At 72.2% G+C, this 57,671-nt stretch carries 47 protein-coding genes and 1 riboswitch (1 of these 48 running past the window's edge); of the genes, 26 read left to right on the forward strand and 21 right to left on the reverse strand.

Translation table 11 applies throughout. From position 1 onward, the window contains the following. The 3 genes from ACIOJE_RS25375 to ACIOJE_RS25385 form a co-directional block, all read right to left on the reverse strand. Positions 1-145: helix-turn-helix domain-containing protein (locus ACIOJE_RS25375; protein WP_400779247.1), on the reverse strand; the 145-nt coding region annotated here is incomplete at its 3' end. 346 nt (positions 146-491) lie between these two features. Beyond that, positions 492-872, reverse strand: coding sequence for a hypothetical protein (locus ACIOJE_RS25380; protein WP_400779054.1), 381 nt, complete (start codon positions 870-872; stop codon positions 492-494). A gap of 87 nt (positions 873-959) precedes the next feature. Beyond that, positions 960-8,912 carry an RHS repeat-associated core domain-containing protein gene (locus ACIOJE_RS25385; RefSeq protein ID WP_400779056.1) on the reverse strand — a complete coding sequence of 2,651 codons (7,953 nt, stop codon included), beginning with the start codon at positions 8,910-8,912 and terminating at the stop codon, positions 960-962. Positions 8,913-9,490: 578 nt separating this feature from the next. Between ACIOJE_RS25385 and ACIOJE_RS25390 the strand changes: the two genes are divergently transcribed. The 3 genes from ACIOJE_RS25390 to ACIOJE_RS25400 all read left to right on the forward strand — a co-directional run bounded on the left by ACIOJE_RS25390 (position 9,491) and on the right by ACIOJE_RS25400 (position 15,262). Then, complete coding sequence (locus tag ACIOJE_RS25390; protein WP_400779058.1) at positions 9,491-13,264, forward strand: ricin-type beta-trefoil lectin domain protein; 3,774 nt, start codon at positions 9,491-9,493, stop codon at positions 13,262-13,264. A gap of 178 nt (positions 13,265-13,442) precedes the next feature. Continuing rightward, positions 13,443-14,198: an SDR family oxidoreductase gene (locus tag ACIOJE_RS25395; RefSeq protein ID WP_400779060.1), complete on the forward strand. Its 756-nt coding sequence runs from the start codon at positions 13,443-13,445 to the stop codon at positions 14,196-14,198. Further along, positions 14,195-15,262: an S-adenosylmethionine:tRNA ribosyltransferase-isomerase gene (locus ACIOJE_RS25400; protein ID WP_400779062.1), complete on the forward strand. Its 1,068-nt coding sequence runs from the start codon at positions 14,195-14,197 to the stop codon at positions 15,260-15,262. The genes ACIOJE_RS25395 and ACIOJE_RS25400 overlap by 4 nt, the downstream gene beginning before the upstream one ends. A 15-nt stretch (positions 15,263-15,277) precedes the next feature. On the opposite strand, the gene ACIOJE_RS25405 is transcribed toward ACIOJE_RS25400, so the two are convergent. The 3 genes from ACIOJE_RS25405 to ACIOJE_RS25415 all read right to left on the reverse strand — a co-directional run bounded on the left by ACIOJE_RS25405 (position 15,278) and on the right by ACIOJE_RS25415 (position 21,356). Further along, the gene (locus tag ACIOJE_RS25405; protein ID WP_280685103.1) at positions 15,278-15,682 is read right to left on the reverse strand and encodes a nuclear transport factor 2 family protein; all 405 of its coding nucleotides are present in this window, start codon (positions 15,680-15,682) and stop codon (positions 15,278-15,280) included. A 209-nt stretch (positions 15,683-15,891) separates the two neighbouring features. After that, positions 15,892-19,572, reverse strand: a complete 3,681-nt coding sequence (locus ACIOJE_RS25410) for a SpoIIE family protein phosphatase (protein WP_280685102.1) — start codon at positions 19,570-19,572, stop codon at positions 15,892-15,894. Between the two features lie 293 nt (positions 19,573-19,865). Then, entirely contained in the window at positions 19,866-21,356 is a 1,491-nt protein-coding gene (locus ACIOJE_RS25415; RefSeq protein WP_400779065.1) for an MFS transporter, read from the reverse strand. 121 nt (positions 21,357-21,477) lie between these two features. Between ACIOJE_RS25415 and ACIOJE_RS25420 the strand changes: the two genes are divergently transcribed. After that, positions 21,478-22,020 (forward strand): winged helix-turn-helix transcriptional regulator, encoded by a 543-nt coding sequence (locus ACIOJE_RS25420; protein WP_400779067.1) that lies wholly within the window; start codon positions 21,478-21,480, stop codon positions 22,018-22,020. Between the two features lie 118 nt (positions 22,021-22,138). Here the strand turns inward: ACIOJE_RS25420 and ACIOJE_RS25425 are convergent, their stop codons facing one another. The 6 genes from ACIOJE_RS25425 to ACIOJE_RS25450 form a co-directional block, all read right to left on the reverse strand. Beyond that, positions 22,139-23,326, reverse strand: coding sequence for an alpha/beta hydrolase (locus ACIOJE_RS25425; RefSeq protein ID WP_280685099.1), 1,188 nt, complete (start codon positions 23,324-23,326; stop codon positions 22,139-22,141). A 188-nt stretch (positions 23,327-23,514) separates the two neighbouring features. Then, positions 23,515-24,702 (reverse strand): thiolase family protein, encoded by a 1,188-nt coding sequence (locus ACIOJE_RS25430; RefSeq protein ID WP_400779069.1) that lies wholly within the window; start codon positions 24,700-24,702, stop codon positions 23,515-23,517. A gap of 100 nt (positions 24,703-24,802) precedes the next feature. Further along, a complete protein-coding gene (locus ACIOJE_RS25435; RefSeq protein WP_400779071.1) occupies positions 24,803-25,594 on the reverse strand; it encodes a hypothetical protein in 792 nt (263 codons plus the stop codon). 203 nt (positions 25,595-25,797) lie between these two features. Then, the gene (locus tag ACIOJE_RS25440; RefSeq protein WP_400779073.1) at positions 25,798-26,982 is read right to left on the reverse strand and encodes a serine hydrolase domain-containing protein; all 1,185 of its coding nucleotides are present in this window, start codon (positions 26,980-26,982) and stop codon (positions 25,798-25,800) included. Between the two features lie 202 nt (positions 26,983-27,184). Continuing rightward, positions 27,185-28,246 (reverse strand): glycoside hydrolase family 19 protein, encoded by a 1,062-nt coding sequence (locus ACIOJE_RS25445; protein ID WP_400779248.1) that lies wholly within the window; start codon positions 28,244-28,246, stop codon positions 27,185-27,187. 328 nt (positions 28,247-28,574) lie between these two features. Beyond that, complete coding sequence (locus tag ACIOJE_RS25450; protein ID WP_280685094.1) at positions 28,575-28,988, reverse strand: HIT family protein; 414 nt, start codon at positions 28,986-28,988, stop codon at positions 28,575-28,577. Between the two features lie 170 nt (positions 28,989-29,158). On the opposite strand from ACIOJE_RS25450, the gene ACIOJE_RS25455 reads away from it, so the two are divergent. Continuing rightward, positions 29,159-29,347 (forward strand): DUF1508 domain-containing protein, encoded by a 189-nt coding sequence (locus tag ACIOJE_RS25455; RefSeq protein ID WP_280685093.1) that lies wholly within the window; start codon positions 29,159-29,161, stop codon positions 29,345-29,347. A gap of 206 nt (positions 29,348-29,553) precedes the next feature. On the opposite strand, the gene ACIOJE_RS25460 is transcribed toward ACIOJE_RS25455, so the two are convergent. Further along, positions 29,554-30,249 (reverse strand): MSMEG_1061 family FMN-dependent PPOX-type flavoprotein, encoded by a 696-nt coding sequence (locus ACIOJE_RS25460; RefSeq protein WP_400779076.1) that lies wholly within the window; start codon positions 30,247-30,249, stop codon positions 29,554-29,556. A 141-nt stretch (positions 30,250-30,390) separates the two neighbouring features. Here ACIOJE_RS25460 and ACIOJE_RS25465 point away from each other — a divergent pair, with 141 nt between their 5' ends. The 11 genes from ACIOJE_RS25465 (at position 30,391) to ACIOJE_RS25515 (ending at position 40,000) form a co-directional block, all read left to right on the forward strand. Further along, entirely contained in the window at positions 30,391-30,705 is a 315-nt protein-coding gene (locus tag ACIOJE_RS25465; protein ID WP_280685091.1) for an antibiotic biosynthesis monooxygenase, read from the forward strand. A gap of 147 nt (positions 30,706-30,852) precedes the next feature. After that, positions 30,853-30,980: riboswitch (FMN riboswitch) on the forward strand. Between the two features lie 209 nt (positions 30,981-31,189). After that, entirely contained in the window at positions 31,190-31,852 is a 663-nt protein-coding gene (locus ACIOJE_RS25470) for a riboflavin synthase (protein WP_400779078.1), read from the forward strand. Further along, positions 31,849-32,496: a nicotinamide mononucleotide transporter family protein gene (locus ACIOJE_RS25475; protein ID WP_280685089.1), complete on the forward strand. Its 648-nt coding sequence runs from the start codon at positions 31,849-31,851 to the stop codon at positions 32,494-32,496. Before ACIOJE_RS25470 ends, ACIOJE_RS25475 begins: the two co-directional genes overlap by 4 nt. Beyond that, positions 32,493-33,752 carry a bifunctional 3,4-dihydroxy-2-butanone-4-phosphate synthase/GTP cyclohydrolase II gene (locus ACIOJE_RS25480; protein WP_280685088.1) on the forward strand — a complete coding sequence of 420 codons (1,260 nt, stop codon included), beginning with the start codon at positions 32,493-32,495 and terminating at the stop codon, positions 33,750-33,752. The genes ACIOJE_RS25475 and ACIOJE_RS25480 overlap by 4 nt, the downstream gene beginning before the upstream one ends. A 68-nt stretch (positions 33,753-33,820) precedes the next feature. Then, a complete protein-coding gene (ribH, locus tag ACIOJE_RS25485) occupies positions 33,821-34,294 on the forward strand; it encodes a 6,7-dimethyl-8-ribityllumazine synthase (protein ID WP_280685087.1) in 474 nt (157 codons plus the stop codon). Positions 34,295-34,393: 99 nt separating this feature from the next. Further along, entirely contained in the window at positions 34,394-34,666 is a 273-nt protein-coding gene (locus tag ACIOJE_RS25490; RefSeq protein ID WP_280685086.1) for a phosphoribosyl-ATP diphosphatase, read from the forward strand. 91 nt (positions 34,667-34,757) lie between these two features. After that, complete coding sequence (gene hisG, locus ACIOJE_RS25495) at positions 34,758-35,606, forward strand: ATP phosphoribosyltransferase (RefSeq protein WP_280685085.1); 849 nt, start codon at positions 34,758-34,760, stop codon at positions 35,604-35,606. A gap of 208 nt (positions 35,607-35,814) precedes the next feature. Next, on the forward strand, positions 35,815-36,255 hold the full coding sequence (locus ACIOJE_RS25500; protein WP_280685084.1) for a PH domain-containing protein: 441 nt from the start codon (positions 35,815-35,817) through the stop codon (positions 36,253-36,255). 273 nt (positions 36,256-36,528) lie between these two features. After that, positions 36,529-37,872 carry a hemolysin family protein gene (locus tag ACIOJE_RS25505; protein ID WP_400779082.1) on the forward strand — a complete coding sequence of 448 codons (1,344 nt, stop codon included), beginning with the start codon at positions 36,529-36,531 and terminating at the stop codon, positions 37,870-37,872. Next, on the forward strand, positions 37,869-38,915 hold the full coding sequence (locus ACIOJE_RS25510; RefSeq protein ID WP_280685082.1) for a hemolysin family protein: 1,047 nt from the start codon (positions 37,869-37,871) through the stop codon (positions 38,913-38,915). Before ACIOJE_RS25505 ends, ACIOJE_RS25510 begins: the two co-directional genes overlap by 4 nt. A gap of 98 nt (positions 38,916-39,013) precedes the next feature. Further along, entirely contained in the window at positions 39,014-40,000 is a 987-nt protein-coding gene (locus ACIOJE_RS25515) for an NAD-dependent epimerase/dehydratase family protein (RefSeq protein ID WP_280685081.1), read from the forward strand. 96 nt (positions 40,001-40,096) lie between these two features. Here ACIOJE_RS25515 and ACIOJE_RS25520 read toward each other — a convergent pair whose 3' ends face one another. Both ACIOJE_RS25520 and ACIOJE_RS25525 read right to left on the reverse strand, forming a co-directional pair. Then, the gene (locus tag ACIOJE_RS25520; protein WP_280685111.1) at positions 40,097-42,109 is read right to left on the reverse strand and encodes an AAA family ATPase; all 2,013 of its coding nucleotides are present in this window, start codon (positions 42,107-42,109) and stop codon (positions 40,097-40,099) included. A gap of 408 nt (positions 42,110-42,517) precedes the next feature. Beyond that, positions 42,518-43,150 (reverse strand): uridine kinase, encoded by a 633-nt coding sequence (locus tag ACIOJE_RS25525; RefSeq protein WP_400779085.1) that lies wholly within the window; start codon positions 43,148-43,150, stop codon positions 42,518-42,520. A 209-nt stretch (positions 43,151-43,359) separates the two neighbouring features. Between ACIOJE_RS25525 and ACIOJE_RS25530 the strand changes: the two genes are divergently transcribed. Next, complete coding sequence (locus ACIOJE_RS25530; protein ID WP_400779087.1) at positions 43,360-44,523, forward strand: acyl-CoA dehydrogenase family protein; 1,164 nt, start codon at positions 43,360-43,362, stop codon at positions 44,521-44,523. A gap of 243 nt (positions 44,524-44,766) precedes the next feature. Here the strand turns inward: ACIOJE_RS25530 and ACIOJE_RS25535 are convergent, their stop codons facing one another. Continuing rightward, the gene (locus tag ACIOJE_RS25535; protein WP_400779089.1) at positions 44,767-45,219 is read right to left on the reverse strand and encodes a hypothetical protein; all 453 of its coding nucleotides are present in this window, start codon (positions 45,217-45,219) and stop codon (positions 44,767-44,769) included. Positions 45,220-45,447: 228 nt separating this feature from the next. Here ACIOJE_RS25535 and ACIOJE_RS25540 point away from each other — a divergent pair, with 228 nt between their 5' ends. The 5 genes from ACIOJE_RS25540 (at position 45,448) to fxsA (ending at position 50,452) form a co-directional block, all read left to right on the forward strand. After that, positions 45,448-45,888, forward strand: coding sequence for an Lrp/AsnC family transcriptional regulator (locus ACIOJE_RS25540; RefSeq protein WP_280685078.1), 441 nt, complete (start codon positions 45,448-45,450; stop codon positions 45,886-45,888). 31 nt (positions 45,889-45,919) lie between these two features. Further along, complete coding sequence (locus ACIOJE_RS25545; RefSeq protein WP_400779091.1) at positions 45,920-47,533, forward strand: amidohydrolase; 1,614 nt, start codon at positions 45,920-45,922, stop codon at positions 47,531-47,533. A 41-nt stretch (positions 47,534-47,574) separates the two neighbouring features. Further along, positions 47,575-48,033: an N-acetyltransferase gene (locus ACIOJE_RS25550; protein WP_280685076.1), complete on the forward strand. Its 459-nt coding sequence runs from the start codon at positions 47,575-47,577 to the stop codon at positions 48,031-48,033. A 144-nt stretch (positions 48,034-48,177) separates the two neighbouring features. Continuing rightward, positions 48,178-49,818 carry an apolipoprotein N-acyltransferase gene (lnt, locus tag ACIOJE_RS25555; protein WP_400779093.1) on the forward strand — a complete coding sequence of 547 codons (1,641 nt, stop codon included), beginning with the start codon at positions 48,178-48,180 and terminating at the stop codon, positions 49,816-49,818. A 55-nt stretch (positions 49,819-49,873) separates the two neighbouring features. Then, entirely contained in the window at positions 49,874-50,452 is a 579-nt protein-coding gene (gene fxsA / locus ACIOJE_RS25560) for an FxsA family membrane protein (protein WP_280685074.1), read from the forward strand. A 115-nt stretch (positions 50,453-50,567) separates the two neighbouring features. On the opposite strand, the gene ACIOJE_RS25565 is transcribed toward fxsA, so the two are convergent. The 3 genes from ACIOJE_RS25565 to ACIOJE_RS25575 all read right to left on the reverse strand — a co-directional run bounded on the left by ACIOJE_RS25565 (position 50,568) and on the right by ACIOJE_RS25575 (position 53,143). Beyond that, positions 50,568-50,942 (reverse strand): RNA polymerase-binding protein RbpA, encoded by a 375-nt coding sequence (locus tag ACIOJE_RS25565; protein ID WP_031071348.1) that lies wholly within the window; start codon positions 50,940-50,942, stop codon positions 50,568-50,570. A gap of 274 nt (positions 50,943-51,216) precedes the next feature. Then, a complete protein-coding gene (locus tag ACIOJE_RS25570; RefSeq protein ID WP_400779096.1) occupies positions 51,217-52,833 on the reverse strand; it encodes a hypothetical protein in 1,617 nt (538 codons plus the stop codon). A gap of 115 nt (positions 52,834-52,948) precedes the next feature. After that, entirely contained in the window at positions 52,949-53,143 is a 195-nt protein-coding gene (locus ACIOJE_RS25575; protein ID WP_280685072.1) for a hypothetical protein, read from the reverse strand. A 418-nt stretch (positions 53,144-53,561) separates the two neighbouring features. Here ACIOJE_RS25575 and ACIOJE_RS25580 point away from each other — a divergent pair, with 418 nt between their 5' ends. The 4 genes from ACIOJE_RS25580 to ACIOJE_RS25595 all read left to right on the forward strand — a co-directional run bounded on the left by ACIOJE_RS25580 (position 53,562) and on the right by ACIOJE_RS25595 (position 56,241). After that, on the forward strand, positions 53,562-53,978 hold the full coding sequence (locus ACIOJE_RS25580; protein ID WP_280685071.1) for an ankyrin repeat domain-containing protein: 417 nt from the start codon (positions 53,562-53,564) through the stop codon (positions 53,976-53,978). A 24-nt stretch (positions 53,979-54,002) separates the two neighbouring features. Further along, a complete protein-coding gene (locus ACIOJE_RS25585; protein ID WP_400779098.1) occupies positions 54,003-54,515 on the forward strand; it encodes a GNAT family N-acetyltransferase in 513 nt (170 codons plus the stop codon). A gap of 47 nt (positions 54,516-54,562) precedes the next feature. Beyond that, positions 54,563-55,636 (forward strand): serine hydrolase domain-containing protein, encoded by a 1,074-nt coding sequence (locus ACIOJE_RS25590; protein ID WP_400779100.1) that lies wholly within the window; start codon positions 54,563-54,565, stop codon positions 55,634-55,636. Between the two features lie 107 nt (positions 55,637-55,743). After that, positions 55,744-56,241 carry an NUDIX hydrolase gene (locus ACIOJE_RS25595; RefSeq protein WP_280685068.1) on the forward strand — a complete coding sequence of 166 codons (498 nt, stop codon included), beginning with the start codon at positions 55,744-55,746 and terminating at the stop codon, positions 56,239-56,241. Between the two features lie 7 nt (positions 56,242-56,248). Here ACIOJE_RS25595 and ACIOJE_RS25600 read toward each other — a convergent pair whose 3' ends face one another. Both ACIOJE_RS25600 and ACIOJE_RS25605 read right to left on the reverse strand, forming a co-directional pair. Continuing rightward, positions 56,249-56,899: a vitamin K epoxide reductase family protein gene (locus ACIOJE_RS25600; protein ID WP_400779102.1), complete on the reverse strand. Its 651-nt coding sequence runs from the start codon at positions 56,897-56,899 to the stop codon at positions 56,249-56,251. A 68-nt stretch (positions 56,900-56,967) separates the two neighbouring features. Further along, positions 56,968-57,671, reverse strand: the 3' portion of a protein-coding gene (locus ACIOJE_RS25605) for a thioredoxin domain-containing protein (protein ID WP_280685066.1). It continues 124 nt past the right edge of the window; only the last 704 of its 828 coding nucleotides appear in the window; its start codon lies off the right edge, out of view — the gene reads right to left on this strand; its stop codon occupies positions 56,968-56,970.

The raw sequence follows: 57,671 nt of genomic DNA on the forward strand, positions 1-57,671 counted from the left end.
CAACCGACCGCTCCGACACTCGCAACGCGGCAGCGATCTCCCTGTTCTTCTCCCTGCCCTCGAAGCGGACCACGGCCTGAAGCCGGATCCGCTCCCGTGCGGCCCTCTCGGCGTCGGTCAAGCCGCCGCCCTGCGCGTACCTCACTGAACCACGGCTACCGGACCCGAACCCTCGCTGTCAGGCGAACGGCCCGACTTCACTCATTCAAGTTCAGTAGTGCCGTCAAGACGCCATGAAGCCCTCCCCGGAGCCGTTTCAGGGAGGGCTTCTGATCGTCTGGAGTACAGGTGCTCGGCTCAGTATCTCCGCACGAGTTGTGTACCAGAACCGGGGTGGACCCTGCCGGGACATAGTGCTTTTCAGGCGCCATGGCGGGAGCTGCCCGAAAAACAGGTGTTAAATTCCGTCTAAATAGCACCAAATAGCCACGCAAGCTAAATCGGGCCCCGCCGAAGCCGAGTTCGGCAGGACCCGATGAAAATACCCAATGCTACTCCGTGAGCATGCCCTCCTCAATCAAGAGAAGCTCAGACCGACTCAGCTCAGGGGGAGTCCAATTCAAGGATTCAGCATGACCGACAAAGCTCTCCGGGAGCGCGATATTGTACTTGCGCACATAGTATGCGAGGTCACCCGGCCACATCCAGACACCGTCGGTGATGATCGCCAGGCTACCCGCATCATGCTTTTCGTCACTCAGAACATCGAACACCCTCTGTCCGGTAGTTGCCAGTACCGCCCCCTGCTCCAGGTAGCCAGCGATAAGACCCTTTATCCGGGCGTCACCTTTTGCTACGCAATCCAGCAAGGAAGGCCCGCCCGCGTCTCCGTGTGGAAATTCCCTGAAGAATCCCAAGTTTTCAACGGTCACTGCATATCACTTCCCTCGATGCACCGATTAAACCCCGAAGCCCAGGGTACGGCACGCCTCTCCGCACCCCGGAGTCGTGCAACCATCCTACGTTCCGCCACCCGGCCTGAAGAGCGTCCACATGTCAGGAGACTGGCTCAGCTTGAATCGAGATGGCCCAACCCAGAGATTTCCGCTCGAGAATGCCCAAAGCGTATCCTTTGGCGCCAATACATTGACACCCAGCTTATTTGCCAAGTTCTGGGCAAATGACCCACCAGGCGCACCGGTAGAACATGCACAGAGGCGAATGTTCCCGCCCGGATAACTCGGATCCCGGACCAACCTATTTGCAAGCCATCGGTTATCGTATTGCGCACCAGTGGGCGTTGGCATTACCGAGTTTGGCGTTCCATGAATTACCACATCATGGAATCCATCAAGTGGCTCCGACTTCTCATGTCCTATAGCGAACGGATCATCCGAATCCATGTAATTCGTTCGCTCGCCACAGTTGTGCACCAATACCGGTGAATTGCCCGCGAGCACATAGTACGTGTGGAGGTCAGTGATGGTGAGGTCGTATGCGGGCTGGGGGGCAGTGTCGTGGTTCCTCACCGTCAGGACGGTGATGGTTCGGTTGTCTGCTGTGCGGACTTCGTCGCCAGGATGCAGCTCTGAGGCGTTGGTCCAGCGCTGGGTAGTTTCGTCCCAGAACGGGTGGTGCTGGGTGCTTGTGAGGTTCTCTACCTTCCCGGATTCGATAGCAGAGCTATTGGTCTGGAACGCCAGGTCGGTGAAGTGCTCGTCATCCGGCGTGCGGATTGTGTGGGCGACGGGCCTGGGTTCGGTGGTCCCGGTGGTCGGGTCCGTCGCCTGGACCTGGTCGCCGGTCCGGACGTTCTCAATGGCCTGGGTTGTGCCGTCTGCCATGAGGACGCGTGTGCCTGGCGGGAAGCTGTGTGCAACGTCGGCGAGGGCACTGGTGATGTCGCACGCCACGTTCGCAGCGGTGTTGACCGCGTCAGACGCCTTTGCAAGCTTATCTGCAGTCTTTGCGGCCTGTCCGAGGAGACGCTCACCGGGTATGACGCCCGCGAGATTCTTGGCGGCGTCCAGGTACTTGCCGTCGTAGACATCCATGACGGTGCTGCCAGCGGCGCCGATGACGTTCAGTCCGGGGAAGTACTGGGCAGTCTCAAAGCCCTCCCGGATGGCGTCCTTGAGTGTTCCTCCGTGATAGATGGTGAAGACATGGTTGCCCGTGTAGTTGGGGTGGTCCTTACTGCCGCTGAACGGAGTCCAGTAGGCCTCGGTCCAGGACCCGTCGCGTTCGAGCTTGAACGTCTCGGTGACGACGTCGCCCTTGTCGGTGTAACAGGCGTTCGCACCGCCGCACACACCCTCGGGACGAAGGCCGCCGGGGTCGCTCAGGTTGACGGGGTCGTTGTTGCTGTAGGAGTAGCCGTTCCACTGCTGGGGGGCGGCCGCGTCGAGGATGGGGTCGGGGCTGATGAAGCGGCCGGTGGTGGGGTCGTATTGGCGGGCGCCGAGGTTGGTGAGGCCGGTGGTGTCGTCCTTGGTGCCGCCGACGAAGCCCTTGGTGCCGGCCCACGCGGACGCAGCGGGCTGGTTGCCGCGGGGGTTGCCGAAGGGGTCGGTGTCCCGTCGGGTGACCGTTTGGGCGGCGTCGGTGTTGATCTGGACGCTGTTGGTGCCGTGGGGGTCCGCGGCCTGGATGAGGACGGTGCCGCCGCCGATGGGGGCGGTGACGCGGGTGTAGGTGAGGCCGCCGGGTGCGCTGATGGAGCGCACGTTGTTCATGGTGCCGGTGGCGGTGTCGAGGGTGAGTTCGTCGGTGGGCAGGAACAGGGTGGTCTTGCCGGGGCTCCGGCGCAGGAGCGGGTTGCCGTCGGCGTCGTAGAGGTAGGTGGTGGCGCCGGCCTGGCCGGTCTTGCTGTAGGAGGCGAGCTTGCCCTCGCCGTTCCAGGCCAGGGTGGCGGTGCCGCCGGTGTCGGTGACGGCGGTGGTGTTGCCCGCGGCGTCGTACTGGTAGCCGACGGTCTTGGGGCCGCCAGGGGTCGTGGTGGTGGAGGTGAGCAGGGCGTGCGGCCCGCCGGTCCCGCCGCCGGTGTTGGGTGCGGTCGTGGGGGTGTTGGTGCTCCCCATGGGACGGAAGGTCTGCGTGGTGCTGCTGCTTGCGCCGTTGCCGGTCGCGATCGTGGACCAGGCCGACCACCACTTGGTGGTGCCGTCGCGGGTGGTCTGGTTGAGCTTTCCGGCGCCCGCGACGAGGACCTTGAGGTCGGTGCCGGAGCCGGCCGCGCCGATGGCGCTAAGCGGGGCTGTCTGGCCGGCCTGACCGGCGACGTCGCCCCACTTGGACCAGGAGCCCGCGCTGTCACGTACGACGTGCCAGGGCTTGCCCTGGGCGAGCGCGACGACCTGGAGTCCGTCGTTGGTGGTGGCGAGGGCGAGTTGGCCCTGGCCGGTCTGGGCGCCGGTCAGGGCGCCGGTGACGCTGTAGACGTCGCCCCAGCCCTGTGTCTGCCAGTTGCCGTCGGGCGTGCGGACGGTGTGCCAGAGCTTCCCGCCGGCGCCGACCATGATCTCCAGGCCGGAGGCGGTGGCGGAGGCGGCGATCTGTCCGGCGGAGGACAGGGGGCCGACGACGCTGTAGACGTCGCCCCAGCCCTGTGTCTGCCAGTTGCCGTCGGGCTTGCGGACGGTGTGCCAGAGCTTCCCGCCCGAGAAGGTGAGGACCTCGAGGCCGGAGGCGGTGGCGGTCAGGGCGAGTTGGCTCGGCTGGTTGAGGGAGCCGACGACGGTGGAGACGTCGCCCCACTTCTGCCAGCGCCCGTCGTCCTGCCGAACGGTGTGCCAGATCTTGCCGTCGGCGACGGCCATGACCTGGAGTTGGCCGTTGCTCACCGCGGCCGAGACGGCGGTGACGGTCGGCAGGGTGCCGGCCTGTGCCATCAGGTCGGTGTACTGCGAGGACGTGCCGTCCTTGCCCTGGGAGCCGAGCCAGAGCGCGCCGTTCGCGAGGGCGACGGACCACGTCCGGGCGGCGTCCGAGGCGTTCGCGACCTGGGTGATCTGGTTGGTGTCGAGCGGAGCCGAGGACGTCGACCCGTGCTGGGTGAGGCTGGTGCGGTTGCCGGTGGCGTCGTAGGTGTAGTCCTGCCAGTACGGCGACGGGCCACCGACGGTGTCGGTGCCCGATCCGGTCGGGGCCGGGCCGGTGGCGTTGTCGCAGCCGCCGATGCCGGGAACCTTGTCGGAGCTCCCGGTTCCCTGCTTGACGCCGTTGCTGTCGGTCCAGTCGGCGGTGGTGTGGGTACCTCCCAGGTCGGTCCAGGCCCGGTTGAGCCGCCCGAGGTAGTCGTACGTGAAGCACTGGGTGTCGCGGGCGGCCGCGTTCTGCAGGTTGGTGACGGAGGTGATCCGGCCGGACGGCGTGTAGGTGTAGCTCGTCTGGTCGAGGGAGACGGTGCCGGCCTGGCGGTAGGTGAAGTTGTTGATGGCCCGCCCGGTGGCCCAGTCGTACTGCTGGAGGGAGACCACCTGGTTGCCGTACTCGCCCACCGTGGTGCTGGTGGGCCTGGCAAGGGCGTCGTAGGCCATCCTCGCCACGATCGGCTTGTCACCGTTGGTGGTTCCGGAGGTGAAGAGCAGACCCGTGATCGTCTGCATGTAGCCGATGGTCTCGGCTGGCAGGCCGCCCGCGGCGGGAATGTTGACCCGCCTCAGGTCACCGCGAACACGCGAGTAGGAGGTGGTGGTGGTGTAGGTCGTGGCCAGCGCGTCTTCGGCTGCCGGGACAAGCCCCGCCGGCTTGTCGGTGGACTTGGGCACCGTGACGGAGGTGCCCAGCGATCGGTAGGCGGTGTCGTAGCCGGTCACGGCCTTGGTGTAGGCCGCGCCGTCGGCTCCGCCGACGTAGCGGGTGGAGGAGGTCGGCTGGCCGTTGGCGAGGCTGTCGTACTTCCAGGACGCCAACTGGTTCGCGGGGGCGACGCTCCCGTTGTACAGGCCCGTCTTACGGCCGAGCAGGTCGTAGGTGTAGGAGAGGGTGCTGCCGTTGGCGTCGGTGGTGTGGTCGACGAGCGAGTTGACGTCGTAGATCGTCCGGGTCACGCCCGTGTCCGGGTCGGACGCGGTGACCTGCCGTCCGCGCAGGTCGTACTGGTAGGTCCAGTTGTTGCCGCTGCTGTCGGTCCGCCGGGAGGCGAGGCCGCCCGGTGTGTAGCCGTAGGTGGTGATGTCCGCGTCTGCGGGGTTCCCGGTCGCGGTCGCGGTCCGGTACTGCCAGGCGGCGGCGGTACGGCCCCGGGCGTCGGTCACGGCCGAGGTCGGTGTCGCACCGGAGGGCGGCGTGACGTCGGTGCGGTCCGTGCCCACGTACGCCGTCGAGGTGGACCACTGGACGTTGCCGTACGACCGGAAGTCCGAGCGGACGACGCGGCCCATCCCGTCGTAGGTGGTCGCCGTCTGGCTGGGAATCTGGCCATCCTGCAGATCACCGTTGGGCGTCGCCACGAAGACCGACCGGCTCGGGAAGGAACTCGCCTCGTAGTACGGGGCATTGGTCTTGATGACCCAGCCGTGCGAGTCGTAGACGGTGTCGGTGATCAGGCGCCCGCTGGGGCGGGCCGCGCTGGTGCTCTGCGTCTGACGCGGCCGGCCCAGGCCATCGAGGATCTCGATGGTGGTGGAGTAGGTGGCGGCGTCTTCGTTGATCGAGTCGGTCGTGACGGCGGCGGGTTTGTCGCCGGTCATGAAGTAGCTGAACCTCTTGCTCGGCAGTTCACCGGTGGGCCGGTCCGGTGCCCACACCGCGGTGATGCGGCCCAGGGCGTCGTACTGTGCCGTGGTGACGCGGCCGTTGATGTCCGTGCTGGTCAGCGGTGAACCGCGGGCCGGGTCCTGCGTGACGGTGGTGGTCCAGCCGGCCCCCATCGGACCGGTCGTCCGGAGCTCGGTGGGCAGGGCACCGGAGGCGGGGGTGCGGGCGACCGTCGTGACGGCGGGGGTGACCGAGGGGCCGCTCAGCTGGGAGCCGTCGCGGTTGTAGGTCGATCCGTCCGTGGTCGCGCTCGTCAGACCCCGTCCGTAGGCGTCGAACGTCGCACTGGTGGTGTGGACGTAGACGGGGTTGCCGCTCTGGTCGAAGTGGTCGAGGACCTGACTGCTGGTCGGATCGCCGACCGTTCCGGCCGAGCCGAAGGCCTTGCCGTCGTAGAGGGTCCGGCTGCCGGAGATCGTGTTAGCGGCCGTGGGCGCGGGTCCGCAGGGTCCCTGGATGGTGATCTGCTCGATGGCGAGGCCGAGCAGCTGGGTGGCTCCCTGATCGGCGTACCTGGTGGTCATACAGGTCTCGGGCGTGGCGGCGGTGCCGTCGCCCTTGTCGTCGACCTTGATGACGCGGTTGCCGAACTTGGGCTCGGTGGTGGTGACGACGGTGGTGGTCCGCGGGCTGCCGTCGGCCAGGGTGGCCTTGGTGACGGCGATGCTCTGGGAGTCCGCGTAACGGGCGTAGATCATCGGGGCGCCGGCGCTCTGGGCGTGCTTGGCACTGACCTCGCCGGGGGCGGGGCTGGCGATGCTGCCGGACACGCTCTGGACGGCGCCGCCCGTCTGGTCGAACACCTCGGTGGCGAGGACCTGGCCGCTCCGCCAGTTGTCGTCGGGGACGCTTCCGCCGAGGGGGTTCGCCACCTGCACACTGCGCTGCTTGTTGTCGGCGAGGTAGTCGCCGTCCATGCCGCGCAGGTAGGTGACCTTCTGCTGGGTCTTCGGCGCCTCGCCCGTGAAGGCGCTGCCGGTGGTGATGGTCACCGACTGGTAGCCGCGGAACTGGTCCCAGGTGCGGGTCTTGGGGTCGACGAACTCGGCGTCGTTGCGGTGCCAGGCCGCACCGCCGGCGTCGTAGGAGTACTCGGTGGTCTTGACGAGCGGGGAGGCTCCGGTGACGTCCTGTTCGGTGACGGTCTGGACGAGCGGCTTGTTGAACCAGTCGTTCACCGGATCCTTGGACGATTGGCCGGGCAGGTACCACTTGACGGGCATACAGGCCATCGTGTTGCGGTCTTCGGAGGCCGGCATGCGGTTGTTGTTGCGCGAGCACGCGGGGGAGCTGTAGATCACGTTGATCCGCCCGCCGGTCTCGGTCGTGAGCCCCGTGAGGCGCGGGCGGTTGAACATCAGCCCCGTCAGCGTGTTGCCGTCGACGCGGTTCTCCATCGGGTCGTACTTGAACTTCACCGTCGGGAGGTTCGCGACCTCCGCTTGGCCGTTGCTCGGGAGGCGCTGGATGGAGTCGAGCTGGAGCAGGCGGCCGGTCATGTCACCGGGATCGGCGAGGGTCTGATTCAGCTTCCAGGTGTCGACCGTGCGGTACGCGGAGTCCACCAGGACCTGGGTGGTGAGCTGGGCCAGTCGCTTGGTGGTGAAGAACGTCGGCGCCGCGGTCGTGCAGGAGTTGTCGGCGCATATCTGGTCGACCGGCACGTCCGGCCAGGCGAGGGGGTGGCCGGCGCGCTGGTCGGCGGTGCAGCTGGGAGTCAGCTTCGCGTCGCAGCGTTCGTCCTCCTGGAAGAGGATCTTCGCTGCGGGCTTGAGGGTTCCCTTGGCAGCCCGCTGCTCGTCCAGGCGCTGGCCGTAGCCGATCTCCTTGACGTAGCCGGCCCGCTGGTAGTCCGTGACGGTGCCGTTGCCGCCGTTCTGCGCGCGGCCGCGGCTGTACTTGTTGGTCTCGGTGGCGTACTTGTAGGTGGTCAGGTTGCCGTGGGAGTCGACCACGTAGTCGAGCTGCCAGCGCCAGGCCATCTGGCACCACGAACCGGTTCCGGTGGTCTGGTTGTAGCAGGGGTCGCCGCTGTTCGGCGAGTACACCGGTGTGGTGAGGACGGAGTTGGCGGCCGGGTCGGTGCCGTCGCCGTCGGGAAGGTGGTTGCGCCCGAAGTAGTACTGGGTGCCGTCCGGCGTGGTGATCCGCCAGTACTCCATGTCCCGGTAGTCGGTGTCGCCGGCGGCCTTCGGGGCCCCGGTGAGCTGTTCGACCTTGGAGCCGTCGTCGCTCTGCAGGTGCCAGTTCTTGCCTTCGTCATCCCACACGATGGTGCCGGAGTGGCCGCCGAGCGACAGGGTGGCGTTCTGGCCGCCCCAGCACTGGTCGGCGGAGCCAGGGATGCCCGCCTTGTCGCAGCCGCGGTAGGAGCGTTCGACGTACCCGGGGTCGTAGTCCCAGCCGTCGCCGATCCACGACGGCTGGGCGTTCGTCGCGGAGGTCTTGCCGTCGACCGCCGCCGAGTTGTAGTTCAGGCCCACGGTCGGAGCGGCGCCGCCCAGGGTCGGCGGGACCTGGATGGGGTAGTTGTAGGTGAAGTTCCCCGTGTTCGTCCCCGAGCTCCACGCCGCGGAGGGCGCGAGCGGGGTCGCGGCGTAGTTGCCCAGGGGGCCGTTGGGCGCGGGCGCCGAGGCGAGCAGGAGCGCCTGGCTCGGGCTGGTGCCAGCGGGCGCCGCCTGGACGCCGTCAGCGGTGAAGGAGGCCTTCACCGTGCCGTTCTGACCCGCACTCGCCGGGGCGGCCGTGGAGGGCAGGGTGACGTCGGCCGTGATCTGGCCGTCGCCGTCGAGCCTGGAGGGGACCGGTGTCTGGGTGCGGCACTCGGGCCGCTCCGGGGTCGTCAGCGCACAGGCCGGCAGTGCGACGAGCCCGGCGCGCTCCGACCAGCCCGACGCCTGAAGGGCGTTGAGGTCCAGCGTCACCGTGGCCGTGCGGCCGCCTGTGGCGGCGGGCGCCTCGGCGTCGGTCAGGGCGACGACCGGCGTGGTGACGCCGGCCGCCTTGGACTTGCCCTGGTCCGCCACCTGAACGGTGACCTTGTGGGCGCTCTCGCCGGTGCCGGTCCCGGGGGCGACCCGCACCGCCAGAGCGCCGGCCTTGGCACCGGTCGCCCCGCCCGAGGCTGGCGAGGCACCGCCGCTTGCGGAGCGCGCCGCCTTGGCCTCGGCGCTGTCGGCGCCGATCACGACCGTCTCGGTGCCCGTGACCACCGGTGCCGCCACCTTCGAAGACCGGCTGACCGGCTGGGCCGCCGGCTGGGCCGGGGGCACCTTGAGGTCGTGGCCCGTGACCGGGACGGTACCGTCGCCCGACGGACCGTTCGGCGGAGTCCAGACTTTCCCTTCCGGCTCGGGGAACGTCCACGCCGCCGCCGGCGGCACGGAGACTCCCGCCATCGCCAAGGCGACCATGGTCGCCACCGCGGGCGATCGCCAGCGGCCTCCTGCTCGTCTTCCAGCCCGTTTGCGGGCAGGCCAAAGCCCCACTGGGAACAGCACCTCAATCAATGTCGACACGACGTCATATGGACAGACTTGTCCGATGATCGAGGTGACGATAGGTGACGGCCCGACCGCGTAGCCAGGTTGTTCGACCACCATGCATGAGATGTTTATGAACTCTTGATCTACCGATCCGGCGCTTTTCGGACATGTCCGCACAAGCCGTCAACTCGTTTGACCTTCCCGCACGTCAGGGCCCATCGTTCCGACCCGAACGTCACCCCGGTGACAGGCCCTCAATGCGGAAGGATCACAGAATCGACATGTCTCTCATTTCACGTCCCGCCGTGCACACATCACCGGCACCGTCCATACGCCGCCGCACCACCCGGCTGACCGCGCTCGGAGCAAGCTGCGTCCTGAGCCTCGGGCTACTGGCCATGCCGACCACGGCTGCGGCCGACACCGCCCCGTCCACCACCCATGGGCCGGTCGGCGGAGTGCCGCCGCTGGTACCGACGTCCCCCGCGCCGCCGCGCACCCCGGTCCAGCAGGTGGTGATCGACGCGATCGCCAAGGCCAAGTCGGCCGGCCAGCCCGTCGTCGTCGACGCGATGACCGACGAGGCCTCGAAGACCGTCGCCAACCCCAATGGGACGCTGACCACCACCGACAACGCCCAGCCGGTCCGCACCAAGCGCGACAAGGGGTGGACCGACCTCGACGCCACGCTGAGGTCGAATCCGGACGGCAGCATCGGTCCGGCCGTCGCGAGCATTCCGGTGGCGTTCTCCGGCGGCGGTGGCGGACCGATGGCCACCATCTCCACCACGGACGGTAAGACGCTCTCCGTCGGCGCCCCGTTCGCCCTGCCCAAGCCGACGCTGAACGGTGCGACGGCGACCTACCCGAACGTCCTGCCCGAGGTCGACCTCCAGTTGACCGCGCTGCCGGTCGGCGGCTGGCGCGACGTGATCGTCGTCCACACCCCGCAGGCCGCCGCCAACCCGGCGCTCAAGAACCTGCGCTTCCCGATCACAGCCCAGGGGCTGACGGTCGCCTCCGACGAGCACGGCCGCATCGATGTCAAGGACGACAGCGGCGCCGTCCGCTTCCGCTCGCCCGCGCCGCTGCAGTGGGACTCCTCCCGATCGACGTCCGGTTCCGCACTGGCCGCACCTAAGAGCGTCAAGGCCGTTGCCCCTGCTGCAGCCCCGGCAGCCGACCCGCAGCCTGCCGCCGGCGCACCGTCAACAGCGGAGGCACCCGGAGACGGTGCGAACGTGGCGCTGATCGGCAGCAAGGTCTCCGGCGGAGCCATCGAGCTGACCCCTGATCAGAACGCCCTCGGATCCGGCACCGGGCCCTGGTACCTCGACCCGACGCTCACCATGGTGACTAGCTCCACTGAGGGATCGGTCGAGGTCCAGGAGAACCACCCGGGCGCGCCGAACCACAACAAGAAGACCAACCTCTCCACCGGCTACTGCGGCTACCGAAGCAGTGATCCGAGTCTGGACTGCAACCCCCTCGGTCGTCAGCGCGCCTACTTCCAGTTCAGGATCAACCCGGCGATCTTCACCAAGGTCTCCGGCGCCGAGTACCCACCCACCGTGTTCACCTCCACACTCAACGGCCAGGTCACCTCGGCCGCCAGCCCGAGCACTCAAACCGAGCTCGGCGTCTACTGGGCCCCGCGCGGCATCGGAGACGATACGACCTGGGATAAGCAGCCCTGCGGCACAAACGGCAACGTCGTCATGGAAGGCTGCTCCTTCGTCGGTGGCCAGACCATCACCGGCACCGGGCCGCTCACCGTCGACGTCACCGATATCATGAAGCAGGCGGCGTCCGGCACCTGGCCCACGTGGACCATCGCGATCGCACCCCGCGCCACCGAGTGGGAGAAGCTCTACCGCCACGCCATCGCCAGCAACCCCGGCATCGTCACCAGCTACGACATCACCCCCACCGTCTGGCACCCGCGTACCAGCCCCGGCCCCGGCTTCGCGAACACCGGGACCACGGCCGAGTGCAACAGTGGCGGCGCCCACCCGTGGGACAACCCCGGCTGGGTCGGCAACAACCTGAACGTCTACCTCACCGCCAACAGCTACTCGCCGGCTGGGCAGTCCCTCTACACGGGCTACATCATGTGGGACGACAGCGACCCGAACTTCCACCTTGAGCAAGGAAGTTGGGGTGGCTCCTACAATGATCCGGCAGCGTCCGTCCCCGTCGGTTCACTGACCGACGGCCACCAGTACGGCTGGCTCGCCCGAGCCACCGACACCTACCTGACCTCGCCCAACAGCGCGTGGTGCTACTTCCGCGTCGACCGGACCAACCCGCGCGTCAGCATCAGCTCCACCGACTTCCCGCCCTCCGGAACGCCCAACCCGAACCCCGTCAAGTACATGAACGACCCGGGGACGTTCAGCATCAACGCCGAAGACCCGGCCCCCGGCCCGGGCCTTCAGGCCTCCGGCATCGCCTGCGTGCGCCTGAGCACCGACCCCACCCCGGTCGTCGGCTGGCAGTGCAGGAACGGTGAGACGTGGTCTCCCGGCGACGGCCCCTACCGCTACCAGCCGCGCAAGTGGGGCATCAACACCCTTTACGCCTGGGCGATGGACAACGCAGGCAACTACAGCCAGCCTGCTGTCTACAACTTCTACGTCCCCTGGAAGCCCGGCACCCAGCCGCTGTTCGGTGACGTCGACAACGACCAGAAGCCCGACATCCTCACCGTCGACAAGAACGGCGATCTGCGGATCATCGGGGGAATCGTCGACCCTGCCGGCTCCCTCGTGGCCCCGGCGGCGACGGCGCCCGGTGCCACGGAGTACAACACCACCTGGTCGGACTTCCAGCTCAGCCATCACGGCGCCGTGACGGTCGGACAGGCCGATGTCGACCAGATTGTCGCGCACTACTCCAAGGACGCGGCCACCAAGCTGAAGGAAGCCCTCTACGTCATCCCCAACGACGGAACGGGCCGCTTCGACAAGTCCGCTCCCGTCTCGCTGACCCGGCCCAGGACCTGCTCGACGTACGGCACGGGGGCCCAGTGCCCCGACTACACGTCGGCCGTATGGAGCAACATCTCCCAGGTCGTGGCCATGGGCACCCCTGAAGGCGAAGCCATCGGGGGCGAGCCCAAGAACCCGGACCACAAGATCATGATGTCCCGGACCTCCATCCTCACCGTGGAGAAGAACAGCCTGTACCTCTACCAGGCCGACGGTGAACTCGGAAACCTCAAGGACACGGCAACGCTCATCCCCACCCTGTCCGGCAGCTGGGCCGACTACGAGATCCTCAACCCCGGAGCCGCCAACGGCACGACCACCAGCCCCAAGGCCGGATCCTCGCCCGTCAACCAGACCACCATCTGGGCCCGGCACCGCACCAACGGCAACATCTACGCCTACGCCCTCGGATGGAACGCCGACGGGACCGTCGACTACTCCACCCTCACCCACCCCGACACCGGATTCCTGATCCTCTCCGGAGCCGACTGGACCACTGCGGCCCAGCCCCGGGTCGGCGCCGCGGACCTCAACAACGACGGCCTCCCCGACGTCTGGGCCATCGACAACAACAACGCCATCACCGTCTACCCCGGCAAGAGCAAGACGGGCACCGCCAACAAGGTCGACGGCTTCGACCCGATGCAACTCCTCGGCTACGCCGACGCCGGCGTCTCCATCCGCTCGAACAGCACCGGGCTCTGCGCCGACGCCGAGAACGGCCCCCGCAACGGGGCGGACGTGGCCGTCTACGGCTGCTGGCCGACCGCCAACCAGCGCTTCAACTTCGTCTCCGACGGCACCGTCCGGGCCGGTGGCTACTGCCTGTCCACCAAGGACAACGCCCTCGCCGACGGCACTCGCGTGATCCTCTCCGACTGCGACGACAAGACCGGCCAGAAGTGGAACGTCCGCCCCGACGGCCGCATCTACCTCCCCGCCACCGTCGACGCCGCCACCAGCCCCGCCGGCAAGTGCCTCGAACTCCCCGGCTGGGCCACCGCCCAAGGAACCCGCCTCGGCATCTACAGCTGCCCGGGGCTCCAGGCCAACCAGCAGTGGACCCTGTACCCCGAACACACGCCCTGACGGACCGCACCACCTGCGCCCCTGCGGGCGTGGCCCCCGGCCCGGGGCGGGGCGACACCACGCCCCTCCCCGGGCCGGCGCGTATCAGTTCCTCCCGGCGGTCTAGGCCCAAGGGACGAGCGGGTCCCGGTTCCGGCGGCCGATCCGCCGCCGTCTCCGGCGGGGGGATGGTGGGGGCATGAACGCAGCACAGCACACCATTCCCGCCCCCGCCCCCGTCGCCGTGGTCACCGGTGCCTCCCGGGGGCTCGGCCTGGCGCTTGCCCGGGCTCTCGCCGCCGACGGTTGGCGGCTGGTGATCACCGCTCGTGGCGCGGCCGAACTCGCGGCCGCCGAGGCGGATCTGGCCGCCGTGACCGAGGTCGTCGCCCTGTCCGGGGCGATCGTCGACGACGACCACCGTGCCCATCTGGCCGAGGCCGCCGACGGGCTCGGCGGCGCGAGCCTGCTGGTGAACAACGCCGGCACGCTCAACGGCGCCGCCGCCCCCGGGGCCGAACCGCTGCCCCGGCTGGCGGACTTCCCGCTGCCGGACCTGCTGGAGACCTTCGAGGTCAACGCGCTGGCGCCGATCGCGCTCACCCAGCTCGTCCTGCCGCAGCTGCGCGCCCGCGCCGGCGCCGTGCTCAACATCAGTTCGGACGCCGCCGTGGTGCCCTACCTCGGCTGGGGCGGGTACGGCGCCAGCAAGGCGGCGCTGGACCTCGCCACCGCCGTACTCGCCCGCGAGGAGCCGGAGTTGCGGGTGTGGGCGGTGGATCCGGGCAACATGCGCACCCGGATGCTGCAGGAGGCCGGCCCCGGCAAGGACATCTCCGGCGAGCCGCTGCCCGAGGAGGTGGCGCCGGTGTTGCTCGGCCTGCTCCACGACCGCGCCCCCTCCGGTCGCTACCGCGCGGAGGAGCTGGCGGCCGCGGTCCGGGGTGGGCGGTGACCACGCTCACGGAGCTCGGTCTTGACGTCACCGTCCCGCCCGAACTCTCCGCCCGGGCACCGGCGGAGGCGCTCGGCGGGGCGCGGGACGGCGTCCGGATGATGGTCGGCCGGCGCGATCAGGGGAGTGCGGAGCACCACCGCTTCACCGACCTGCCCGAGGTGCTGCGCGCGGGCGACCTGCTCGTGGTCAACAACTCGGCCACCCTCCCGGCCGCGCTGTCCGGCCGGTTGCCCGACGGCACGCCGGTCGCGCTGCACCTGTCGTCCGCGCAGCCCGACCGGCGAGGCGCCCATCTGGTCGAGGTGCGGCGGGTGGTGCCGGGGCAGGCGGCCGCGTACTACCCGCCGGCCGAGTCGCCGGCCGGCCCGGGCCTGCGGGTTGCGCTGCCCGCCGGCGGTGCGGCCGAGCTGGTGGCGCCGTTCACCGCCCGGCTCTGGTACGCCCAACTCACCCTACCCGCACCGCTGTTGCCCTATCTGGAGCTGCACGGCAAGGCGATCAGGTACGGCTACGTGGACCGGGACTGGCCGATCGCGGCCTACCAGACGGTCTTCGCGACCGCCCCCGGAAGCAGTGAAATGCCCAGTGCGGGGCGGCCGTTCAGCGCCGAGGTGGTGGCCCGGCTGGCGGGCCGCGGGGTGCTGGTCGCGCCGGTCACCCTGCACACCGGGGTGGCTTCGCCGGAGGCGCACGAGGCGCCGTACGCCGAGTGGTTCCAGGTCCCGGCGGCCACCGCCCGGCTGGTCGGGCACGTCCGGGCGGGCGGCGGTCGGGTGATCGCCGTCGGTACCACGGTGGTGCGCGCCCTGGAGTCGGCCGCCGCGCCGGACGACACCGTCCAGGAGGCCGACGGCTGGACGGAGTTGGTGATCACGCCGGAGCGCGGGGTGCGCGCGGTCGACGGTCTGCTCACCGGCTGGCACGAGCCCCGGGCCTCGCACCTGCTGATGCTGGCCGCCGTGGCCGGGCGCCCACTGCTGACCTCCTGCTACCGGGCGGCCGTCCGACACCGCTACCTCTGGCACGAGTTCGGCGACGTGAACCTGCTGCTGCCGGACTGACCGCGCAGGCATCGTTCAGGCCAGCAGGGTCCGCGCGACGTGGTCGGTGTCCAGGTACTCGCGGACGGCGGTGATCCGGCCGTCCTCCACGGTGAAGACGCCCAGGCAGTGGTTCTCGTACGCGGCGCCGTTGGCGGCGGTGCCCTTGGTGGTCCACTCGGCGACGGCCTGCGGGCCGTCGGCGAGCACCTGGGTGAGGGTGATCTCGGGCAGACCGTCGGGGGCGAAGAGGGTGCCGACCCGGCCGAGGAAGTCGCCGAAGATCTCCTGCTTGCCCCGCCAGGTGCGGGACAGCGCCAGGTCTCCCGGGTAGGCCCAGGTGGCGTCCTCGGCGAACAGCGCGATGGCGGCCTCGCGCTCGCCCGCGGCGAGGAAGGTGACGTAGTCGGTGACGACGGTGCGGGCGTCGCTCTGCTGCATGATGACTCCTCCGGTGCGGCCGGTCGGGACTGTCCCGCCGTGGCACCAGGAAATCCGTTCGGTGCCCGGACCGGCCAACAACCGCACCGCGCGAGCGACAACCAGCCGTTGTGATCGCAGGTCGGGATGCTTGGTAGCAGGTAGCAGGTAGCAGGTAGCAGGTAGCAGGTAGCAGGTAGCAGGTAGCAGGTAGCAGGTCGCAGGCCGCGCTAATCGGCCGAGCTGCCCGGGGGCAGTTCCAGCTCGAACCAGACCACCTTGCCGTCCTTGGTGCGGCGGCTGCCCCAGCGGTGTGCGAGCTCGTTGACGAGGTGGATGCCGCGCCCGCCCTCGTCGTCGGCGCGGGCGCGGCGGATCCGGGGCGCCTCGCTCTCCTGGTCGGCGACCTCGACGGTGAGCGTCCGGTTGCAGAACAGCCGCAGCTGGGTGGGGGATCCGGCGTGCACCAGGGCGTTGGTGATCAGCTCGCTGGTGAGCAGCTCGGCCCAGTCGATGAGCGGTTCGAGGCCCCAGGCGGACAGCGTCTCGCGGGTGAAGCGGCGCGAGTGGGCGACCATCGAGTGGTCGCCGGTGAGCGGCAGGCTGGCGATCCGGTCCGCGTCGGCCGGCCGGACCTGCGCCATGATGATGGCGATGTCGTCCTCGCTGGTGCGTCCGGTGAGTTCGGTCAGTACGGCGTCGCAGGTCTGCTCCAGTGAGCGGCGGCGGTCGGCGATCGTCCGGCAGAGCAGCTCCAGGCCCGCGTCGATGTCGCGGCCCCGGCGCTCGACCAGTCCGTCGGTGTAAAGGGCCAGGATGGCCTCCTCGGGGAGGGTGAACTCCACGTTCTCGAACGGGACTCCGCCGACTCCGAGCGGCACGCCGGGCGGGAGTTCGACCAGGTGCGCCCGCCCCTGCTGGTCGGCGACGACGGGCGGCAGGTGGCCTGCGCAGGCGGCGATGCAGTGGCGGTCCACCGGGTCGTACACCACGCAGACGCAGGTGGCGAACTGGCCCTCGCCGAGTGCGGCGGTGGCCTCGTCCAGCCGGTGCAGGACGCGGTTCGGGTCCAGGTCGAGGGTGATCAACGTGCGGGCGACGGTGCGGAGTTGGCCCATGGTGGCGGCGGCCCGGATGCCGTGGCCCATCACGTCGCCGACGATCAGGGCGACCCGGCCGGAGGACAGCGGGACGACGTCGAACCAGTCGCCGCCGACCTCGCTGACCACGCTGCTGGGCAGGTAGCGGTAGGCGATCTCCAGGCCGAGGGTGCGGTGGATCTCCTGTGGCAGCAGGCTGCGTTGGAGGGTGAGCGCGGTGTCCCGCTCGCGTCGGTAGAGCCGGCCGTTGTCGATCGCGAGGGCGGTGCGCGCGGCGAGCTCCTCGGCCAGCGAACGGTCCGCCTGGTCGAACGGCTCGGGGTTGTGGGTGCGGACGAACTCGGCGCCGCCGAGCACGAGTCCGCGTGCCACCAGCGGCACCATCAGGTACGAGTGGAGGCCGGCGGCCAGCCCCGGTTCGACCCGGTCGGGCGAGGCGACGATCCGGCGCAGCTCCTCCTCGGTCACCTCGGAGACCAGGATCGAGCGCCGGCTGCGCAGGCTCTGCGCGTACAGCTGGGCGGACTGCGAGGTCTCGCCGATCTGGTCGGAGGCCTCGGTCATGGTGCCGTCCGGGGCGTACCCGCCGACGGCCACCGCCCGCATCAGCACCGGACCGTTCTCCGGGACGGCGTCGGGCTCCTCGCCGCCGAGCACCGCGTCGCGCAGGTCGACGGTGACGAAGTCGGCGAAGCGCGGGATCACCATCTCCACCAACTCCCGGGCGGTGCGGTGCAGATCGAGGGTGGTGCCGATCCGGGTGCTGGCCTCGTTGAGCAGCGACAGCCGCTGCTGCGCGGCCCTGGCCTCGTCCAGCGCCTGCTTCCGGGCGGCGGCCGCGTCGCGCTCGCGGGTGAACAGCAGCGCGTTGTCGATCGACACGGCGGCTCGCACCGCCAACTCCCCGGCCAGCGCCACGTCGTCGTCCTCGTAGGGGCGGTCCATCACGGTGCGGTAGAAGCCGGCGACGCCGACCGCGGAACCGCGCGCGATCAGCGGCACGACCAGGATGGAGCGCACGTTCTGATCCCGTATCGCCGCGGCGCGCATCGGGTCGTTGGCGAACCAGGCCATCCCCTCCGCGTCCATCCGCGGCACCAGCACCGGCTTGCGGTGCGCCAGGCACCACGCGTACGGCGAGCCGGTCAGGAAGCGGTGCACCCCGCCGGTGCGGGCGATCGGCCGCAGGGTGGAGCCCGGCGCCGCGTGGAAGGCCATCCGTCGCAGCAGCGCCGAGCCGTCCTCCGGGGCGCGGGCCTCGCGCTCGCCGCGGACGAGGTCCTCCAGCACCTCCACCACCACGGCGTCGGCCAACCGGGGTGTCGCCACCTCGGCCAACTCCTTTGCGGTCTGGGCGAGATCGAGAGTGGTGCCGATCCGGGCGGACGCCGCGTTGACCAGCGCCAGCCGCTCCTGGGCGGCCTTCGCCTCGCGCAGCGCCTGCTGCCGGGCCAGCACGGTCTGGTGCTGGCGCAGGTACAGCCGGGCGTTGTCGATCGCGACGGCGGCCCGCGAGGCCAGCTCGTCGCCGAGGGTGATGTCGGCCTCCGCGAAGGACTCCCGATCGCCGCGCCGCGAGTACACCACCATGCCGAGCGTGGTGCCACGCGCCCGCAGCGGGGTGATCCGCACCGAGCGCGGCCGTTCGCCGCGGTAGGCCTGGAGGCGGCGCTCGGTGATGCTGTCGCTGAGTAGCGGAAGCTCCCAGGACGGCACCACCACCGTCCGCCCGGTGGCCAGCGCCCGGGTGTACGGGGAGTCCGGCGGCAGCTCGTACAGCGAGTCCACGGGCAGCATCTCGGCCGGGTACAGCGGGTCGGTGCTGGACAGGGCCAGTCGGCGGACCAGCTGCGGCGTGGCAGGGTCGGGCGGGTCGACGTGCCGCCCGGCGACCAGCGCCTCCAGGGCGAACACCCCGCTGATGTCGGCCACCCTGGGCACCATCGCCTCGGCCAGCTCCCGGGCGGTCTGCCGCAGGTCGAGCGTGGTGCCGATGGAGGCGGTCGCGTCGACCAGCAGGGCCAGCCGCTCCTGGGCCCGCGCCGCCCGGGCGTCGGCGCGGAACCGCTCGGTGATGTCGATGACGGTGGTACTGACGCCGAGCACCCGCCCACCGGGCTCCTCCAGCCGGAAGTACGAGGCGGACCACGCGTGGTCGTGCCGCAGGTCACCCGGGGTACGGCCGTGCGAGCGGGTGTCCACGACCGGCCTGCCGTTCTCCAGCACCCGCCGCATCACCGCCTCGGCCTCGGCGCCGTTGATTCCGGGGAGTACCTCGGTGAGCCGGTGGCCCAGGTGCTCCCCGGCGGGCAGGCCGTTTGCCCGGGCCAGCGCCTCGTTCAGCCGGACGAAGCGCAGCTGGGTGTCGAACACGCCCATGCCGACCGGGGACTGGTTGAAGAAGCCGTCGAGCACGGCCAGATCCGCCTGGATCCGCCGCAGCGTGGTCACCTCGGAGGCGACGGCCAGCACCAGCAGGCGGCCGTCGGGCCCGGTGATCGGGTAGGTGCGGAACTCCAGGTTCACCAGGTGTCCGTCCCGGTGCCGGACCGGAAACACACCGGACCAGGCCCGGCCGCTCAGGATCTGCTGGAACAGCTCCAGCACCGCGGGCCGGTGCTCGTCGGCGACCACCAGCTTGGCGGCCTTGGCGCCGACGGCCTGTTCCGGGGAGTAGCCGAGCAGCGCCTCCGCGTCGCTGCTCCAGTGCAGGATCCGCCCGTCGGCCTCGACCAGCGCCGTCGCGATCGGCATCATCAGCAGGGCGTCCTGCTGCGGCTCGCCCCGGTGCTGCTCGTTGTCGTTCACCATGGCCAGAGAACCGTCCGGAGATCGTTTCAACCAGCCCTGCCATCTTCGCACGCGGCCCCGGCGGACCGCTCACCGTAGCGGCAGCAGGTCTTCAGGTAGTAGTCCGCCGACTGGTCGGGCTCGCAGGGCAAGGACCGCACGCGGTAGCGGCCGGGCGGGACGTCGACGGTGAGGTACTCGCCGCTCGTGACGATCCGCTCACCCTCGTGCAGGGACGTGGGCGTGCGGACAGCCGGCAACGGGCCCGCGCGCACAGGAGGTCGGCCGGTCCGATGTCCCGCGGATGTGGCGTCTCACGGTGCCGCGACCCGTTCCCGGGTCGGGGTCGCCCCAGGGGCGCCGCCGTCGCGGGCCCGGCCGGCGTCCCGGGCCTCGGCGGCGCGGGCGGCCAGGGCGAGCAGTGCGCCGACCAGGCAGAGGCCGGCGGCGACCAGTACGGCCCGGTCCGCGCCCGCCGCCAGGGCGCGCGCCGCGGCCTCGCGGCCGGGGCCTCCAGGCGGGGCCGGGCCGACGACGGCCACCGTCACCGCCACGCCGAGCGCCGAACCCATGTACCGGGAGGTGTTGTTGGCACCCGATCCCATGGCTGCCCGGTGCGCCGGGACGCTGCCGACCGCCAGCCGGGCGAGCGCCGCGTTGAGCACCCCACTGCCGATACCCGCCACCGCGAGCCCCGGTGCGAGCCGCAGCCAGGTGGAGCCCGGCGTCAGCCCGTACAGGCCCGCCTGGCCCAGGCCGCAGACCGCGAGCCCGACGGCGACCTGTGCGGTGGCCGACAGGTGCGCCGCCAGTCGCCGGGCCTGCAGCGCGGACAGCACCGACAGTCCCGACCAGAGTGCCAGCACCCCGCCCGCCGCCAGGCCGGACAGGCCCAGCACGCCCTGGAGGAGGGTCGGCAGGTAGCTCATGAAGCCGACCAGCGAGAGCCCGGTGAACAGAGCCCCGCCGGTGGCGGCGACGAAGCCGGGGCTGCGGAACAGCGCGAGGTCCAGCATCGGCTCCCGGACCTTCGCCTCGACCAGTCCGAACAGCGCCAGCAGCAGCACCCCGAACACCAGCAGGGCGACGACCACCGGCCGCCCCCAGCCGCCACGGCCCTCGGCCAGCCCGGCGATCAGGCAGGACGTCCCGGCGGCCAGCGTCAGCACCCCGTACGGGTCGAGGGCGCGCGGTCGCTCGGCCCGCGACTCGGTGAGGACGGCGGCCGAGTAGGCCGCCACGGCCGCCGAGACGACCGCGATCCCGCCGCTGACCGCGCGCCAACCGGCGTGCTGCTCGACCAGCGCGCCGTACACCGGGCCGACCGCGATGCCGAGGCCGACGGCGGCGCCCCAGACCCCGAGCGCCCGGATCCGGCCCGGCCCGGGCGGGTGGGCGTGGCTGATCAGGCCGAGCGCGGGCGCCAGGACGGCGGCCGAGGCGACGCCGAGGAGCACCCGGGCGGCCAGGTAGACGGCGCCGCCGGGGGTCAGCGCGGCCAGCGCCTCGGCGGCGGCGAACAGCAGCACGCCGAAGGTGAAGACCCGTTTGCGGCCGTGGTCGTCGGCGGCGCTCCCCGCGGTGAGCAGCAGCGCGGAGATGCCGATCAGGGTGCCGGTGAGGATCCAGGTCCGCCCGGCGGTTCCCAAATGGGCGGCCTGGGCGGTGGCGGCGAGCGAGGCGGTGGGGGCGGTGTAGGCGACGGTGACCAGCGCGGTCGCGGTCGCGGTGGCGGCCAGGGTGGCACCGGGCCGGGCGGGCGCGGCGGCGGTGGCGGGGGAGGAGCCGGGCGGTGCGGGAGGCATGGGTGTCCCCTCCGGGGCGCGGACCTATAGGTCTGGTGAATGAACCTTTGTCTCGATCGGTACGCTACCATCATTGGTCTGTTCATTGAACCTATTGGGCGAGTGGACTAGGCTGGCCCGCATGGCGCTGGGAACCGACTACGAACAGCAGGACTGCGCACTGGCCCGCGCCCTGGAGGTGGTCGGCGAACGCTGGAGCCTGCTGATCGTCCGCGACGCCTTCTACGGTGTGCAGCGCTTCAACGACTTCCTCGCCCATCTCGGCATCCCCCGCGCCGTCCTCACTGCCCGCCTCAACGCCCTGGTCGCGGCCGGTGTGCTGCGCAAGGAGCCGTACCGGCAGGCACCGCTGCGCCACGGCTACCTGCTCACCGGGGCCGGCCTCGAACTGTGGGGGCCGCTCTACCAGTTGAGCCGCTGGGGTGGTCGGCACGCGACTGCGGGCGGCGCGCACCACCTGTTCGCGCACGCCGTCTGCGGCGCCGACCTGGACGTCGTCGGCTCCTGTCCGCACTGCGGCGGCGGGCCCGTGCCGCCGGCCGAGGTCGTGATGCGCCCCAACCCCGCTCGCACCGGCGGCCGCTGGGACGATCCGGTCTCCCGGGCCCTGGTCCGCCCGCACCGGCTGCTCGAACCGATCGCCTCGGCGGCGGTGCCCGCGTAGCGACGGGCGGCGCACGCCGACGCGGCCGCCGGCGGGCTGCCGGCGGCCGCGTTCAGAGAGCGGGCGGTCTTCGGGGAAGGGAGCCCAGGGGCTCTCAGGGGGCGCCCAGGCGTGGCGCTCAGGGGTGGAAGAGCACCTCCGGGTTGGCGGTGGTCGGCCCGTCGAGGAGCGGCTGCGGCACACCCTTCAGCTGCAGGTCGAAGAAGGCCGCCACGTACGCGCGGGTGAGCTCGATGCCCCGCTGGCCGGACATCGTGGTGCCGGGAGGCTGGGGCAGGCCGAGCTTCTCGAAGAACAGCGGGAAGTCGGTGAACGTGCCGTGGTTGGAGCCCGCGACGGTCAGCCAGCGCTTCCAGCCGTCGAGGTTGGGCCAGCTCTTCGACCAACTGATGTCCTCGTCGCCGCCGGGCAGCGGGTGGCCGATCATCAGGAAGGGCTTGCCACCGATGCCGGCGGCGGGGACCAGGACGTCCATACTGCCGTCCAGGTCCGCCCCGGCCCGGATCCGGTCGTCGGTGAGCAGGGCCGGGACGGCGGAGGCGCCGCCGGCCGAGTGCCCGGCCATGCCGATCCGGTCGCGGTCGATCATGCGGGCGTAGCGCCAGGCCGGGTGGGGGCGGGCGGTCAACTGGTCGATGACGAAGGAGACGTCCTTCGCCCGGCTCTCGTCCAGACCCGCCCAGGACTCCGGGGTCGTCAGCTTGTTGCACATGACGCACGGGAGCGTCTGCCCGTCGGGAAAGGTCGTCCCGGTGTTCTCGTAGGTGTGGTCGACCAGCGCGACGACGTACCCGTGGCTGGTCAGGTCCTCGGCGAGGCTGGTCAGCGAGGCCCGCGGCATGGTGAAGCCGGGTGACAGCACCACCATCGGGAAGTGGCCGCCCTGCGGGCGCGCGTCGGACTTCGCCCAGGTCCGGGTGCCGGTCACCGCCTCGGTCGGGATGGTGTTGCCCTCGATCTTCCCGTCCAGCAGCATCCGGGCTGCCGCCGAGGTCATGTACGGTGCCGCGCTGCCCGTCCCGGCCTTCGCCGGGTAGTACATCGACACCATCAGCTGGCGTGGACCGGCCGAGGGGACCCACGGGTCCGGGCGGTTCTGGTCCACCAGGTGCAGGACCTCCTGCCCGACCGCGTACGGGCCGGTCGGACGCGGGAGATCGACGTGGACGGTGTTCGGGGCGGTCGGGGTGGCGGAGGCACCGGCCGGAGCGGCGGGCGCGGCCAGGGCCGGCACCGCGGCGGCGAGGGAGAGGGGCAGGGCGAGCAGCAGGGCCGCCGCGGCTGCGGTGGTGCGAAGTCGACTCATGTGAGCGACGGTAGGTCGGGGGCAGGCAAGTTGACGTCCCCTCAGCGATGGAGAGATCCCTTCCGGGGCGTGCGGGTGCGGACCCTTAGGGGTCGGCCGGGATCAGGGAGCCTCCGACCCGATCCGCGTCGCACGCCCGACGGGAACGGTCGGACACGCCCGGTGGGGCCCGCCCGGTGGGACACGCCCTAATCGAGCGCCTCCAGGATCGTCGCGTTGGCCAGACCACCCGCCTCGCACATGGTCTGCAGCCCGTACCGGGCGCCGCGTCGGCGCATCTCGTGCACCAGGGTGGTCATCAGCCGGGTGCCGCTGGCGCCGAGCGGGTGGCCGAGGGCGATCGCGCCGCCGTTGACGTTGACCTTCGCCGGATCGGCGCCGGTCTCCTGGAGCCAGGCCAGGACGACGCTGGCGAAGGCCTCGTTCACCTCGAACAGGTCGATGTCGGCGAGCGAGAGCCCGGAGCGCCGCAGGACCTGCTCGGTGGCGGGCAGCACGCCGGTGAGCATCAGCAGCGGATCGGAGCCGGTGACCGCGAAGGAGTGCAAGCGCGCGAGCGGGCGCAGGCCGAGCCGGGCGGCGGTCTCACTGCTGGTGATCAGCACGGCGGAGGCGCCGTCGTTGATCGGACTGCTGTTGCCCGCCGTCACCGACCAGGTGATCTGCGGGAAGCGCTCGGCGAAGGCCGGATCGGCGAAGGACGGCCGCAGGCCGGCCAGCACCTCGGGTGTGGTGCTCGGGCGCACCGACTCGTCCGCCGCCACCAGCCGGCCGTCACCCGTCGGCACCGGGGCCAGCTCGGCCTCGAACCGGCCGTCCGCGTGGGCCCGCGCCGCCTTGGTGTGCGAGGCGGTGGCGAACTCGTCCATCGCCTCGCGCGAGATCGACCACTTGGCGGCGATCAGCTCGGCGCTGACGCCCTGCGGGATCAGCCCGCCCGGGTAGCGGGCGGCGACCGCGGCGCCGAACGGGTCCGCTCCCGGCGGCACGTTGGACCACATCGGCACCCGGCTCATCGACTCGATCCCGCAGGCCACCACCAGGTCGTAGGCCCCCGCGATGACGCCCTGCGCGGCGAAGTGGACGGCCTGCTGGGAGGAGCCGCACTGCCGGTCGACGGTGGTCGCCGGGACGGACTCCGGGAACCCGGCGGCGAGCCAGGCGTAACGGGTGGTGTTCATGGCCTGCTCGGAGACCTGGTCGACACAGCCGCCGATGACGTCGTCCACCAGGGCCGGGTCGACGCCGCTGCGCCCGATGAGCGCCTGAAGGGTGTGGGCGAGCAACTCCACCGGGTGGACACCCGAGAGCGCCCCTCCCGGCTTGCCCTTCCCGACGGGGGTACGGACTGCTTCGACGATCACGGCGTCGCGCATGGCGGTCGCCTTTCCTGTGAGGGCGTGCGGGATCAGTTGGAGAACCGAACCCACTGTAGAGCGGTGAGTTCGGTAATCCAACCCTCTGGTTGCCGGCCGGTCAGAGGCTCCGGTCCCGGACCTCCTCGATGAACGCCGCCGCCGCGCCGGCGTTCGGGACCGGGAAGGTGAGCGGCAGGCCGGCCGAGTACGTGCGGATCTCCAGTTCCCCGAGGTCGGAGGCCTGCGCGGACCGCACCTCCGCCCACCGGAACGCCTCCGTCGCGGCGAGCGGGTGCGGCGGCCGGTGCACCAGCCCGCCGGCCGTCACGGACAGTCGCCCCCGGGCGAACCGGACGGCCCCCTCCGTGCGCAGTGCCTCGTGCAGTGCACCCCGGAGCCCGGGGGAGAGCCGCTCGTCGAGCTCCCGGAAGAGCCCGTCCAGCCGCCGTAGATGCGCCACCGCCAGCGGCTCGTCCACGCCGACCAGCCATATCCGGCCCTCGCCCACCCCGCGCCGCCCGCCGGGGGAGTACTCGGTGGCCTCCACCGCATCCCACGGCAGCGGCCGCTCGCTGCCGTCCGCCCCGACCAGCACCAGCCCGCCCTCGTGCACGTGGACGGACCGCAGGCCCGGCGTCGGCCGCAGCCACCCGTAGCCGCTCGTGGCCGTGAGCGCGACGGCCGCCACCACGGGCGCGGGCCACCACTCCCCGGTCGCCGGCCAGGCCGCTGCGGCGGCGGCGGCCGCGGCGGCGTCCACCCACGTCCGGGCGCGCCACGACATCGGCCGGAACCGACGGTGCACCCGCACCACCCGGCCGAGCCGCCCGCCGCCACCCGCGATCGACCGCGCCCGGGCCAAGGGCCACACCACCGCCACCTCGGTCACCTCCCGCTGAGCGAACACCACAACCGGAACCGCAGCTGTCGGACCCTGAGCATCGACCGACCGCCGGACCCCCGAACAGGGCCAATTGGTACCTCTTGGCCCCGAAATGGCCTTACCCCATCCTCCACCTCACCCTGCCCACGGCCTCACCCCGCCCTCTGCCCGACCTCGTGTGCTCCTCGTCAGTCCACCCTCCCCGTCGGAAGATCCTCCACCGCACCTCGTCACCTCGCCGTCGCGAACTCGTTCTGCAGCGTGCGCAGCAGGGTCGTGCCGGCCGGATCGGCGGAACGGCGGGTGTTGACCAGGACCACCACCCCCACCTGCTTCTCCGGATCGAAGGCCACGAAGGAGCGGAACCCGCCCGTGCCGCCGTTGTGCCAGATCTGTAGGTGACCGCCCTGCTGGGTGTGCAGGCGGTGGGCGAGCCACCCCAGGTGCATCCAGGCGAACGGGTTGACCCGGTGCCGGGTCTCCCGGGTGAGCGTGATCGCGGGCGCCAGCGGCGCGTCCGGCTCGCGGTCGGCGGCCAGCTGGGCCCGCAGGAATATCGCCAGGTCGGCGGCGGTCGACCGGAGCCCGCCCATGCCGGGGATGTCCGCGAGCTCCCAGTGCGGGACCGGCCGCCCGCCGGCGGTGTGCCCCTGCGCCAGCCGATCGGCCTGCTCCCGGCCCTCGCGCACACAGGTGTCCACCAGCCCCAACGGTTGGCAGACCTCACGCGCCACCAACTCCTCGTAGCCGGTTCCGGCCCGGTGGGCGAGAGCCAGGCCGAGCAGCCCGGCGCCGAGGTTGGAGTAGCGGAAGCTGCGCCCGGGTGCGGCCCGCAGCCTCGTCCGGGCGAGCCCGGCGAGTACGTACGCGGTGTCGCAATGGGCGTACGGATCGGGCTTGTTGGGCTTGAGCAGCGCCGTCGCCAGCAGCCCCCGGGGCAGGCGGGGGAGCCCCGAGGTGTGGGTGGCGAGGTGCCGCAGGGTGATCGGCCGCCCGCCCCTGTCCGGGACGGTGACACCGCCGGGCCGGATGCCCGCGAGCACGTCGGCGAGCGGTTGGTCGAGTCCGACGCCCGGTCCGGCGTCGAACCCGGCGTCGAACCCGGTGGCTGATCCGACAGATGATCCGGCGGAGTGCCCGGCGGAGTGCCCGGCGGAGGGCCCGGCGGAGGGCCCGGCGGTGGATCCGGCGGAGCCGGCGAGCACCAGCCGTGCGAGGACGAGCGAGGTGAACACCTTGGTGACGGAACCGATTTCGAACAGGGTGTGCGGCCCGGGCACGGCGCCGCCCGGGCCGGCTCGCCCGGCGCCGCGGATCTCCACGTCGCCGCCGGCCAGCCCGGCGACCACCGCGCCGACGTGTTGGCCGGCGAGCCGGTCGGCGGTCTGTTGCACAAGGCGGGCGAGTTCGTTCATGGCTGTGAGCCTAGGTCGTCGTGACCTGCGAAATCGTCCGCCGGAACGACGATTTCGCCCGCTCCCCGCTGCTCCCACAGGAGTACGCCCCGCTACGCTCGGCAACGTACCGACACCGACGTGTGTCGACCGGCCGAGCGGAGCGGGGCGTCTGACGGTCCGGGGGGTCAGACCCGGAGGGGCGTCATCGCGCGAAGAGCCGTCAGCAGCTCAGGTTGCCCCCGGGGACGGTGCCGAGGATCTGGACGAAGCTCTGGTACAGGCTGATCCGGTGCTGCATCTGCGCGGTGTTGTTGCCGTTGCACTCCAGCGAGCCGTTGATGCTGCGGATCGTCTCACCGAAGCCGTACCCGTTGACCATGGCGTTGTGCGCGGTCATGGTGCCGGGCCCGTTCTGGGTGTTCCAGTACCAGAGGCCGGTCTTCCAGGCCACCGCCGGGTCGGTCTGCACCAGGTTCGGGTTGTTCAGCAGGTCGATGCCGAGCGCGTCGCCGGCGGCCTTGTAGTTGAAGTTCCAGCTCAGCTGGATCGGCCCGCGCCCGTAGTACGCGGCCTGCCCGGCCGGGCACCCGTACGGCTGCGAGGTGTCGCAGTAGTGCGGGTAGTTGGCGGTGTTCTGCTCGACCACGTACACCAGCCCGCCGGTCTCGTGGCTGACGTTGGCGAGGAACGCGGCCGCCTCCTGGCTGCGGACGGTGTCGCTGCCGGTGGTCGCGAAGCCCGGGTAGGCGCTGAGCGCGTCGATCAGGCCCTGGTAGGTGTAGAAGGAGTTCCGGCCCGGGAACATCTGGTCGAACTGGGCCTGGCTGACCGGGAATCCGCCCGTGCCGGGCGGCTGCGTGGGCGTCGAGCCGCAGCTGTACGGCTCCCAGTACCAGGTGCTGATGACCGGGTCGTAGCCCGGGTTGTCGTGGGTGGCGCGGTAGTAGCCGCCGTTGGTGTACCGGACGATGTCGCCCGTGGCGTAGGTGCGGCCGGCGACCCAGGCGGGGTAGTCGCAGGTGCCGGGCGTGGAGCCGGTGGACCCGTCGCAGGAGCCCTGGTCGGCCCAGACACCGGTGCCGCCGGTGCTCGGGGCCTCGTTCTGGGTCCACCACTTGGCGGTCCAGTTGTGCCCGTTGTACGAGACGGCCGCGCCGCCGGTGTAGGCGGTCGCCGCGCTCCACGGCGTGCCGCAGGCGGCGGCACTGGCGGAGGCGGGGAGGAACACCGCGACCGCCAACGCCGTGATCAGGGCGGAGAGCAGCGCGAGCAGGCGTTTCAATGACACGTCATCACCCCTTGTGCGGTGGGGGCCGCACGTCGTCGAGACAGGGACCTGAGCGGGGCCGGGGAACCGGGCCCGCGCGGGGGCGCGTCGCGGGGGGACGGCCGACCGGGGTGCGGGCCGGTGCGGGGCCGACACCGACTCAAGCGGAGTGGTCTATACCTGTCAAGAGGGTTGGTGAAACTGGCTTACAAACGCGGGGAAGTGGCCGACGGCGGGCCGTACACGAAACGCCCCCGACTCCCTCAGCCCCCTCGTCCCCCTCGGCCCCCGATTCCCCTGGGCGCCCCCGAACCCCCGGCGACCCCACCACCCCGCCAGTCCGTCAGTCCCCGAGCGCCGCCCGCAGCCGCGCCGCGACCTCCGCGGCCCCCGCCTCGTCCGGGTACCTCCCCCGCGGCCAGAAGAACCCGCGCAGCCCGTCCTTCGGATTGCGCGGCACCACGTGGACGTGCAGATGCGGCACCGACTGGCTGATCCGGTTGTTCGCCGCCACGAAGCTCCCCGCCGCGCCCATCCCGCGCTCCACCGCGGCCGCCACCCGCTGCACCCGGAGGAAGAACGGCCCCACCTCGGCGGCCGGCAGGTCCGCCAGCGTGCGGTGGTGGGCGCGGGGTACGACCAGCACGTGGCCGGGGAACAGCGGCCGCCGGTCCAGGAACGCCACCGCCGCCTCGTCGTCCAGCACCCGGTGCGCGGGCTCCGCCCCGGCCACCACCGCGCAGAAGACGCAGTCCATCCGTCCATTCAAGCCACCGGCACCCGCCCCGGCACCCCGAAAACCCGTGGCGGACCGGCATCACCCGTCCGGCCCCCGATCGGGTGCGGCCGCTCGGTCGGCGGGCGCACCGTGCTGGAGGGGGGCTGACCACAGGGGCGCCCCGCGCGTCCCATGAGGAGGTGGCCCGGATGGTGGGCAAGTTCGAGATCTACGAGGACGCCGGCGGCAAGTACCGGTTCCGGCTCAAGGCGGGCAACGGCGAGATCGTCGCCACCGGCCAGGGGTACTCCAGCAAGGAGGCCGCCCACAAGGGCGTCGAGGCCGTCCAGCGCGCGGCCGACGGCGCACCGGTGGTGGACCTGCCCAAGGCCGCCTGAGCGCGCCGGATGCGCGCCGGGTGCGCGCCGGACGCGCGGCGGCCGGTCCACCCGGGCCGGCCGCCGCGCGGCATCGCGTCGCACGACGCGGGAGCACAGCATGAGGCGGGTGCACAGTACGACGCGGGAGCACAGCACGACGCGGGAGCGTCGCGTCGCCGGGGAGTGCAGCGACAACGGGGGCACCGCATCACGGGACCACCGCGTCACTCGTAGCGGTAGAGCAGCGCCTCCCGCTCGTTCTGCTCGATCATCTCGATGGTCAGCGCGTCGTCCCGCAGGTGCGAGAGGGTGATCTCCGCGGAGGTCGGCTGGGCGTCCTTGGCCAGCCAGTTCTCCGGCTTCCAGGCCGAACCGCGCAGGAAGGCCTTGGGGCAGTGCGCGTACACCTCCTCGACGGCCACCACGATCGCGCTGCGCGGGGGCTTGCCGACGGCGGTCAGCTGCCGCAGCAGCTCCGGGTCGGTGGAGACGCAGGCCCGCCCGTTGACCCGCAGCGTGGTGTCCCGGCCCGGGACGACGAAGATCAGCCCGACCCGACCGTTCTCCAGGACGTTGTGCAGGGTGTCCAACCGCTTGTTGCCGGTGGCGTCCGGGATGGCCAGGGTGTACTCGTCGAGGACGGAGACCAGCCCGGCCGGCCCGCCGCGCGGGGAGACGTCGCAGCGTCCGGCGGCATCGGCGCTGGCCACGAACACCAGCGAGGAACAGGCGATCAGCCGTCGCGCGACCTCGTGCAGGTGGTCGACCTGCTTGCGGCGCGCGTGGTCGCCGGGCTGCTCGTAGATCTCGCGCAGCTGGTCCGGGTCGGTCAGCGCCCCCGCGCGGAGGGCGGCGAACAGGCTGCCCGGCGCATCCGGAGCGATGGTTGACGGGCTGACAGATTCCGGTGTGGTGGTCATACCGGAAATCTAACCGAGCCCCTTTCCGGATCCCGAGCCGCAGGGCGGCCCAAGCCGTCGGTAAAGCTTCCTCCTACCCCTCCCCACCAGCGGTTTTACCCTGATAATGGGGCCAAGGGCTCCCCCTCGGAGGTGGTGGTCGTGATCGTGAGGATCTGGGCCGGACAGGTCTTGGCCGGTCGCATCGAGGAGTTCTGCGTGCTGCTGACCACACAGGTGATCCCGCAGCTCGGGCAGACCGACGGTTGTCTGGGCGGCGAGCTGTTGCGCTCGGTGACCGAGGACGGGCACCGGGTGATTGTGCTGACCCGCTGGCGCGACGAGGAGGCCCTGCGCGGGTACGCGGGTCCGATGTGGCGGATCCGACCGGTCTGCTCGGAGGGCGAACTGTGCTACCTCGCACACCCGCCCGTGGTCACCCACTTCATGCCGATCGCCGCGCCGGCCACGCTCTGAGTCACCGCGGCCCCGCCGTAGCCCTGCCCGCGGCTCCGAGTCACCCCGCCGCGCATTCCCCGCAACCGCGTGAAACAGCCCACAGCGGAAGGCTCTCCCTGGACTTGCGCGGGCCGTGGCAGAATGACCACGACAGCAGTGACGTTCAGCGCACTCCGGGGTCGGTGAAAATCCGAACCGGCGGTTACAGTCCGCGACCCGTCCGCAGCCAGCGGCCGGTTGACCAGGTGAAATTCCTGGACCGACGGTTAAAGTCCGGATGGGAGGCGTGCGCGGGCGGACGAACAGCGATACCCGTGGCCCCCCGGTGGGCCACGGCCAGGTGAACGGCGGGAGCAGTGTCTCCCGGGCCGGGCGAGCGATCTCCCGGCGGCCTCGGCATCCCGGCGACGGGTCGTGCCGTCGGCCTGCGCACCGTTGCCCGTCCGTGTCATCTCCCTAATGCCGCCCCGGAGTCCGCGCCCCAAGCGCGAGGAGAACCCGGGTGTTCACCGGCATCATCGAAGAGCTCGGCGAGGTCGTGTCGATCGAGGAGATCGGCGACTCCTCGCGAATCCGCCTGCGCGGCCCGGTGGTCTGTACGGATGCGCGGCACGGCGACTCCATCGCGGTCAACGGCGTCTGCCTGACCGTCGTCGACACCCCCGACCAACTGGCTTCTGGCACCAGCGAGTTCAGCGCCGACGTGATGGCCGAGACGCTGCACCGTTCCAGCCTGGGCGAGTTGAAGCCCGGCTCCCGGGTCAACCTGGAGCGCGCCATGGCGCTCGGCGCCCGGCTCGGCGGACACCTCGTCCAGGGCCACGTCGACGCCACCGGCACGTTGCTGAGCCGCGAGCCCGGCGAGCGCGACGCGGCCGGCGCCCTGCGCTGGGAGGTGCTGCGCTTCTCGCTGCCCGACACCATCTCCCGCTACCTGGTGGAGAAGGGCTCGATCACGGTCGACGGCGTCAGTCTCACCGTGGTGGAGGCCGCGCGCGACAGCTTCACCGTCAGCCTCATCCCCGCCACCCTCGCGCTGACCACGCTCGGCGCCAAGGCCGTCGGAGAGAGCGTCAACCTCGAGGTGGACGTGCTCGCCAAGTACGTCGAGCGGCTGCTCGACTCCCGCGCCCTCCCCCCGACGATCGCCGGAGAGTCCAAGTGAGCTGGCTCAGCGGAGAAGCGTTCACCGTCCTCGGTGAACACGTGAAGTGGGCCGACATGTTCGGCAACCTGCTCGGCATGTCCGCCCTCGCGCTCGGCTGGCGCCGCTCGGTCTGGAGCTGGCCGGTCCAACTCCTGTCGGGCGTCGTGCTGATCGCCGCCTACCTCGGGGGCCACGTCCCCGGTCTGATCGGCAAGCAGCTGATCGTGATCGTCACCGCCGCCTGGGGCTGGAGCCAGTGGCGGCGGGGCCGCCGGGACAGCGGCACGATCGCCGTCCGGTTCGCCACCTGGCCCGAGCGGGCCGCGCTGGCTGCGGGCACCGCGGCCGGCACCGTCGCGCTGGCCTGGCTGTTCACGTCCTACCCCAGCCTGTCCTGGAGCCCCTGGTCGGACGCCTACATCTTCGTCGGCACGCTGGCCGCGATGGTCGCCCAGGCCCGCGGCTGGGTGGAGTTCTGGTTCGCCTGGATCGCCGTCGACGTGGTGGGCGTCCCGTTCGCCTTCAACAGCGGCTACTCCTTCTCCGGCCTCACCTACTCGCTCTACTTCGTCCTGGTGCTGCTCGGCCTGCGCTCGTGGTGGCTGAGCACCCGTGAGCCGCGCGTCAACTCCGCCACCGTCCCGCAGGGAGCCACGGTATGACCGAGAACCACACCCTCGACCTCGAACTCGTCCTCGACCCGGTCGAGCGGGCGATCGCGGACATCGCCCTAGGCCGTGCCGTGGTCGTGGTCGACGACGAGGACCGGGAGAACGAGGGCGACATCGTCTTCGCGGCCTCCGCCGCCACCGCCGAGCTGATGGCCTTCACCATCCGCTACAGCTCCGGCGTGATCTGCGCCCCGATGACCGGCGAGGAGCTGGACCGCCTCAAGCTCCCGCCGATGACCCAGGTCAACGAGGACCGCAAGGGCACCGCGTACACCGTCTCGGTGGACGCCCGCGAGGGGGTCGACACCGGCATCTCCGCCGCCGACCGCGCCCGCACCGTCCGGCTGCTGTCCTCGCCCGGCACCGAGCCCGGCGACCTCACCCGCCCCGGGCACGTCTTCCCGCTGCGCGCGGTCGAGGGCGGGGTGCTGGTCCGCCCCGGCCACACCGAGGCGGCCGTCGACCTGGCCCGGCTCGCCGGACTGCCGCCGGCCGGCGCGATCGCCGAGGTGGTCAACGACGACGGCACCATGGCCCGGCTGCCCGAACTGGTCGCCTTCGCCCGCGAACACGGCCTCGCGATCATCTCCATCGAGGACCTGATCGCCTACCGTCGCCGCACCGAGCTGCACGTCGACCGGGCCGCCGTCACCGCCCTGCCCACCGTCCACGGCGAGTTCACCGCCGTCGGCTACAAGGGCACCATCGACGGTGTCGAGCACATCGCGCTGGTGGCCGGCGGTCTCGGCGCCGACGGCCGGCTGCCCGAGGGCGAGGACGTCCTGGTCCGGGTCCACTCCGAGTGCCTGACCGGCGACGTCTTCGGCTCGCTGCGCTGCGACTGCGGCCCGCAGTTGGAGGCTTCGCTGCACCGGGTCGCCGAGTCCGGCCGCGGCGTGGTGCTCTACCTGCGCGGCCACGAGGGCCGGGGGATCGGCCTGGCGCACAAGCTGCGCGCCTACGAACTCCAGGAGCAGGGGCGCGACACCGTCGACGCCAACCTCGACCTCGGCCTGCCGGCCGACGCCCGGGACTACAGCATCGCGGCGCAGATGCTGGTGGACCTCGGCGTCCGCTCGCTCACCCTGCTCACCAACAACCCGGAGAAGGTCTCCGCGCTCACCGAGCACGGCCTCAAGGTCAAGGGGCGCGAAGCGGTCGAGATCGCGCCCGGTGAGCACAACCTGCGCTACCTGCGCACCAAGCGCGACCGGATGGGCCACGACCTGCCCGGCCTCGGCTCCTGACCACACCGCCCTCCTCCACGGGCCCCTGAACACGCCCGCCCCCATCACGACGGACAGGAAGTACGAACATGAGTGGCCACGGAGCCCCTGAGCTGACCATCGACGGCGCTGCCGACCTCAAGGTCGCCGTCGTCGCCGCCCAGTGGCACGACAAGGTGATGAACGGCCTGCTGGACGGCGCCCACCGCGCGCTCAAGGAACTGGGCGTCGCGGAGCCGACCGTGCTGCGCGTCCCCGGCACCTTCGAACTGCCGGTCGCCGCCAAGCGACTCGCCGACCACGGCTACGACGCGGTGGTCGCCCTCGGCGTGGTGATCCGCGGCGGCACCCCGCACTTCGACTACGTCTGCCAGGCGGCCACCGCCGGCCTCACCCAGGTCACCGTCGACACCGGCGTCCCGGTCGGCTTCGGTGTGCTGACCTGCGACAACGAGGAGCAGGCGATCGACCGGGCCGGCCTGCCCGGCTCCGCCGAGGACAAGGGCCACGAGGCCGTCACCGCCGCCGTCGCGACCGCCGCGGTGCTGCGCGCCGCGCTCTGAGCGGACCGTCCGGACCCGGACCGTGGACGTCCATCGGACCGTCCACGGTCCGGGACCGTTTACCGCCCGTGACCCAGCACGCCGTAAGGTGAGTCCATCATGGCTTCGAAGACATTCGAGGAGCTCTTCGCCGAGCTCCAGCAGAAGGCCGCCACCGGCGACCCCTCGTCCTCCCGTACCGCGCAGCTCGTCCAGCAGGGCGTCCATGCGATCGGCAAGAAGGTCGTCGAGGAGGCCGCCGAGGTCTGGATGGCCGCCGAGTTCCAGTCGGACGAGCAGACGGCCGAGGAGGTCTCGCAGCTCCTGTACCACGTTCAGGTGATGATGATCGCCCGTGGGCTGACGCTCGACGACGTCTACAAGTACCTCTAGACCCGGTCCGAAGAGACCCGGTCCGACAAAGCACCTCCGACACCCGGTTCGAACTGCACACCCCTCCCAACAGGTAAGGAACCAACCTCCCATGCTGCGCATCGCCGTCCCCAACAAGGGTTCGCTCTCGGGTCCCGCGGCGGAGATGCTCCATGAGGCCGGCTACCGCCAACGGAAGGACCCCAAGGAGCTCGTTCTCGTCGACCCGAACAACGAGGTCGAGTTCTTCTTCCTGCGCCCGCGCGACATCGCCGTCTACGTCGGTTCCGGCCGCCTGGACGTCGGCATCACCGGTCGCGACCTGCTGCTGGACTCGCACTCCAACGCCGAGGAGGTGCTCGCCCTCGGCTTCGCCGGGTCGACCTTCCGCTTCGCCCGCCCCGAAGGCGTGGCCGTCGAGGACGTCAAGGGCCTGGAGGGCCTGCGGATCGCCACCTCCTACACCGGGCTGGTCGAGCAGCACCTCGCCGACCACGGCGTGAAGGCGACCGTCACCAAGCTGGACGGCGCGGTGGAGACCGCGGTGCAGCTGGGCGTCGCCGACGTGATCGCCGACGTGGTGGAGACCGGCACCAGCCTGCGCAACGCCGGCCTGGAGGTGTTCGGCGAGCCGATCCTGATCTCGGACGCCGTGGTGATCCGCCCCAAGGGCGCGGGCGAGGACGCCCGCGTGGAGCAGTTCCTGCGCCGCCTCCAGGGCGTGCTGGTGGCCCGCCGTTACGTGCTGATGGACTACGACATCCGGGCCGAGAAGGTCGGCGCCGCCGTGGCGCTCACCCCCGGCCTGGAGTCGCCGACCGTCTCCCCGCTGCACACCGAGGGCTGGGTGGCGGTGCGTTCGATGGTGCTCCGCAAGGAGGCCCAGCAGATCATGGACGACCTGTGGAGCATCGGCGCCCGGGCCATCCTGGTCACCAACATCCACGCCTGCCGCCTCTGAGCGGCGCGGCGGCGACCGCGCCCGCCGCGATGCGGGTAAGGAACGGTTGAATGGGGCGGGGACGCCGGTCGGCGTCCCCGCCCTTTGCTGGATCCGCCCGCTCGGATCCGCGCCCCGCCCCGAACCGCCGTCCGCGACGACCGCCGTTCCCGGAACGAGCCTTCCCGGGAGCGACCGTTCCCCTGAACCACCCCACCGGAGATCCCACGTGTCCACGCCGCCCGTCGAGTTCCCCGTCACCTGGGCGCCGCGCCGCACCCGCGCCGTGCTGCTGCCGGTCTGCGTGCTGCTGGTGGTGCTGTTCGCCGTGATGGCCGTGCTGCTCCCGGAGAACTGGCAGCTCAACGACCGGATCATGATGGCGGCCAGCGGTGTGCTGTTCGCGTGCGTGGGCCTGATGCTGGCCCGTCCCCGGGTGAGCGCCGACGCGCAGGGCGTGACGGTGGTCAACTTCGTCCGCAGCCGCCGGCTCTCCTGGGCCGAGATCGTCCGGGTCAACTTCCGCCAGGGCGACCCGTGGGCCACCCTCGACCTGGCCGACGGCACCTCGCTCGCCGCGGTCGGCATCCAGTCCGGCGTCGGCAAGGCCCAGGCGATCGCGGACGCCCGCGCCCTGCGTGATCTGGTCGAGCACCACGCCCAGGCCTGAACCCCGGGCCGCCACCACCCCATCCAGGCCCATCCAGGCCCGCCCGAGCCCAGCCAGGGCCGTCCGGACCCGCTCCGACCTGGGAATCCTCGGTCGGGCGGGTCCGAACACTCCTCCTACCATCGTCCCGGTATGGTCTACGCTGGTAAAAGCAGGGCAAAGCTTCCGCCCTGCCCGAAAGCGACCTGAGGAGTGACACTCCCCCTCGATGGACGATCCGTCCGGTAGTACCTGCGCCGCCCACCTTCCTGTCAGCGGAAGGCAGGCGGCACTGTGATCACCGCCTGGCTGCTGTTGCTCGCAGCCCTCCTGCTGATCCTCGCCAACGGCCTGTTCGTGGCCGCCGAGTTCGCCTTCGTGACCGTGGAACGCGGGGCGGTGGAACGTTCCGCCGCGACCGGCGACGCCAAGTCCGGCCGCGTCGCCCGTGCCCTGCGGCACCTCTCGTTCGAACTGTCCGGCGCCCAGCTCGGCATCACCGTCACCTCGCTGGTGGTCGGCATGCTCGCCCAGCCGGCCCTGTCCACCCTGCTCAGCCCCGTCATGACCGGTATCGGCGTGCCCGCCTCGGCCGCCCGCGGCGTCGCCGTGGTGGTCGGCATGGTGCTCGCCACCGTGGTGCAGATGGTGATCGGCGAGCTGGTCCCGAAGAACTGGGCGATCTCCCGTCCGCTCCAGGTGGCCCGCGCGGTCGCCGCCCCGCACATGGCCTTCTCCTTCGTCTGCCGCCCGCTGATCAGCTTCCTGAACGGGGCTGCCGACCGGACGGTCCGCGCCTTCGGCGTCGAGCCGCAGGAGGAGCTGGAACACGCCCGCACCCCGGCCGAGCTGGTCGCGCTGGCCCGCCACTCGGCCAAGGCCGGCGCGATAGACGAGGAGTCGGCGACCCTGTTCGTCCGCACCCTGGGCCTGAGCGAGCTGACCGCCGAGTCCGTGATGACCCCGCGGATCGACGTGGCCGCCCTCCAGATCGACGCCACCGCCTCCGACGTGGTCAACCTGACCCGGGCCACCGGCCTGTCCCGCTTCCCGGTCTACACCGACAGCCTGGACGAGGTCACCGGCATCGTGACCCTCAAGGACGCCCTCGCCGTCCCGGCCGCCCGCCGCGGCCTGGTCCGGGTGGGCGGGCTCTCGTCGCCGCCGCTGCTGGTGCCCGAGACCCTGCCCGCCGAGCGGCTGCTCGACCAGCTGCGCCGCCTCCAGCCGATGGCCATCGTGGTCGACGAGTACGGCGGCACCGCCGGCGTCGTCACGGTCGAGGACATCGTCGAGGAGATCGTCGGCGAGGTGCAGGACGAGCACGACCCCGCCGACCGCCCCGAGCTGCTGTCGCTGCCCCCGCTGAACGGCCTGCCGGCCTGGGAGGCCGACGGCCGCGCCCGGATCGACCAGCTGGAGGCCATCGGCCTGAACGCCCCGGACGGCCCGTACGAGACGCTGGCCGGCCTGGTCTCCGACCTGCTCGGCAAGCTGCCCGAGGTCGGCGAACAGGCCGAGCTGCCCGGTTGGCGCCTCACCGTCACGGGTGTCGACCGGCACCGCACCAGCCAGGTCCGGGTCGAGCGCACCAGCGCACCGGCCTCCTTCGGTGAGAGCCAGGAGGACGCCCGATGACCGCGCTCCAACTGGCCGTCGCCGTCCTGCTGCTGCTCGGGAACGCCTTCTTCGTCGGCGCCGAGTTCGCCGTCGTCTCGGTGCGCCGCAGCCAGGTCGAACCGCTCGCCGAGGCCGGCCACAAGCGCGCCCGCACCGTGCTGCACGCGCTGTCCAACGTCTCCGCGATGCTGGCCGCCGCCCAGCTCGGCATCACCGTCTGCTCGCTGGGACTCGGCGCCCTCGCCGAGCCGACCATCGCGAGCCTGCTGGAGGGCCCGTTCCACGCGATCGGCATCCCGTCCGGTCTGATGCACCCGCTCTCGTACGGGATCTCGCTGGCCGTCGTGGTCTTCCTGCACATGGTGATCGGCGAGATGGTGCCGAAGAACATGGCCATGGCCGGCCCGGAGAAGGCCGCGCTCTGGCTCGGCCCGCCGCTGGACCGGCTGGCCCGCTGGCTGGCCCCGGTGATCCGGGTGCTGAACGCGTTCGCCAACGGTGTGCTGAAGCTCTTCCGGGTCGAGCCCAAGGACGAGGTCGAGTCGGTGTTCACCACCGAGCAGCTGATGTATCTGCTGGTCGACTCCCGGGACGCCGGCCTGCTCGACGAGGGCCGCCAGGAGCGCCTGGAGGACGCCCTGGAGCTGGGCCACCGACCGGTCACCGAGGTGCTGCTCAAGCCCGAGCAACTGGTCACCGTGGACACCAAGGTGACCGCCGCGGAGGTCGAGGAGCTCGCCCTGCGCACCGGCTTCTCGCGCTTCCCGGTCACCGACGGCGACCCGGCCGGCCACGGCTACCTGGGGTACCTGCACCTCAAGGACGTCCTCGACGTGGAGGACCCGTCCGCGCCCGTCCCGGCCCGGCTGTGGCGCCCGATCACGGTGCTGCGCGGCAGCCTCCCGCTGGACGACGCGCTCGGCGCGATGCGTCGCGCGACCTGCCACCTGGCCGCCGTGCTGGACCAGGACGGGCGCACGCTCGGCGTGGTCATGCTGGAGGACGTGCTGGAGGAGCTGGTCGGCGAGATGCACGACCCCGACCACCGGTCCGCCGGCTGAGGTTCCCCGTTCCGCTGACGGCGTGTCCGCTGCGGGCGATTCCGCCCTGAGCGTTCAGCTCTTCCCATGCCGGCCACCCTGGGCGCAGGGTGGTCGGCATGAGGCTTCTCCTGCTGGGTGGAACGAATTTCGTCGGACGGGCCGTCGCCGAGGAGGCGCTGGCCAGGGGATGGGAGGTGACGGCCCTCAACCGCGGCACGCAGCCCGCGCCCGAGGGCGTGACCGTGCTGTCGGGCGACCGCACCGCCGAGGGCGGGCTCGCGGCGCTGGCGACGGGGGAGTGGGACGCGGTGGTGGACACCTGGTCCTGGGCCCCGGCGGCGGTGCGCGACAGCGCCCGGCTGCTCAACGGCCGGGTCGGCCACTACGCGTACGTCTCCAGCCGGTCGGTGTACGACTACCCGCTGGTCGGCGGGGCGGACGAGTCGGCGCCGGTGGTCGCGTCGTCCCCGGACGCCGAGGGCGAGGTGCCCTACGCGGAGGCCAAGCGCGGTGCCGAGCTGGCGCTGGAGGCGGAGTTCGGCGGGCGCGCCCTGCTCGTCCGGGCCGGGCTGATCCTCGGCCCGTACGAGAACATCGGCCGGCTGCCCTGGTGGCTGAACCGGATCGCCCGCGGCGGCCCGGTGCTCGCCCCCGGCCCGCGTGACCTGCCGCTGCAGTACATCGACGCCCGCGACCTGGCGATCTGGACCCTGGACGCGGTGGCGGCTCGGCTCGGCGGCCCGTACAACGTGGTCAGCCCGGCGGGCCACACCACGATGGGCGAACTGCTGGAGGCCTGTGTGCGGGGCACCGGCTCGGACGCCGACCTGCGCTGGACCGACCCCGAGCGCATCCTGGCGGCCGGCGTCGAGCCGTGGACGGAGCTGCCGATCTGGCTGGCGCCCGGCGAGCTGTACGACTTCCTGCACGGCGCGTCCGTGGCCCGGGCGGTCGGCGCCGGGCTGCGCTGCCGGCCGGTGGCCGAGACGGTCGAGGACACCTGGGCCTGGCTGCAGTCGATCGGCGGCGGCGCCCCGCAGCGCGCCGACCGACCGAACGTCGGGCTCGACCCCGAGCGCGAGGCGAAGCTGCTCCGAGGGTGAGCGTGCGAGGGCGTGTCCGACGATTCGCGGTGGATCAGCGTGCTCCGGCCTCGCGCGCCCGGCGGAAGTGGCCGGACCCGCCCAGGGGAGCCGGTCTCAGCCGCGGCCGTCGATCAGCTCCCCGTAGGCCTGGACGAGGTCGGGCAGGCGCAGGGTCGCCAGGTCCTCCCGGCCCGGCGGCTCGCGCAGCAGGGAGAGCCGCAGGTCCCGGTAGGCGCAGGACTTCTCGTACAGGGTGCGGATGAACCGGCCGTTCCCCAGCTCGTCGATCCAGCCCTCGCGGACCACGTGGGTGCAGATGCTGGCCAGCTCCTCGGCCGCGTCCTCGTCCCAGCCGTCGCCGTCCCGGCCGGCCAGCGCGGCGCCGATCGCGGTCAGCTCGTTCGGGCGGTAGCTGGGGAAGTCGACCCGGGTGGTGAAGCGGGAGTTGAGGCCGGGGTTGGTGGCGAGCAGCCGGTTCATGCCCTCGGGGTAGCCGGCCAGGATCACCACCAGGCGGTCGCGGTTGTCCTCGGCGCGCTTCAGCAGCACCTGGAGCGCCTCGTCGCCGTAGGCGTCGCCCTTGGTGTAGCCGGAGTTGGAGAGGCTGTACGCCTCGTCGATGAACAGCACGCCGTCCAGCGCGGAGTCGATCAACTCGTTCGCCTTGACCGCGGTCTGGCCGAGGAACTCGCCAACCAGGTCGGCTCGTTGGGCCTCGACCAGGTGGTCCCCGGAGAGTAGTCCGAGGGCGTGGAAGACGCGTCCGAGGATCCGTGCCACGGTGGTCTTCCCGGTGCCGGAGGGGCCGGAGAAGACGAAGTGGCGTTTGGGGGGCTGGACGGGCAGGCCCTGCGCGGCCCGAAGCCTGGACATCCGCAGCTGTGCCGACAGCGCCCGCACCTGGCGCTTGACCGGCTCCAGGCCCACCATCAGCGAGAGCTCCGCCAGCGCGGCGTCCAACTCGCGCTCGTCGTCGACCGGTTGGGCGGCCGGCCCGGGGACGGTACGGGGCTGGGCCTCGGCGCGGACGGGCAGCGGCGCCGGTGCGGCGGAGCCGCCCGGTGCACCCGATCGCTCGCCGGCCGCCTGCGGTGCGGGGTCCGGAGCCGGGGGGACGCCCTGGCCCGGCCCCGCGGCGAACCCGGGCCCGTCCGCGTACCCGGGCGCGTCCGCGAATCCCGGTCCCTCGGTGAACCCGGCCTCCTCGGCGTACCCGGGCCCGCCGGTGAACCCGGACGCCCCGTCGCCGAACCCGCCCGTCGCGGGGTACCCGGCCTCGTCCTGGAGGTCGGCCTCGTCCGGCTCGACGTCCTCGATCCCGGCCGACCGACCGCCCGCCGGCGAACCGCCGCTCGACAGACCGCTCGACAGGCCGCCCGACAAGCCGTCCGACAGGCCGTCGGGCAGGTCGTCCGCCAGGGCGTCCTCCGCCGTGATCGCGGCCAGCCGCGCCGCGGTGTCCATGAACACCGGATCGGCCCGGTGCACCGCCCGGTAGAGCGGCAGCGCGGCCGCACTGCGCCCGGCCCCCTCGTACGCCCGGGCCAGCCAGTACCGCAGTTCCTTGCGCTGCGGCTGCTCGGAGCGGCAGCGGGCCAGCGAGGCGGCCAGCGGCGCCTGCGCCTGGGCGCACATGTCCAGCCGGACGCGTGCCATGCCGGCGAACAGCCCGGCCTCGATGCCCAGCAGCGGGTCGTCCAGTAACCGGTCGGTGTCCCGGATCAACTGCTCCCAGTCCTTGAGCAGATAGGACCGGCAGGCGTACAGGAACTGGGCGGACGGGTCCTCGCTGGGCGCCGGGCACTGTTCCAGCGCCCGGTCCAACTCGGCCAGGTGGCGGCCGTCCAACCAGTGCGAGGCGTGCGCCAACGCGAGGTCGCGGGCGTCCTCCAGGACGGGCTGCACCCACCAGCCCAGCCAGTACCAGGAGCTGAGCGGCCGTCGGTGCCGGTGCCGTTGCTCACCGAACCGTTTCTGGTTGCGGTACATGGCCAGCAGCGCCGCCGAGGTGTCGCTGCGCAGCGCGTGCAGGCCGAGCCAGGCGTCGGCCATGCCCGGGTCCAGGCGGACGGCCGCGCGGAACTCCTCCTCGGCACGGGCGTACGCGCCCGCCGTGTAGGCGTCCATGGCACGTTGCCACGCGCGGTCGGCGAGCCGGTCCGGGCCGCCCGCGTTGCTGTCGGAACTGTCCACCGTCGTCACTCACGCCCCCCGCGGCTTGGCCCGGGGCTCGGTGGCGGGTTGCCTGCGTGCAGCCGGGCCGGTGGTCGGAAGCCCCCGGGCGCATATGCGCCTGCGAGGAATCGTACCGGCGTGGCGCTGATCCGGAAGGGTGCCGCACGGAGTCAAATGCGATCGTGCGAGCGGTCGTTGAGCGGGTGGCGGCCCAATCGGCGGTGGGGGAGCGTGATTCGGAAAGGGACCGGACGGCGCCCCCGGCTCACGGGGGAACAAGTCGGGGACGCCGGGTCCGAGGCGGCCGGAACATCCCGTTCCGGCAGCTGATGAGAACCTAGAACCTGGCGATGCCGCAGGTCAAGGGCTTGTTGAAGGTTCACCCACGGTGCCCGGCGTGATTCGCCCGGTCACCCCGTCGACCCTCGTCCCGGCGAACGGGCGGCTCGGATCGGCGGCGAAATGCGCCGATTCGGCCCGGGCCCAGCCGGCCCAGAACTCGGCCAGTTCCGGCCCGTCGCGCTCCTCGCCGCGCCGCCGGGCCGAGGCGGCGTCCAACTCCATCCAGATCACCCGGGCCAGCCACGGCCGCACCGCCCGTCGCCCGGCGCCGACACCCTCCACCAGCACCACCGGGGCGGCCGGCACCGCGGCCGTGCCCGCGAAGCGGCGCAGCGTCCAGTCGTACACCCTGTGCGCGCCGTCCCGGCCGGCCGCCAGCGGCTCCAGCACCTGCGCACGCAGCCGCCCGGCCCAGGCGAAGGGCTCGGCGTGGGTGGCCAGATCGTCGAGGTGGACCACCGGCGCCCCGCCGAGCGCCGCCGCCAGCCGCCCGGCGAAGGTCGTCTTGCCCGAGCCCGCGTGCCCGTCCACCGCGACCAGCCGCACCGGTCCGCAGGACGGCGGCAGCGCGCACAGTTCCGCCGCGAGCGAGGCCAGCGCGTCGCCGGTAGCGGGCGGAAGGGCGGGGGAGAGGGTTCCGGATGCAGCCACAACGTCAACCCTACGGTGCCGTAGCCCACCACTCCGGCCAGTTCCTCCAGGGTGATCGTGACGGCGACGCGGGTTTCCGGCATACTCGCATCGCCATGCCTGTGAACGGCCGTTCACCGTGATCCGGTGCCGGTCGGGCCGACCTGCCACACCCGCGCCGGACCAGCCACACCACGGTTCGGCGCCCGAACGAGGAGGCGACCGCCGCCATGACCCCGTCCCCTGTGAAAGCCGTGGAGCGCCAGCTGCCCAGCGAGGAGGCCCACGAGCTGCTGAGCCTCACCCGGGATCTGGTCCAGCGCGAGCTGCAGCCCCGCGCGGCCGAGGACGAGGCCGCCGGCCGCTTCCCGCGGGAGGTCTTCCGCACCCTCGGCGAGGCCGGCCTGCTCTCCCTGCCCTACGACGAGCAGTACGGTGGCGGCGAGCAGCCCTACGAGGTGTACCTCCAGGTGCTGGAGGAGCTGGCGGCCGGCTGGCTGGCCATCGGCCTCGGCGTCAGCGTGCACACCCTCTCCTGCCACGCGCTGGCCACCTTCGGCACCGAGGAGCAGCGGGCCCAGTGGCTGCCCGGGATGCTCTCCGGCGAGCAGCTCGGCGCCTACTGCCTCTCCGAGCCGCAGTCCGGCTCGGACGCGGCCGCGCTGCGCACCCGTGCCGACCTCGACGGCGACGCCTACGTGGTGAACGGCACCAAGGCGTGGATCACCCACGGCGGCCGGGCGGATTTCTACAGCGCCCTGGTGCGCACCGGCGGCGAGGGCGCCAAGGGCATCAGCTGCCTGCTCGTCCCGGGCGACGCCCAGGGCCTGTCGGCCGCCCCGCCGGAGCACAAGATGGGCATGCGCTCCTCGCCGACCGCGCAGCTGCACTTCGACGGCGCCCGGATCCCCCGCGGCCGGCTGATCGGGGAGGAGGGCCAGGGCTTCCAGATCGCGCTCGCCGCCCTGGACTCCGGCCGGCTCGGCATCGCCGCCTGCGCGGTCGGCGTCGCGCAGGCCGCGCTCGACCTCGCGGTCGACTACGCGCGCACCCGCCGCCAGTTCGGCCGCCCGATCGCCGACTTCCAGGGGCTGTCCTTCATGCTGGCCGACATGGCCACCCAGATCGAGGCCGGACGGGCGCTCTACCTGTCCGCCGCCCGGCTGCGGGACGCGGGCCGGCCGTTCTCCAAGGAGGCGGCGATGGCCAAGCTGTTCTGCACCGACGCCGTGATGCGCGTGACCACCGACGCCGTCCAGGTGCTCGGCGGCTACGGCTACACCCAGGACTTCCCGGCCGAGCGCTACATGCGCGAGGCGAAGGTGCTGCAGATCGTCGAGGGCACCAACCAGATCCAGCGCCTGGTGATCGGCCGCCACCTCACCAAGGGCTGAGCCGAGGGCTGAGCCGAGGGCTGAGCCGAGGGCCGCACCAAGGACTGAACCGAGGGCCGCACCAAGGACTGAACCGAGGGCCGCACCGAGGACTGAACCGAGGGTCGAACCACGGGCCGAAGCAGGAACCGAACCGCGGGCCGAGGCCCGCTACGAACGGCCTCCGGCCGTCACTCCAGGGTGCGGAGTGACGGCCGGAGGCGTCTTCGGCGCTGCGTCGACCCGCCCGTGCGGGCGGCCGGATCAGCGCCGGACGAGGTGGCGGCGCTGCTCCGGGATGGCCGGGGTGACGGCGGCGGTGCGCACCGGCGGGTGCGCCACCGCGTGCGAGAACGGCTGGGTGCGCCAGTCGAGTTCGGTGGGGAGCCGGAACAGCGCGTCGAGCCCGGCGGGTCGGGCGTCCGCGGGGCTCTCGACCTCGTCGAGGTCGTCGGTCGGCGTGCCCGAGCCCGGGCAGAGCGCGGGGGCGAAGGGGTTCCAGGCGGTCGGCAGCAGCGCGTGCTGCGGCAGCCGCTCCTCGTCGGCCACCAGGGCGATCGGGCGGCGGCACTCGGGGCAGTGGACCCGGAAGATGTCCCAGGTCTCGGCCTCGCCCGGATCGATGCCCGGGCCGTGGCCGTGATCGACCGCGAGGTCGTCGCGGCCGGTCGTATCGTCGGTCTCGTCGGCGCCCAGGGCACGCTGGTCAGTCGGCATGAGGATCCCCCTCGGATCGGGCCCGGCGTGGTCGCCCGGGGCCAAGACCAGCACTTCCCTGCGATTCGGGCTCATAACCCTGCGGTCCGGTGCACCGTGATGCACCGGGTGTGTCCTTGGCCACATCCACCGCCACATTCGCCCGGCATTTGCCCGGCTGACACCTGTGGCCGCCCGTTGTGACACCGCGTGCGCCCCCGTGCCCCCGACCGGGTAGGTTTGCGCACTGTGGAGGATCTCGACCAACGCATCGTCCAGCTGCTCCTAGAGGACGGCCGGATGAGCTACACGGACCTGGGCAAGGCCACCGGCCTGTCCACCTCGGCGGTGCACCAGCGGGTGCGCCGCCTCGAACAGCGCGGGGTGATCCGCGGCTACACCGTGATCATCGACCCCGACGCCGTCGATCTGGCGCTGACCGCGTTCATCTCGGTCAAACCCTTCGACCCCAGCGCCCCGGACGACACCCCCGAACGGCTGGCCGGCCTGCCCGAGATCGAGGCCTGCCACAGCGTCGCCGGCGACGAGAACTACATCCTCAAGGTGCGCGTCGGCGCCCCCGGCGACCTGGAGGACCTGCTCGCCCGCATCCGCAGCGCCGCCGGCGTCTCCACCCGCACCACCGTCGTCCTCTCCACCCCGTACGAGGCCCGACCCCCGAAGCTCTGAGCGCGAACCCCGCAGGTGCAGACTTAGCGGCATGACCGAACGCACCCCCCGGACCGTCCTGCTGCGCGGCGGCGCCGTCTACAGCCCCGCCGACCCCTTCGCCACCGCGATGCTCGTCGAGGGCGAGCACATCGCCTGGGTCGGCAGCGACGGCGCCGCCGAGGCGTACGCCGCCACCGCCGACGAGATCGTCGAGCTGGACGGCGCCCTGGTCACCCCCGCCTTCGTCGACGCCCACGTGCACGCCACCGCCACCGGCCTGGCGCTCACCGGCCTCGACCTCACCGGCAGCCCCTCGCTGACCGCTGCCCTCGCCGCCGTCACGGACTTCGTCGACGCCCGCCCCGAGCCCGGCGGGGTGCTCATCGGCCACGGCTGGGACGAGACCGGCTGGCCCGAGGGCCGCCCGCCCACGCTCGCCGAACTCGACGCCGCCGCCCGCGGCGCCGCGCTCTACCTCTCCCGCACCGACGTGCACTCCGCCCTCGCCACCACCGCGCTGCGCACCCTGGCCGGCGGCCTGGCCGAGCGGCCCGGCCACTCCGCCGAGGGCCCGCTCACCAAGGACGCCCACCACGCCGTCCGGCAGACCGCGCTGGCCCACCTCACCCCCGTGCAGCGCCACCGCGCCCAGCGCGCGACCCTCACCCGGGCCGCCGAGCTCGGCATCGGCGCGCTGCACGAGTGCGCCGGCCCGGAGATCTCCTCCGAAGCCGACCTGGCCGCCCTGCTGGCCCTCGCGGCCGACCAGGAGGGGCCCGAAGTCTTCGGCTACTGGGGCGAGTTGGGCGGCGTCGAGACGGCCCGCCGGCTCGGCGCGGTGGGCGCCGGCGGCGACCTCTTCGTGGACGGCGCGCTGGGCTCGCACACCGCCTGCTTGCACACCCCGTACGCCGACGCCGCCCACACCGGCACCGCCTACCTGACCGCCGAGCAGGTCGCCGACCACGTCGCCGCCTGCACCGAGGCCGGGCTCCAGGCCGGCTTCCACGCCATCGGCGACGCGGCCGTGACCGCCGTCCTCGACGGCGTCCGGGCCGCCGGGGAGCGGGTCGGCGCCGGGCGGGTCAAGGCCCTGCGCCACCGCGTCGAGCACGCCGAGGCGCTGGACGACAAGGCCATCGCCGCCTTCGCCGAACTCGGCCTCACCGCCTCCGTCCAGCCCGCCTTCGACGCCGCCTGGGGCGGCCCGGAGGGCATGTACGTCCAGCGGCTCGGTGCCGAGCGGGCCGCGGCGCTCAACCCCTTCGCCGCCCTGCTGCGCGCCGGCGTCCCGCTGGCCTTCGGCTCGGACGCCCCGGTCACCCCGCTCGCCCCCTGGGGCACCGTCCGCGCGGCCGCCTTCCACCGGACCCCGGAGCACCGGATCTCCGTACGCGCCGCCTTCACCGCACACACCCGCGGCGGCTGGCGTGCGATCGGCCGCGACCAGGACGGCGTGCTCGTGCCCGGTGCGGTCGCCAGCTACGCGATCTGGGCCGCGGACGAACTGGTCGTCCAGGCCCCCGACTCCCGGGTGGCGGGCTGGTCCACCGACCCGCGCTCCGGCACCCCCGGCCTGCCCGACCTCACCCCCGGCCGCCCCCTGCCGGCCTGCCTGCGCACCGTCGTCCGCGGCCGCACCGTGCACCGGGCCGCCGAATAAACCCAGGCGGGAGTGCGGAGAAGGGCCCTAGGTTGATCGCCATGACGACCCACCCACTGGTGCCCGCGGACTTCACCGTCCCCCGCGAGCTGCTCGCCCCGGAGTTCCGCCTGGAGCCCCTGGGCGAGCAGCACAACGACTCGGACCTCGCCGCCTGGACCAGCAGCATCGAGCACATCCGCGCCACCCCCGGCTTCGTCGGCCGCAACTGGCCGCCCGTCGCCGGGATGACGGCGGAGCAGAACCTGGCCGACCTGCGCGGGCACGCCGCCGACTTCGCGAACCGCACCGGCTTCACCTACACCGTCCTGGACCCCGCCGGGGGCGAGGTGATCGGTTGCGTCTACCTCTACCCCGACCGCGAGGACCCGTCCGTGGCGGTCGTCAGCTCCTGGGTCCGCGCCGACCGCGCCGGACTCGACGCCCCGCTGTACCGGGCCGTCCGCGCCTGGCTCGCCGAGCGGTGGCCGCTGGACGAGGTCCGGTACGCGAGCCGCTGACCCCGCCGACCCCGTCACCGGGCCGCCCCCGCCAAGGGCCTGCCGTCGCTACCACCCTGACCTCACGCTTCACCGACGTTCCGGGGTACCTTCTTCGGACAGCGTCCGAACAGCAAGACCCAGGAAGATGGTGCGCCGGTGGCCATGCCCGTCACCCAGGAGCGGTCCGGGGCCGCCCCCGAGCCGGCGGAGTCGGCGCCCAGGCCCGGCCGGGCCGCCCGTGCCGTGGCCAAGGTCCGGGCAGGTCTTCCCCGGACCGGCCTCGCGGCCCTGGCAGGCCTGCTGCTCGCCCTCGCCTTCCCGCCCTTCGACCTGTGGCCGCTGTCGCTGCTCGGTGTCGCCGCGCTCTCGCTGCTCACCCGGGGCCGCACCGTCCGCCAGGCGGCCTGGACGGGCTTCGCCTTCGGCCTGCCGTTCTTCCTGATGCTGCTCAGCTGGCTGCGGGTGGTCGGCTGGGACGCGACGGTCGGCCTGTCGGTCGTCGAGGCGCTGTTCCTCGCCGTGCTCGGCAGCGGCCTGGCCCTCACCTCCCGGCTGCCGGCCTGGCCGCTCTGGGCCGCCTGTCTGTGGATCACCCAGGAGTGGGCGCGCGACCGGCTGCCGCTGGGCGGCTTCCCGTGGGGCCGCCTCGCCTTCGCCAACACCGCGACCCCCTTCACCCCGCTGGCAGCGCTCGGCGGCGCACCGCTGGTGACCTTCGCGGTCGCCCTCTCGGGCGCGCTGCTGGCCTGGGCCGCGCTGCGCCTGCGCGGGCCGCTCAAGGCCCCGAAGGCCGCCGCGCTGGCGGCGCTGGGCGCGGTGGCCGCGCTGCTGGCCGGCTACCTCGTCCCGGTGCCGACGGCGCCGGCCGACACCGTGAAGGTCGCCATCGTCCAGGGCAACGTGCCCAACCCGGGCATGGACTTCCTGGGCCGCCCGATGATGGTCCTCAACAACCACGCGGCGGCGACCGAGCGCCTCGCCGCCGACATCGCGGCCGGCAAGGTCGAGCGCCCCGACATCGTGATCTGGCCGGAGAACTCCTCCGACCTGGACCCGTTCAGCGACCCGCTCGCCTACCAGCGCATCGACCAGGCCGTGAGGACGATCGGCGTGCCCACCCTGGTCGGCACCCTGGTGGACGGCCCGGACGCGCAGCACGTCCAGAACGAGGGCATCGTCTGGGATCCGAAGACCGGCCCCGGCGCCTCCTACACCAAGCAGCACCCCGTCCCCTTCGGCGAGTACGTGCCGTTCCGCGCCCAGCTGATGAAGGTGATCACCCGCCTCCAGCGGGTCGCCCGGGACTTCTACCCCGGCGACCACAACGGCGTCATGCAGCTCGGTCCGGCCCGGATCGGCGACGTGATCTGCTTCGAGGTCGCCTACGACGAGATCGTCCGCGACACCGTGGACAGCGGCGCCCGCGTCCTGGTGGTCCAGACCAACAACGCGACCTACGCCAAGACCGGGCAGCCCGAGCAGCAGCTCGCGATGAGCCGGCTGCGCGCGGTCGAGCACGGCCGGGCCGTGCTGATCGCCGCGACCAGCGGCATCAGCGCGGTGATCGCCCCGGACGGCACGGTGGTGCAGCGCACCGGGGAGATGACCGCGGCCGAGCTGTCGGCGGTCGTCCCGCTGCGCGACGGCACCACGCTCGCCGACCGGGTCGGCGCCGTCCCGGAGTGGACGCTGGCCCTCGCGGGCCTGCTGGCCTGCGCCGCGGGCCTGCTGGTCGGCCGCCGCCCCAAGAAGGCCGCCGGAACACCGGCCGCCGAGGGATCGTTGGACCAGGTGGTGCCGTAGCCGGCCCGGACCTCCCGTGCGGCGCGCAGAGCACCGCTTGGAGTGGATTCGTACCGTGACCCAGCAAGCTACCCCCACCCGTCCGGCACCGCGCGGCAAGCTCCGCCGGGTGCTGCCGCTGCTGATCACCGCCTGGCTGGTGCTGGAGATCTGGCTGCTGGTCCACGTGGGCTCGTGGTTGGGCGGATTCGTCGTCGTGATGCTGCTCATCGCGGGCGCGCTGATCGGCGGTTCGCTGATCAAACGGGCCGGACTGAAGGCGCTGTCCGCGGCGATCGAGCAGAGCAAGGACCCGAAGTCGGAGCAGCCCCAGACCGGCACCAGCCTGACGGTGCTGGCCGGCCTGCTGTTGATCGTCCCGGGCTTCCTGTCGGACGTGGTGGCGCTCACCCTGCTGCTGCCGCCCACCCGGGCGCTCTGGCGGGCGGTCGGGCGCCGGGTGGCCGACAAGGCGCTGCGCAGCACCGTCGCTGCCGGCACCGATCCGTTCGCGGACGCGATGCGGCTGCAGGAGCACCTGCGCATCCACCGCCCGGACGGCAAGGTGATCCAGGGCGAGGTGGTGGAGCCGGGCGCAGGCCCGCGCGGTCCGCAGGGCCCGGACACCGGCTACCGCCCGCCGATCGCGGGCTGACCCCCACCCGGTCGGTTCCCGTCTTCGGGCGGGAACCGACCGGCGGCGGGAACGCGAAAGGGACCCTGGTGGCCAGGGTCCCTTTTCGCGTCCTCCCGCCGAAGCGGGAGCGAGGTCAGGCGCTCTTGCGGGTGTCCCGCGGGTGCACCGCGAGGTTCATTCCGCCCGAGCGGAGCACGGCCAGTCGCTCGGCCAGTACCTCCTCCAGCTCCTCGCGGGTCCGGCGCTCCATCAGCATGTCCCAATGGGTGCGCGTGGGCTTGGTCTTCTTCTCTTCCGGCTCGTCACCGTCGAGGAGTGCCGCCTCCTGGCCGCAGAAGCGGCATTCCCAGGTCGCGGGGATCTCCGCCTCGACCGAGAAAGGAACCTCGAATCGGTGTCCGTTCTGACATGCATACTCGACGGTCTGGCGGGGAGCCAGATCGATACCGCGGTCGGTCTCGTAGCTAGTGGCCCCGAGTCGCGTGCCGCGGAGAGCTCGCTCGCTCATGAATCGTGCCTCCCGGGCTTATGGCCCACAGGACTAGTGGTCGCTGTTCTTCGTCGTTCGGTCAACGCTCGGCTTCCGACGAAGATTCCCGTCCCGGGACATGCGTCGTCTGTCGTGCCGCCCCTGTTTGTACCCACCGGCGCCCGATTTGTCACATCTGGCCGCGGATATCACCCCAGGTGTCACCTATTTCACATCTGGTGATCGGTCGGCCTTTCCGGGACGAGCGTACCGGGACGGGATTCGCAACCCGTCGGCGCCCCGTCCGCTGCCGTCAGGAGATCGGACGGGAACGGATCATCGGCTCGCCCTTGGCGAGGTCGACCAGGTGGGCCTGCGGGGCCGATTCGGCCGGTGGGGCGACCGGCGGGTGCTCCGGCCGGAGCGGCAGGTCGGCCGCGGCCTCGGTGCGGGTGTCGCGGTGCGGCAGCAGGGCGATCACCGCGTCCCGCAGCGGGGCCGGGGCCTCGTCGTCCAGCGGGTCGACGGTGGCGGGCACCTGCAGCCGGACGGGTGTGCCGTTGCCGATCCGGGCGTAGCCGCGGCCGACGGGGGCGTGCGCGGCGGGCGCGATGTCCAGCGGCGCGCCGAGCGCGGCGCGGCTCTCCTCGGGGCCGGTGGGGCCGAGCACGACCCGGGCGCGGGTGGTGGCCCGCACGGTCGGGGTGATCCGATCCCCGGCCTCGACGGCGTCGGCGATCACCACGGTGACCCGGGCGGCGCGGCCGTGCCGCAGGGGCAGCTCCAGCAGGTCCTGCGGGTCCGGGCGGCCCTCGGCGTGGGCGAGCTCGCTCAGCTCGGTCGGGTGGTCCAGCAGCAGCCACAGCGGCCGGGTGGCGTCCTCGGGCGGGGCGGTGCCGGCGTGCCGGGCGGCGTTCAGCGCGGCGAGCCGGCGGTCGGTCTCCTGGGCGGCCCACTCCAGCGCGGCCAGCGCGCCGCGCAGGCTGGTCTCCACGGTGTGCACGCCGGGCCGGTTCACCAGGCAGGCGTGCTCCCCGGTGCCCGCGCCGTCGATCACCACCAGGTCGCCGTACGGGAGTGCCTGGAGCGCGATCGAGCGGATCAGGCTGGAGGTGCCGTAGCCGGTGGCGCCGAACGCCAGCAGGTGCGGCTCGGCCGAGCGCGGGCCGGTGCGCCAGACCACCGGCGGCTGCTGGGTGATCGCTCCGCCCTGGGTGACCGGGATGGTCCGGGCGGTGCCGTCCTCGTCGGTGAAGCCGAGCACGATCTCGCCGGGGGCGGCCACGAAGCGCTGGGCGACGATGTCGGTGGGCAGCGGGGCGAGCGCGGTGATCCGCAGCCGGTTGGACTCCTCGTCCCAGTCGAAGCGGTACTCCCGGGCCCGCCCGGCCTTGCCCTGGACGACCTGCTCGATCCGGGCCCGGGCGGCTGGCTCGGTGTCGGTGAAGTACGCCGGGTAGCCGAGTTCCAGCCGGGAGAGCCGGCCCTCGTCGTCGAACTCCCAGGAGCTGAAGGCGCTCTTGTAGCTGCCCTCGTAGTGGTACAGCGGGTTGGCTTCCTCGGGGCCGCACAGGTACGGGGTGAGCGCCGCGTAGAGCGCGCCGAGCTTGACGTCGGCGACGTCCGGTGCGGGCGGTGCGGGCGGTGCCTTGGGGGTCCGGCCGGCCCAGGCGGCACTGGCCATCAGCGCGATCAGGGCGAACAGCAGGCCGTGTGGCAGCAGGTAGACGCCGACCAGCATCGAGGCGGTCAGGAACAGGGTCGGGCCGCGGCGGTCCTTCGGGGTGGCGTCCCAGCGTTCCTTGGCCCAGCCGGCGTGGTGGCGCAGTCCACGGCCGATCACGGAGAGCGGGGCGACCATGTCGGAGGCGTGGTCCCCGGCGGTTCGGGCGATCTCGCGGCCCTTGCTGAGATGGCGGTTGAGCGGCATGCCTTGACTCCCCGGGCGAGTGGGACGGGTGGGGTGAAGGGGACGGGGCTCGTGGTACGACGGGGCCCGGGGCGGTGGGATCCGCGCCCGGGCCCGTGCGGGGGAGTGGCGGCGCCTAGAACTTGAGGCCGCCGAGCAGGCTCGCCAGGCTGGCACCGCCGGCGGTGATGCTCGGCGCGATCGAGGAGCCGGCGACGTAGAAGCCGAGGAGGGCGCAGACGACGGCGTGGGAGATCTTTAGCCCGTCCCTGCGGAAGAACAGAAAGGCGATGGTGCCGAACAGGACGATGCCGGAAATCGAGAGGATCACGTTCTGCTCCTCGGGGAGGGGGACGGGACAGTGTTACGGAAAGTGCACTAATCGTGACAAAAAGTAATAGATGATGGAACGGTGCAAATGGGTGGTTTTCCCGTTCAATACCGCCCTGGAGTTGGGACGGAGGTATGCGAACCGGCAGGGGTGGGGCCGTGGGGCGCGTAGTTCCAGCGTGGCGAGGCATTCCCGTCGGACGGGCGGGAGGTTTCCGGGGGGCCGGGAAAGTTCGCTCGAATGGCCGCGGAGCCCGCGCACCCGTGTGTCGTCCGTCGGCGCACCCGTCACTCCGGTGCCGGATCGCTCGAATGACGCCTTCCGCCATCCGGACGCGCGCTGGCCCGGTCCGGCGCCCGGCCGCTACGGTGCGGTACGCGCAGCTCCCGCCACCCGCAGACCGGAAAGGCCGCCCGCCATGACCGACGCCGCCCACCAGCAGCCCGCCGACGCCCCCGACGCGGAGGTGATCGCCCTGGCCGGAAAGCTCTTCGACGCCGCCCGGGCCGGCGAGGCAGACACGCTGGCCGCCTACCTGGACGCGGGCGCGCCCGCCGACCTCACCAACGACCGCGGCGACACCCTGCTCATGCTCGCCGCCTACCACGGCCACACCGCGACCGTCGAGGCCCTGCTGGCGCGCGGCGCCGACCCGAACCGGGCCAACGACCGTGGCCAGACCCCGCTCGCCGGCGCCGTCTTCAAGGGCGCCGAAGACGTGCTCGCCGTCCTGCTGGCCGGCGGCGCCGACCCCACCGCCGGCACCCCGAACGCCGTCGACACCGCCCGGATGTTCGGCAAGGACGACCTGGTCGCCCGGTTCGAGGCCCGCTGAATCCAGGTCGTAGGCTCTTCAACCATGGAGAGCACCACCGCGGTGGCCGGAACCGTCGAGTTCCGCGTCACCGGCTACGCCCACCCCGATGCCCAGGCCCTGTCGGCGGAAGTGCAGCAGGAGTACGTCCGCCGCTACGGCGACCCCGACGACACCGTGCTGCACGCCGACGACTTCGAGTCGCCGGCCGGCCTGTTCCTGATCGCCTACCTCGACGACCGGCCGGTCGCCTGCGGGGGCTGGCGGGCCAAGCGGGCCGGGTTCGACGGGGTGCGCGACGGTGACGCCGAGCTGAAGCGGATGTTCGTGGTCCCCGCCGCCCGTGGCCGCGGTCTGGCCCGGGCGGTGCTGCGCCGCCTGGAGCAGACCGCGGCCGAGTCCGGGCGCACCCGGGTGATACTCGAGACCGGCACCGAGCAGCCCGAGGCCGTGGCGCTGTACGGGTCCGAGGGGTACGGCGCGATTCAGAAGTTCGGCATCTACCGCGATCACCCGCAGAGCATCTGCCTCGGCAAGGACCTGCCCGCGTCGGCCTGATCCGACCGCCCGCCGGGTAGGCTCACCGACGCCTCGGAGGGGGACGGATGAGCCACCAACCGCCAGGAGCCGATCGGCTCCCCGCCCTGGCCGCGCCCGGCGGGGAGCTGGACCGGCTGGTCCTGGGCGGTGTACGCACGGTCGGGGCGGGCGCCGTCTGGGCCGTCGGTGACGCCCGGGGGACGCTCGGCGAAGGCTGCCACGGCGCGCTCGGGCAGGGCCCGTACGCGCGGCTCGCCCCCGGGCCGGACACCCGGTACGACCTCGCCAGCCTGACCAAGATCGTCGCGCTCTGGCCCTGCACGGGGGTGCTCCGGCAGGCCGGGCGGCTGCCGCTCGACGAACCGCTCGGTCGCTGGTGGCCGCCCGCCGCCGGGCATCCCGCCGCTATGGTGACGGTCCGTCAACTCCTCACTCACGCCGCCGGAATGCCCCCGCACACCGGCTTCGAGAAGCTCTACGGACGCGACCTCGGCGCGATCCGGGCCGGGGTGATCGCCGCCCCGCTGCACCGCACCCCCGGGACGGCCGTCGAGTACACCGACCGCGCCGCCGTCCTGCTCGGCTACCTCGTCGAGGACCTCGGCGGCGCGCCGCTGGACGAACTCGCCGCCCGCTGGGCGTGGCGGCCGCTCGCCATGACCGACACCCGGTACGGACCGCTCGGCCCCGCCGACACCGCCCGCACCGCACCCACCGAGTACGACCAGCAGGCCGGCGGCCACCTGCGCGGCGTCGTCCACGACCCCTCGGCCCGGCTGCTCGGCGGCGTCTCCGGCAACGCCGGGGCCTTCTCCACCGCCCGCGACCTCGCCCGCTTCCTCACCGCGCTGCTCGCGCCGCCGCCCCGACTGCCCTGGGGCGAGGACTGGATCGCCGAGTCACTGCGCGAACAGACCGGCGGCCTCGCCCCCGCCCGCGGCCTGTCCTGGCAGCACGCCCCCGGCACCGACCCCGCCGAGGGCACCTTCGTCCACTACGGCTTCACCGGCACCGGCATCTGGATTTCCCGCCGCCTCGGCCGCTGGGCGCTCCTGCTCACCAACAAGGTCCACTACGACCGCGCCGTCCAGCCGCTCACCGACCTGCGCAACGCCTACCGGCGGGCCGTGTTCGGCTAGGGCCTGTCCGGTACCCGATCGGGTGGACTAGGGTACGAACCACCGCATCGGGCACCGGGGTTGCGGCAGAGTGGCCACCGCGACAGGGCACCGGCGGAGGAGGCGCGATGACGGACACCTGGCTCTCGGAGCAGGACTGGCTGGCCGGGCTGCTGCGCGCCTACGTCGGCTGCAGCGTGCTGCTCACCGACCGGGTGGGCAACGTCCTGCTGCTGAAGGCCAGTTACCGCGCCCAGTGGCAGTTCCCCGGCGGGGCGATGGACCCGGGTGAGGGCCCCGCCGACTGTGCGGCCCGCGAACTGTGCGAGGAGACCGGGCTGGTGGCCGAGGGGCTGCGGCTGCTCGTCGTCGAGTGGCGCGACCCGATCCCCGGACAGGGTGAACACGCCTACCCCGCCGTGCAGTTCATGTTCGACGGCGGCACGGTCGGGGCCGGCGCCGCCGTCCGGGTGCAGGTCGAGGAGATCGCCGACTACGGGTACTTCACCCCCGCGCAGGCGTCCGCGCTGCTGCACCCCTGTGCGGCGCGCCGGCTCACCCGGGCCCTGGAGGCCCGGCGCACCGGCGCCACCGCGCTGCTGCACTCCGCGGGCTACGTCGGGTGACGCGGCGTCAGGCCAGGGTGCTCCAGTAGTACCAGAACCGGTTGAGGATCAGCAGCGCGATCACCGCCGCCCACAGCACCGGCACCGCCCAGTGGTAGCGCGCCGCCTCCCGCACGACCGTCCGCAGCCGCGGGCCCACCGGGATCACCCCGGTGCGCAGGTTGTGCAGCGTGGTGTACCAGAACAGCACCACCACCGTCGCCCACACCACCATGCAGTACGGGCACAGCGCGCCGATGTCGTACAGCGCCTGGTCGATCAGCCAGTGCACGAACACCACCCCCAGCAGGGTGCCCGCGTGCAGTCCCAGCCAGAACCAGCGCCGGTACGCGGCGCCGGACAGCAGCCCCGCCCCGATCGCCGCCAGCGCACCGAAGGCGGCCAGCCCCAGCAGCGGGTTCGGGAAGCCGAAGACCTCCGCCTGCTCGGTGCGCATCACCGAACCGCAGCTGATCACCGGATTGAGGTTGCAACTGGGGATGTAGGAGGGGTTCTCCAGGAGGCGGAGCTTGTCGACGGTCAGGACGGCCGAGGCGGCCAGCCCGACCAGCCCGCCGAGGAACAGCAGCAGGGAGAACACCCGGCCCGCGCCGACCGGCGCACGGCCGGCGGCGCCGGGGACGGGGCGGGAGAGGTGCACAGGGGTCGTGGCGGTCATGGCAGCACACTCCGGTGGCTGGGAGGGGCCGGCCCGGCCGGGGTTCGGCCGGGCCGGTGGTGCCGTGCTTACTGCAGGCCGGCGGCCTGCTTGACCTGGGCGGTGAACTGCTCGGGCATCACCGTGGCCTTTCCGCTGAACAGGGTGATCGGCTTGCCGTCCACCGTGACCGTCGGGGTGCCCGTCACCCCGCTGCCGTTGAACGCGTCCGCGACCTTCGCCGCCCACGGCGCGTACGTCCGGTCCGTGACGGCCTTCACGAAGGCGTCCGTCTTCAGGCCGGGCACCTGGCCGGCCAGGTCGAGGATGCGGTTGACGTTGCCGAAGCCGTCCTCCCGCTCGTCGGGCTGGTTGGCGTACAGCACGTCGTGGAACTGCTTGAACTTGTCCACGCCCTCGTTCAGCGCGGCGCCCGCGGCGGCCAGCGCGGTGTGCGAGCCCTTGCCGCCGAGGCTGCTGTCCAGGAACGCCGCGAGGTGGAACTCGACCTTGATCGAGCCGTCCTCGGTCAGCTTCTTGACCGTCTCGCCGTTCGCCGCCTCGAAGTGCTTGCAGATCGGGCAGCGGAAGTCCTCGTACACCGCCATGGTGTGCGGGGCGTCGGCCTTGCCGTAGGTGACCACCGTGCCGTCCGGACCGGAGGCGTTCGCCGGCACGACCAGCTCGGTCGGCGCGGGTGCGGGCGCGCCGGCTGCGGCCGGCGTCTCGTCCTTGCCCGACGCCGAGTTGATCGCGAGGGCGGTGCCGCCCGCGAGGGCGAGCACCACGACGG

It is taken from the genome of Kitasatospora sp. NPDC087861 (genome assembly GCF_044742585.1).
In the GTDB taxonomy this organism is placed as follows: domain Bacteria; phylum Actinomycetota; class Actinomycetes; order Streptomycetales; family Streptomycetaceae; genus Kitasatospora.

Excerpts from the sequence above, each read along its gene's own strand:
- ACIOJE_RS25545 (WP_400779091.1), top strand. The coding sequence starts at position 45,920 with ATGACCGAACGCACCCCCCGGACCGTCCTGCTGCGCGGCGGCGCCGTC.
- ACIOJE_RS25600 (WP_400779102.1), bottom strand. The coding sequence starts at position 56,899 with ATGACCGCCACGACCCCTGTGCACCTCTCCCGCCCCGTCCCCGGCGCC.
- ACIOJE_RS25590 (WP_400779100.1), top strand. The coding sequence starts at position 54,563 with ATGAGCCACCAACCGCCAGGAGCCGATCGGCTCCCCGCCCTGGCCGCG.
- ACIOJE_RS25440 (WP_400779073.1), bottom strand. The coding sequence starts at position 26,982 with ATGAACGAACTCGCCCGCCTTGTGCAACAGACCGCCGACCGGCTCGCC.
- ACIOJE_RS25395 (WP_400779060.1), top strand. The coding sequence starts at position 13,443 with ATGAACGCAGCACAGCACACCATTCCCGCCCCCGCCCCCGTCGCCGTG.
- ACIOJE_RS25420 (WP_400779067.1), top strand. The coding sequence starts at position 21,478 with ATGGCGCTGGGAACCGACTACGAACAGCAGGACTGCGCACTGGCCCGC.
- ACIOJE_RS25580 (WP_280685071.1), top strand. The coding sequence starts at position 53,562 with ATGACCGACGCCGCCCACCAGCAGCCCGCCGACGCCCCCGACGCGGAG.
- ACIOJE_RS25450 (WP_280685094.1), bottom strand. The coding sequence starts at position 28,988 with ATGGACTGCGTCTTCTGCGCGGTGGTGGCCGGGGCGGAGCCCGCGCAC.
- ribH (WP_280685087.1), top strand. The coding sequence starts at position 33,821 with ATGAGTGGCCACGGAGCCCCTGAGCTGACCATCGACGGCGCTGCCGAC.
- ACIOJE_RS25490 (WP_280685086.1), top strand. The coding sequence starts at position 34,394 with ATGGCTTCGAAGACATTCGAGGAGCTCTTCGCCGAGCTCCAGCAGAAG.
- ACIOJE_RS25585 (WP_400779098.1), top strand. The coding sequence starts at position 54,003 with ATGGAGAGCACCACCGCGGTGGCCGGAACCGTCGAGTTCCGCGTCACC.
- ACIOJE_RS25595 (WP_280685068.1), top strand. The coding sequence starts at position 55,744 with ATGACGGACACCTGGCTCTCGGAGCAGGACTGGCTGGCCGGGCTGCTG.
- ACIOJE_RS25565 (WP_031071348.1), bottom strand. The coding sequence starts at position 50,942 with ATGAGCGAGCGAGCTCTCCGCGGCACGCGACTCGGGGCCACTAGCTAC.
- ACIOJE_RS25455 (WP_280685093.1), top strand. The coding sequence starts at position 29,159 with ATGGTGGGCAAGTTCGAGATCTACGAGGACGCCGGCGGCAAGTACCGG.
- ACIOJE_RS25460 (WP_400779076.1), bottom strand. The coding sequence starts at position 30,249 with ATGACCACCACACCGGAATCTGTCAGCCCGTCAACCATCGCTCCGGAT.
- ACIOJE_RS25570 (WP_400779096.1), bottom strand. The coding sequence starts at position 52,833 with ATGCCGCTCAACCGCCATCTCAGCAAGGGCCGCGAGATCGCCCGAACC.
- ACIOJE_RS25530 (WP_400779087.1), top strand. The coding sequence starts at position 43,360 with ATGACCCCGTCCCCTGTGAAAGCCGTGGAGCGCCAGCTGCCCAGCGAG.
- ACIOJE_RS25520 (WP_280685111.1), bottom strand. The coding sequence starts at position 42,109 with ATGGACGCCTACACGGCGGGCGCGTACGCCCGTGCCGAGGAGGAGTTC.
- ACIOJE_RS25430 (WP_400779069.1), bottom strand. The coding sequence starts at position 24,702 with ATGCGCGACGCCGTGATCGTCGAAGCAGTCCGTACCCCCGTCGGGAAG.
- ACIOJE_RS25415 (WP_400779065.1), bottom strand. The coding sequence starts at position 21,356 with ATGCCTCCCGCACCGCCCGGCTCCTCCCCCGCCACCGCCGCCGCGCCC.
- ACIOJE_RS25480 (WP_280685088.1), top strand. The coding sequence starts at position 32,493 with ATGACCGAGAACCACACCCTCGACCTCGAACTCGTCCTCGACCCGGTC.
- lnt (WP_400779093.1), top strand. The coding sequence starts at position 48,178 with ATGCCCGTCACCCAGGAGCGGTCCGGGGCCGCCCCCGAGCCGGCGGAG.
- ACIOJE_RS25410 (WP_280685102.1), bottom strand. The coding sequence starts at position 19,572 with ATGGTGAACGACAACGAGCAGCACCGGGGCGAGCCGCAGCAGGACGCC.
- ACIOJE_RS25550 (WP_280685076.1), top strand. The coding sequence starts at position 47,575 with ATGACGACCCACCCACTGGTGCCCGCGGACTTCACCGTCCCCCGCGAG.
- hisG (WP_280685085.1), top strand. The coding sequence starts at position 34,758 with ATGCTGCGCATCGCCGTCCCCAACAAGGGTTCGCTCTCGGGTCCCGCG.
- ACIOJE_RS25535 (WP_400779089.1), bottom strand. The coding sequence starts at position 45,219 with ATGCCGACTGACCAGCGTGCCCTGGGCGCCGACGAGACCGACGATACG.
- ACIOJE_RS25515 (WP_280685081.1), top strand. The coding sequence starts at position 39,014 with ATGAGGCTTCTCCTGCTGGGTGGAACGAATTTCGTCGGACGGGCCGTC.
- ACIOJE_RS25510 (WP_280685082.1), top strand. The coding sequence starts at position 37,869 with ATGACCGCGCTCCAACTGGCCGTCGCCGTCCTGCTGCTGCTCGGGAAC.
- ACIOJE_RS25405 (WP_280685103.1), bottom strand. The coding sequence starts at position 15,682 with ATGCAGCAGAGCGACGCCCGCACCGTCGTCACCGACTACGTCACCTTC.
- ACIOJE_RS25425 (WP_280685099.1), bottom strand. The coding sequence starts at position 23,326 with ATGAGTCGACTTCGCACCACCGCAGCCGCGGCGGCCCTGCTGCTCGCC.